The following is a 54,904-nucleotide window of genomic DNA, read 5'->3' on the forward strand; positions in this document are numbered from 1 at the left end:
GCGCTGGTCGTGCCGTGGCGGAGCAGCTCGGTCAGGAAGGCATCGGCGACGCTCGCGGCATGGCCGGGATCGGCAAAGGCCATCTCGGCAGGAAAGATATGCCGCTCCAGCCAGTCGAGCAGCTGTTCGCCGTGCGACGCGATCCGGTCCATCTGCGGATAATGGACATGCGCATCGACGAAGCCGGGCACGACCAGGCCGGGGAGGTTTTCGACCGGCAGCCCGGCGAAGCGCGGGGCAAGCGTCGCATAATCGCCGCGCGCGACGACCAGCCCGTTCTCGACCGCGAGCAGCCCGTCGGGCTCATGGCCGATTGCATCGGGGTCCTTGATCGGGTCGGTAGCGACCGACAGCAGCTCGGCACGGAAGAGGCGTAGGGTCATGGCAACTCCGGTGTGGCGTCGCGGCCCAGCGCCAAAAGCTGGGCGAGGACCGACAGCGCGATCACATCGGGTTCCTTGCCCGCGATGGTCGGCAGGCCGATGGGGCAGGTCAGCCGGGCGATGCGCTCGTCCGGCACCCCCTCGCGGGTCAGCCGGGCGAGGAAGCGGGCGCGCTTGGTCGCCGATCCGATCAGCCCGACAAAGGCGAGCGGCGGCCGCGTCAGCGCGGCGCGGGTGAGCGCATAGTCGAGCCCATGGTCATGGGTCAGGATCAGGATCGCGGCCTCGTCCGGGGCTTCGGCGATGCAGTCGGGCAGGCGGTCCTCCGCGACGATGGTCACGCCCGGCAGATCGGCCATCGCCGCCCGGCTGTCGAACCAGGCGAGCCGCAGGGGAAGGCCGTCGATCCGGCGGGCGATGGCCTGTCCGACATGCCCGGCCCCGAACAGATAGAGCGGCCGCTGCCACTGGCCGGGTCGCTCCGCCCAGCAGGCGCCCGCGCCGGGTCGCTCGCCGCGCGCCGACAGGGGCTGGATCACCGCCATGGGGTCCGCGCGGCGGACGACATGCGTCGGGTGCAATTCGGTCGTGAGTGTCGCGCCGGTCTCCACTGCGTCGATCCAGTCGAGCGCGGTGGGGTCGACCCGCTCGATCAGCAGTCGCACCCGCCCGCCACAGCATTGGCCCAGCAGCGGCCCGAGCGGATAATCCTGCACCCGCCAGCTACCCGGCGGATGGGTCAGGATCGCGCGTGCCTGTTCGATGGCCCGATGCTCCAGCGCGCCGCCGCCGATGGTGTCGAAGGAGGCGGTGTCGCTCACCACCATCCGCGTGCCTGCCCCGCGTGGGGCGGAGCCTTCGGTGGCCAGCACCGTGACCAGCGCCAGCGGTGAGTCGCCCGCGCGTAGCCGCGCCGCCCAGGCCATGGTCATGCCCGGTGCGCGGCGATCGCGCGCAGGATCGCCTCGGGCGTGGCGGGGGCGTCGAGCGGCGGGAAGGCGCGGCGTTCGGGCGCGGTGGCGGCCACCGCCTCGCCCAGCGCCGACAGGACGCATTGGGCCAGCATGAAGGGCGGCTCGCCGACCGCCTTGGACCGGTGGATGGTCGGCTCGACATTCTCACCGTCCCACAGCGCGATGGACAGGCGGCCGGGGCGGTCGGCGGCGGTGGGGATCTTGTAGGTGGCGGGCGAATGGGTCAGCAACCGGCCATCGTCGGCGAAGACCAGCTCTTCGGTGGTCAGCCAGCCCTGGCCTTGCAGGAACCCGCCCTCGATCTGACCCAGGTCGATCGCTGGATTGAGCGACCGTCCGACATCGTGGAGGATATCGACCGCCAGGACGCGATGCTCGCCGGTCAGCGTGTCGATCACCACCTCGGCACAGGCCGCGCCGTACGCGAAATAGTAGAAGGGCCGCCCGCGATGCGCCGCGCGGTCATAGGCGATATCGGGCGTCGCATAGAAGCCGGTCGAGGACAGCGACACGCGCGCCAGATGCGCGTTGCGGCACAAGGTGGCGAAGGGGATCGTCTCCGCCCCCGCCACGATTCCTTCGGGCGTGAAGCGCACGTCCTCCGCCGTACAGCCGCCGATCGACGCCGCCACATCGGCCAGCCGGTCGCGGATGATGGAGGCGGCCCGGAACGCCGCCATGCCGTTCAGGTCCGCGCCCGAGGACGCGGCGGTGGCGGAGGTGTTGGGCACTTTGTCGGTGCGGGTCGCGGTGATCCGCACTTGGGTGGCGGGCACGGCGAAGACGTCCGCCACCACCTGCGCGACCTTGATATACAGGCCCTGGCCCATCTCGGTGCCGCCGTGATTCACCTGGATGCTGCCATCGGCATAGAGATGCACCAGCGCGCCCGCCTGGTTCAGATGGGTGGTGGTGAAGCTGATCCCGAACTTCACCGGCGCCAGCGCGATGCCCTTTTTCAACACGCTGTGGCGCGCGTTGAAGTCGCGCACGGCGGCGCGGCGCGCGCCATAGTCGCTGTCATGGCGCAGCCGCTCGATCAGCGCGGGCGCGATATTGTCGGCGACGGTCATGCCATAGGGCGTCACGTCGCGCCCCGGCCCATAAAGATTGACGGTCCGCACATCGAGCGGATCGCGCCCCAGCGCGGCGGCGACCACGTCCATCACCCGCTCGATCGCCAGCATCCCCTGCGGCCCGCCAAAGCCGCGAAAGGCGGTGGCGGAGACGGTGTGTGTCTTCAGCCGTTCGGACACGATCTCGATGGCGGGCAGCCAATAGCTGTTGTCCGCATGGAACATGGCGCGGTCGTTGATCGCGGGCGACAGGTCGACCGTCGCGCCGCACCGCGACGCCAGCGTCAGGGACAGGCCCAGCACATGGCCGTCATCGTCGAAGCCGACATCGTAACCGACCTCGAAGTCGTGGCGCTTGCCGGTCAGCATCATGTCGTCGTCACGGTCGCAGCGGAACTTGGCGGGCCGCCCGGTCTTGGCGGCGACCAGCGCGGCGGCGGCGGCGAAGGGGGCGGCCTGGGTCTCCTTGCCGCCGAATGCGCCGCCCATGCGGCGGACCTCGACCGTGACATCGGCGGAGGTCACGCCCAGCAGGTCGGCGACCAGATGCTGCACTTCGCTGGGATGCTGGGTGGAACTGGCGATATGGACCTGCCCGTCCTCGCCCGGTCGCGCGAGCGCGACCTGTCCTTCGAGGTAGAAATGATCCTGCCCGCCCATGGCAAAGCCGCCCGATCGGCGGTGCGGCGCGGCGGCCAGCGCGGCGGCGGCGTCGCCGCGCGCCATGCGCTGCGTCGGTTCGATCCGCGATTCGGCGGCGCGCGCCTCCGTGATCGAGAGTAGCGCGGGGCGGGGGGCATAGGTGATCCGGCCCAGCCGTGCCGCCCGCCGCGCCGCGTCCCGGCTGGTCGCCGCCACCAGAAAGACCGGCTGGCCGCGATACAGCACTTCGCCATCGGCCAGCAGCCGGTCGTCATGCGCGACCGGGCTGACATCGTTATGTCCCGGAATATCCTGTGCCGTAAAGACCGCCACGACCCCGGGCGCGGCGCGCACTGCGTCCAGGTCGATGGCGACGATGGCGGCATGGGTCTCGGTCGCCTGTCCGAAGGCGAGGTGGAGCAGGTTGGGTGCCTCGACCTCATCATCGATATAGCGCGCCGCGCCGGTGACATGCAGCAGCGCGCTGTCATGCGGCAGCGAGGGCTTGGCGGCGGTCATCCGCAGAGCGCCTGCACGGACACGGGCTCGCCTCGTTCGCGGTGCCACAGCCGCCAGAGCAGGTTGCCCGCCGCTTCGCGCCGATAGGCCGCGCTGCCCCGCACATCGGTCAGCGGGTCGAAATCCTCGTTCAGCGCGGCGACGGCGCGGGCGATGGTGTCTTCGGACAGGGGCGCGCCGGTCAGCGCCGCCTCGCAACCGCCCGCGCGGCGCGGGGTCGCCGCCATGCCGCCGAACGCGACCCGTGCCTTTGCGATGATGCCGTCCTGCATCGTCAGGTGGAAGGCACCGCACACCGCGGAGATGTCGCTGTCGAACCGGCGCGACAGTTTCGAGATGTGGATGACGGCGTCGGGGGCGGGGCGGGGGATGTGGATCCGCTCGACGAACTCGCCCGGTGCGCGGTCCTGTTTGCCATAGGCGAGGAAATAATCCTCCAGCGCCAGCGTCCGGCGCTGCTCTCCCCTGCGGAGGACCAGCGAGGCACCCAGCGCGATCAGCGCCGGGGGGCCGTCACCGATGGGCGAGCCATTGGCGATGTTCCCGCCGATGGTCCCGGCGTTGCGGACCTGCAAGCCGCCGATCCGCCGCACCAGCTCGCCCAGATCGGGGTGCAGCCGCGCCAGCGCCTGATGCGCCTCGGCATAACGGACCGCCGCGCCCAGCGTGACCCCGGCGGTATCCTCCAGGATCGTGCGCAGTTCGGGGATGTCGCCGATGAAGACCGGCGTGCCGATGTCGCGCAGCCCCTTGGTCACCCACAGCCCGACATCGGTGGCTCCTGCGATCAACCGCGCATCGGGGCGTTCGAGCAGCAGCGCGGCGAGATCGTCCACCGAGCGCGGCGCGAACCAGGCCGTCGCCTCGTCGGTGCGAAGGTCGCGCAACGCGGCGGCCAGCGCCCGGTCGTCGCGTGGGGCAGGCGGGGTTTCCTCGGCGGCAGCCAGGATCGGGCCATAGCCGGTGCACCGGCACAGATTGCCCGCGATCACATCGGCGACCGGCAGGTCATGCCCCACCGCTCCGATCGCCCGGCCGTGCAGTGACATGACGAAGCCCGGCGTACAGAAACCGCATTGCGAGCTGCCGTTGCGCGCCATGCAGGACTGGAGCGGGGTCGGCGCGCCGCCCCGCGACAGGCTCTCGACGGTCATCACCGCCTTGCCATGGACCATCGGCAGGAACAGGATACAGGCATTGACCGCCCGCCAGGCGACGGTCTCGCCCTCCGCCTCGCCGAGCAGCACGGTGCAGGCGCCGCAATCCCCCTCGGCGCAACCCTCCTTGGTGCCGGTGCGGCGCAGCCGATAGCGCAGATGGTCGAGCAGGGTCGCGGTCGGATCGGCATCCGCGATCGTCACGACCTCGTCGTCGAGGAGGAAGCGGATGGTCATCGCCTCACGCACCCCCCATCCATACGAAGCGCGCGACGAACAGCGCGGCGAGCAGGAAGAGGAACCAGTCGCCCCGCGTCGCCTGTCCGCGCATCGCCTTCAGCAGCGCATGGGCGGTGATGCCGAAGGCCAGCCCGTTGGCGATGGAGAAGGTCAGCGGGATCATCGCGACCGTCAGGAACGCCGGGATAGCCGCCTGCGGATCGTCCCAGTGAATCTCGACCAGCGGCAACAGCATGAGCCCGCCGACCACGATCAGCGCGGGCGCGGTGGCGGCCAGCGGCACCAGTTGCGCATAGGGGGCGACGAACATGGTGAGCAGGAACAGCCCACCCGTCACCACGGCGGTCAGCCCGGTGCGCCCGCCCGCCTGTACGCCCGCCGCGCTCTCGACATAGCTGGTGACGGTGCTGGTCCCCACCACCGCGCCGACCATCGTCGCCACCGCATCGGTCAACAGGATGCGGTTCAGCTTGGGGATGCGTCCGCTTGCGTCGATCAGCCCGGCGCGCTTGGTGACGGCGACCAGCGTGCCGATATTGTCGAACAGGTCCACGAACAGGAACACGAACAATATCTCGAACAGCCCAAGGCCATGCCGCCCGCCGACCCCGAACACGCCCGCCAGGTCGACCCGGAACGCGGTCTGGGTCAACATGGTCAGGCTATAGGGTTCGGGCTTCACCGTGACCTGCCCGGCGATCCAGGCGATCAGGGTGGTGACGACGATCCCGATCAGCATCGCACCGCGCACGTTCCAGATACTCAAGACCCCGATCAGCACGAGGCCCAGCAGCGCCAGCGCCGCCCCCGGCTGGGTCAGCGGGCCCAGTGCCACCAGGGTCGCCGGGCTGGCGACGACGATGCCCGCATTCTTCAACCCGATGAAACCGATGAACAGACCGATGCCGCCCGCCACCGCCGCGAACAGATGCGGTGGGATGACCGACACGATCAACTGCCGCACACCCGTCAGCGTCAGGATCAGGAAACAGAAGCCCGAGATCAGCACGCATCCCAGCGCGATCGGCCAGGGGATGCCCATCTGCTGCACCACGGTGAAGCTGAAATAGGCGTTCAGCCCCATACCCGGCGCCAGCGCGAGCGGCACATTGGCGACGAGCCCCATCAGGATCGAGGCGAAGGCGGCGGCGAAGCAGGTGGCGGCGGCGACCGCCGCGACCGGCATCCCGGCCTGTCCCAGGATTACCGGGTTGACCAGCACGATATAGGCCATGGTCAGGAAGGTGGTGACGCCCGCCAATATCTCGGTCCGGGCGGAAGTGCCGCGCGCGGTCAGCTGGAAACGGCGTTCCAGCATATTGGACCCCGCCCGTTCGTCGCTCGCCCTGTCCGTCATGCCATCCCCCGGAAAACCCCGTCCCTCCTGTCATGCCAGCCTGGGGCCGAGCGATCTACATCAATCAATTCCATCCGGCGTTGCAAAAATGTGTGCACCCCTCGTCGTTCCTCACACCTATTCTTCCCTCGCCCTTCGTAGAGGGTTACGCAGACTAAGCCTCTCCCCTGTCCAGGATACCTCTTCGAAACTCTCCCGGAGCGACCCCGGCGAAGGCCGGGGTGGTACATAGTCTTGGGCGATGCCCCGACTTTCGCAGAGGCATCCTGTCCACGGGAGAGGGAGAATTAAGCGATTATGAGCCGGCCCCCGCGCGTTTTCCGGCAACGCGACGTGCCGGATATTGCGATGGGCGCGGCGGAACGCCGCCCCTAGACAGGCGGGCATCATCAAGGGGGAATAGCGGATGAACGCCGGTGGGAATGGCGGCTGGAGGCGTATGCGCTCCGCTGCGGCAAGCGTGATGACCCTGGCCATGGCGCTTTCGGGCGGAGCGGCGGTATCGCGTACCCCGGAGACGGCCGAGGCCCGAACGGCGGCCTATCTCGACCGGATCGCGGACAGCCCGCCGCGCCTGCGCCTGTTCCTGCAAGCGATGCCCAAGGGCGGCGACCTGCACAATCATGCGGGCGGCGCGATCTATGCCGAGGACATGCTGCGCTGGGCGGCGGCGGACGGGCTGTGCCTGTCGACCGATCCGGTGGGCGTCGCGCCGCCCCCCTGCGATGCGTCGGGCCGGGTCGCGGCGGCGGGGCTGGAGCGGGATTATCCGCGCTATGCGGCGCTCATCGACGGCTTCTCCACGCGCGGGCAGGAGGCGGGGACCGGCGATCCGCGCGTGGCGGGCTATGATCGCTTCTTTTCGACCTTCGCCGCCTTCTGGCCCATCGCCGCGCGGCACGGTGGCCAAGTGATCGCGCTCGCCCGGCAACAGGCGGCGGCCGATGGCGTGTCCTATGCCGAACTCAGCACCGGCTCGGTGGCGACGCAGCCGTTGCTGGCCAAGGTCGGCGAGGGCGATGTGCAGGACCTCGCCGCATTGTACACGCGGATCGCCCCCGAACTGCCGGGTGCGGTGCAGGCGACACGGGCGGAATATGACCAATATGATGCGGAAATGGCCGCGATCGATGATTGCGCCACCGCCAGCCCGAAGCCGTCTTGCGCGACCGAAATCCGCTATCAATATGCCGCCATCCGCACCCGGTCGCCGGTGCAGGTGTTCGCCGAACTCGCGCTCGGCTTCGCGCTGGTGCAGGCCGATCCGCGCTTCGTCGCGGTCAACATCGTCGCGCCCGAACATGATCCGGTCGCGATCCGCGACTATGCCCTGCACATGCGGATGCTGCGTTTCCTGAAGCAGCGTTATCCGGCGGTGCCGCTGTCGCTCCATGCGGGCGAGCTGACGCTGGGGCTGGTGCCGCCGCGCGACCTGGCGTTCCACATCCGCGACGCCGTGGAGGTCGCGGGCGCCAAGCGGATCGGGCACGGCGTCGACATCGCCTATGAAACCGATGCCCGCGCGCTGCTGGCGCGCATGGCGCGCGACCGGGTGGCGGTGGAGATCAACCTGACCAGCAATGCGGTGATCCTGGGCGTGAAGGGCCGCGACCATCCGCTGTCGCTCTATCGTCAGGCGGGGGTGCCGGTCGTGCTGTCGACCGATGACGAAGGCGTCTCGCGCAGCGACATGACGAACGAATATCTGCGCGGCGTGACCGAACAGCGGCTGCGCTACAGCGACCTGAAGCAGATGGTGCGCGATTCGCTCCATTATGCGTTCCTGCCGGGCGCGAGCCTGTGGCAGGACCGGGCGGGGGGCCTGCGCGTCGCCGCCTGCCGGAGCCTTGCCTCGGAAACCTGCCGCGCCTTCACCGCCACCCATGCCAAGGCGCGCCTGGAGGCCCGGCTGGAACGCGACTTCGACCGGTTCGAGCGCCAGTCCTTCGACTGATGCGGTGCGGCGAGTGCGCGAAAAATGCGTACGCTCGGGGCGGAATATTGCGCTTCTGGAGACCGGTTCGGCGACGCTAACACCGTGAGGCATCATTCACGGAGACGACCGCATGACCCAGGCGACCGAGGAGGAACGGCGGCTCGCCATGCTGTTGGCCGAGCGTCTCGGGCTGGTCCTGCCGGCGGCGGCGGTGGAAGGGGTGGTCGCCAATCAGCGGCTGCTGGCGCGTCATCATGCGGTCGTCAGAGAAGCGGCCCAGGGGGAGGCGCGATGATGGACACGGCTCTCGCCATCGCCGCCGATGTCCGCGCGGGGCGGCGTTCCGCGCAGAGAATTGCGGTAGAGACGCTCGACCGCATCGCCGCGCAAGGAGTGCTGAACGCCGCCACCCGGCTGTTGCGCGACCATGCGCTGGCCGATGCCGAGCGGGTCGATGCGGTGGTCGCCGCCCGGGGTGATCCGGGGCCGCTGGCGGGGGTGCCCTTTGCGGTCAAGGATCTGTTCGACATCGCCGGAGAGACGACCACCGCCGGGGCGCGGCAACGCGCCGATGCCCCGGCGGCGACAGGCGATGCCGAGGTCGTCGCGCGGCTGCGCGCGGCCGGAGCGGTGCTGGTCGCGACGACCAATATGGACGAGTTCGCCTATGGCTTCTCGACCGAGAACGCGCATTACGGCACCACCCGCAACCCGCACGATCCCGAGCGGCTGGCGGGCGGATCGTCGGGCGGATCGGCGGCGCTGGTGGGGGCGGGGCTGGTGCCGCTGGCGCTGGGATCGGACACCAACGGGTCGATCCGCGTACCCGCCAGCCTGTGCGGCATCTATGGCCTGCGCCCGACCTTCGGGGCCTTGTCGGTCGAGGGCGTCTATCCCTTTGTCGAGCGGCTGGACACGGTGGGCTGCTTTGCCCGCTCGCCCGAGGATCTCGCGGTCGCGCATCAGGTGATGGGCGGGGTGTTGTCGCCTGTGGCGGGGCCGCTGCGCGTCGCCGCGCTCGGCGGATGGTTTGCGGGGCTGGCCGATCCGGTGGTGCTCGCCGGGATCGCGCGGATCGCCGAGCATCTGGAGGCTGCGCCGCCGGTCGTGCTGCCCTCCGCCGCCGCCGCGCGCTCGGCGGGGTTCGTGCTGACCGGCGCGGAGGGCGGGCATCGCCATCTGGCGGCGCTGCGCCGTGACGCGATGGCGTTCGATCCGGCGACACGCGACCGGCTGATCGCGGGCGCGCTTCAGCCGGTGGCGGCGGTGCGTGAGGCGGAGGCGGTGGCCGAACGCTTTACGGCCGAACTGAACGCGGCGCTGGCGACGCACGACCTGTTGCTGGCCCCCGCGACGCCGATGTCAGCCCCCCGGATCGACGCGACGACCATCGTGATCGAGGGCCAGACCCTGTCGGCGCGCGCCGATCTGGGGCTGCATACCCAGCCGCTCAGCCTGGCCGGTGTGCCGATCCTGTCGGTGCCGCTGTGCCAGCCCGAGGGCGCGATGCCGATCGGGGTGCAGTTGATCGCCGCTCCGGGGCGCGAGGCATTGCTGTTTCGAACGGCCTCCGCGCTGGTCGCGGCGGGGCTTGTCGCCTGTACCCCCGTCCGGAGGGCGGCGGCGTGATGCGCGCAACCCCCCGTTCACTGCGCGGTATGGTCAGCGCGCCGCATCATCTGGCGGCGCAGGCCGGACGCGACGTGCTGGCCGAGGGCGGCTCGGCCGTGGAGGCGGCGGTGGCGACGGCGGCCTGCCTGGCGGTCGTCTATCCGCATATGACCGGGATCGGCGGCGACGGCTTCTGGCTGGTCGTCGAGCCGGACGGAGGGACCTGGGCCATGGACGGCTGCGGCGCGGCGGCGCTGGCGGCGGATCGCGAACTATATCGCGACCATCAGACGATCCCGTGGCGCGGCCCCCTGGCGGCGAACACGGTCGCGGGCACCGTCGCGGGATGGCAGGCGGCCTTGACGCAGAGCGGCGCGACCCTCTCGCTCGACCGACTGTTGCGTGACGCGATCCACCATGCGCGGACCGGGGTGGCCGTCACCGCCGGAGGGGCACAGGTCGCCGCCGCCGCCTCTGCGGCGCTGCGCGATCTGCCCGGCGACTATGCGCGGGTGTTCGAGCCCGAGGGACGCCCGCTGGCCGAGGGTGACATACTCCGCCAGCCCGCTCTCGCGACGACGCTGGAGCGGCTGGCGGGCGAAGGGCTGGACGGCTTTTATCGCGGCGCGCTGGCGGGGGACATCGCCGCCGACCTGATGATGCTGGGCAGTCCGCTTGCGGCGGCCGACCTGGCCGCCTTCGCCGCGCGGCCGGTCGCGCCGCTCGCCCTGGACATTGCGGGCGCACGGCTGTTCAACCTGCCGCCGCCGACGCAAGGGGTGGCCGCGTTGCTGATCCTGGCGCTGTTCGACCGGCTGGGCGCGGGCGAAGCCGATGGGTTCGACCATGTCCACCGGCTGGTCGAGGCGACGAAGCAGGCATTTCGCTGGCGAGACGCGCATGTCGGCGATCCGGCGACGATGACCGGCGATGCGCAGGCCTTGCTGAACGACCGGACCGCGCTCGACCGGATGGCGGGCGCGATCAGCCCGGACCGCGCCGCGCCCTGGCCGCATCCCCCGGCGCTGGGCGACACCACCTGGTTCGGCGCGGCCGATGCCCGCGGACAGGTCGTCAGCTGTATCCAGAGCACCTATTTCGAGTTCGGATCCGGTATCGTCCTGCCGCGCACCGGCATCACCTGGCAGAATCGGGGATGCTCCTTCGCGCTGGATGGTGACGGCCCCAACCGGCTGCGCCCCGGCGCGCGGCCCTTCCACACGCTGAACCCGGCGCTGGCCCGGTTCGAGGACGGCCGGGTCATGGCCTATGGCACGATGGGGGGCGAGGGGCAGCCCCAGACCCAGGCGGCGATCTTCACCCGCCATGCTGTCTTCGGCCAGCCCTTGCAGGCGGCGGTGGATGCCCCGCGCTGGCTGTTGGGGCGGACTTGGGGCGAACAGAGCACGACGCTGAAGATCGAAGAGGGGTTCGACCCGGCCCTGTACGAGCAATTGCGGGCGGCGGGTCATGCGGTCGAGACCGTGCCCGGCTGGTCGTCGATGATGGGCCATGCGGGGGCGATCCTGCGCCATCCGGGCGGCCTGATCGAAGGGGCGACCGATCCGCGTAGCGACGGGATGGTGGCGACATGGTGATCGCCTCCGGGGCCCGCGCGGCGGCGCGCTGTCTGGAACTGTCGCGCGCGCCCTATAGCGATGCGCCCGACCGGCTGTTTCGCGGCTGGCTGACGCCTGCCTATCGCGCGACCATCGAGCGGGTCGGCGGCTGGATGGAAGAGGCGGGCATGACGGTGCGCCGCGACGCCGCGATCAACCTGATCGGCCGCTATGAGGGGCAGCGCCCCGACGCCCCCGCGCTGGTGATCGGCAGCCATCTGGACAGCGTCCGCGACGGCGGGGCCTATGACGGGCCACTGGGCGTGATGCTGGGCATCGAATGCGTCGCCGCGCTTCACGCCGAGGGCCGCCGCCTGCCCTTCGCCATCGAGGTGATCGGCTTTGGCGACGAGGAGGGATCGCGCTTCCCCGCCGCGATGCTGGGCAGCCGTGCGGTCGCGGGGACGCTGCCGCCCGGTGCGGTCGATATGGCCGATGCGCAAGGGATCGGCGTGGATGCCGCGCTGCGCGAGTTCGGCAGCCGGGCGGAGGCGCTCGCCACGGCGGCGCGCGCGCCGGGCATGATGCTCGCCTATCTGGAAGCGCATATCGAACAGGGCCCGGTGCTGGAGGCCGAGGGGCTGGCGCTGGGCAATGTCACCGGCATCGCGGCGCAACTCCGTCTGGAAGTGACGGTGACGGGCGTGGCGGGCCATGCCGGGACGGTGACGATGTCGCTACGTCGCGATGCGCTCGCCGCCGCCGCGCGCATGGTCGCGGCGATCGAGGACATCGCGCTCGCCGACCATTCCGAACTGGTGGCGACGGTCGGGCGGATGGCGGTCGCGCCGGGCGCTGCGAATGTGATCGCGGGTGAGGTGCGCTTCACCATCGACATCCGCGCCGGCACCACCGAACGACGCGATCGGGCCGCCGCCGCCATCGGCGAGGCGATGCAGGCCATCACCCGCGAACGCGACGTCGCGCTGGCCGTCGCGACGATTCACGACCTGGCCCCGACGCCCTGCGATCCCCGGCTGATGGACCTGCTCGACACCGCGATCCTGGCGACCGGCCAGCCCGCCCGGCGGCTGATGTCGGGGGCGGGGCATGACGCGATGGCGATGGCGACGCTCGGCCCCGTCGCGATGCTGTTCCTGCGCTGTGCCGGAGGGGTCAGCCATCATCCGGCCGAGCATGTCGACCCGGCCGACGCCGATGCCGCCCTCGCCGCGATGCGCGGCTTTATCGAGCTTTTGGGAGAAGACCATCGTGACGCCTGACCTTTTCGGCGAGATCGACCCGCCGCAGCGCCTGTTGATGGGGCCGGGCCCGGTCAATGCCCATCCGCGCGTGCTGCGCGCGATGAGCGCCGATCTGCTCGGCCAGTTCGACCCGGAAATGACCGGGTACATGAACCAGGTGATGGCGCTGTATCGCCCGGTGTTCGGCACCGACAATCACTGGACCTTCCTGATCGACGGCACCGCGCGTGCCGCCATCGAGGCGTCCTTGGTGTCGCTGCTCGCGCCCGGCGACCGGCTGCTGGTCGTCGATTTCGGCCGCTTCGGGTTGCTGTTGCAGGAAATCGGCGAGCGGATCGGCGCGCGGGTCGAGCGATTGTCGGTGCCTTGGGGCGAGACGGTGCCGCTCGACGCCATCGCCGAGGCCATTGCGCGTACCGAGCCGATGGTCGTCGCCTGCGTCCATGGCGATACCTCGACCACCATGGCGCAGCCGCTGGACGGGGTGGGGGCGCTGGTCCGGGCGGCGGGGGCGTATCTCTATGTCGATGCGACCGCGACCATCGGGGGCATGGCAATCGCCACCGACCGCTGGGGCGCGGACATCGTGACCGGCGGCCTGCAGAAATGCCTGGGCGGTCCGTCGGGATCGGCGCCGATCACCGTCTCGCCCCGCGCCGCCGAACATATCCTCAGCCGTCGCCATGTCGAAAAGGGCATTCGCCGTGACGACCTGGCCGATGCGGGGGGCGTACGGATCGGCTCCAACTATTTCGATCTCGCCATGGTCATGGACTATTGGTCGGAGAAGCGGCTGAACCACCATACCGAGGCGACGACCATGCTCTACGGCGCGCGCGAATGCGCCCGGATCGCGCTGGGCGAGGGGCTGGAGGCGCGGTTCGCGCGCCATGCGGCGGCGGGTCGGGCGGTGGTGGCGGGCGCGCGGGCGCTGGGGCTGGAGGTGTTCGGCGACGACCGTTTCCGCATGACCAACGTTACTGGCATCCTGATCCCGCAAGGCGTGGACGGCGAACGGGTGCGCGCCCGGATGCGTCAGGATTTCGAGATCGAGATCGGCACCGCCTTCGGCCCGCTCCAGGGCCGGATGTGGCGCATCGGCGCGATGGGATATAACGCCATGAAGCATAAGGTGCTGCTGACCCTCGCCGCGCTGGAGGCGGTGCTCCGGGCCGAGGGGCTGGCGCTGCCCGCCGGGGCCGGGGTCGATGCCGCGCTGGAAAGCTATGCCGCATGAGCGCCGCGCGTGACCTGGTGGGCTATGGCCCGACGCCGCCCGATCCCCGCTGGCCGGGCGGGGCGCGCGTCGCGGTCCAGTTCGTCGTCAATGTCGAGGAGGGCGCGGAGAATTGCGTCCTGAACGGCGATGCCGGGTCGGAGGCGTTCCTGTCGGAGATGGTCGGCGCGGCCAGCCATCCGGCGCGCGCCATGGCGATGGAAAGCCTGTACGAATATGGCGCGCGCGCCGGTTTCTGGCGGCTGCATCGCCTGTTCGCCGAGAGGCAGGTGCCGGTCACGGCCTTTGCGGTCGCCACCGCCATGGCCGCCAATCCGGCGACGGTCGATGCGATGCTGTCCGCCGATTGGGAGATTGCCAGCCACGGCCTGCGCTGGATCGACTATCAATATGTCCCGCCCGAGGTGGAGCGCGCGCATATCGCCGAGGCGATCGCGCTGCACACCCGGCTGACCGGCACGCGGCCGCTCGGCTGGTATCAGGGGCGGACCTCGCCCGCGACCGCCGCGCTGGTCGCCGCCGAAGGTGGGTTCGTCTATGATGCGGACAGCTATGCCGACGACCTGCCCTATTGGGATCGTCGCCATGCCGGGGCCAATGGCGGGCGGGCGCAGTTGATCGTGCCCTATACGCTCGACGCCAATGACATGAAGTTCGTCGCCTATAACGGCTTTGCCGATGGCGAGCCCTTTTTCCGCTATCTACGCGATACCTTCGAGCAGTTGCGCGCCGAGGGCGGGCGGATGATGTCGGTGGGCCTGCACGGACGCATCGCGGGTCGTCCCGGCCGCGCGGCGGCGCTCGCCCGCTTCGTCGACCATGTGGTCACCAGCGGCGACGCCTGGATCGCGCGCCGCATCGACATCGCCCGACACTGGCAACAGGTACACCCCGCATGACGATCGACGACCCGCAAGTCGTGGCCGAGGTGACGGCCGCCTTCCTGGCCTATGAAGCCGCGCTGATGGCCGATGACGTGCCCGCCATGGACCGGCTGTTCCACGATCACCCCAGCACCATCCGCTATGGCGTGGGCGAGGTGCTGTACGGCGCGGAGGCCATTCGCGCCTTTCGCAGGGGGCGCGGCGGATCGCCGCAGCGTCGGCTGGGCCAGGTCGCGATCCATAGTTTCGGCCACGATCATGCCACCGCCCATGCCGAGTTCTTCCGCGAAGGCGACACAAGGCGCGGGCGACAGAGCCAGACATGGGTCCGCTTCGCCGATGGGTGGAAGGTGGTGGCCGCGCATGTCTCCATCGAGGGGAGCGGATCATGAGCGATTTCAACAGCCTGTCGGACGCGGCCTTCGTCGCCCGCTATGGCAGCGTGGTCGAGCATTCGCCCTGGGTGGTGGAACGCGCGGCCGTACGGCGACCCTTCGCCGATGTGGGGGAAGCCATCATGGCGGTGCTGGACGCGGCCACGCCTGAAGAACGCCTGTCGGTGATCCGCGCCCATCCCGAACTCGCCGGACGTGCCGCCATCGCGGGCACGCTGACCGCCGAATCGCAGAGCGAACAGGCGTCCGCCGGACTGGACCGCATGACCCCCGAGGAATTCGAACACTTCCATGCGCTCAACGCCGCCTATCGCGAGCGGTTCGGCTTTCCCTTCGTCATCTGCGTCCGGCGGACCGACCGGGCGGGCATCCTCCGCGCCATGGCCGAGCGGCTGGAGCATGATCGAGAGACGGAGATCGCCACCGCCCTGACCGAGATCGGCCATATCGTCCGCCTGCGACTGGAGACCCTGTCATGACCCATCCCATCGGCCTGGCCGCTTTGGCGCAGCAGGTCGCGACCGATCTCGAACGCCTGGCGCATGGCGGCCCGACCTGGACCCGGCCGCAAAGCGATGCGGAGGGCCATGTCCATGACGTCATCATCGTCGGCGGTGGGCAGAGCGGGCTGGGCGCGGCCTTCGGCCTGATGCGCGAGCGGGTGTCCGACATCCTGGTGCTGGACGAGAATCCGGCGGGCTATGAGGGGCCGTGGGACACCTATGCGCGGATGATGACGCTGCGCACACCCAAGCATCTGACCGCCATCGACTTAGGCATCCCCTCGCTGACCTTCCGCGCCTTTTGGGAGGCGCAGCATGGGGCGCAAGGGTGGGAGGCGCTGGACAAGATCCCCCGGCGCGACTGGATGGCCTATCTGCGCTGGTATCGCGCGGTGCTGAACCTGCCGGTGCGCAACGAGGCGCGGGTGACGCTGATCGAGCCGCTCGGGGGGCGGTTCCGGGTCCATCTGGCGGACGATGCGCCGCTGCTCGCGCGCAAGGTGGTGCTGGCGACCGGCATCCAGGGCGGGGGCCATTGGCATGTCCCCCCGATGGTGCGCGACCGCCTGGCCCCGACGCTTTATGCCCATACCTCCGCCGCGATCGACTATGCCGCACTGGCGGGGAAGCGGATCGCGCTGCTGGGGGCGGGCGCCTCGGCGTTCGACAATGCCCATGCCGCGCTGTCCGCCGGGGTGGCGGAGGCGCATGTCTTTGTCCGCCGCCCCGCCTTGCCGCGCGTCAACCCGATCCGGCATATGGAGCGCAGCGGCATCGTAGGCCGCTTCGCCGCGTTGGACGATGACGCCAAATATCGGATGATGGTCTCCTTTTTCGACCGCAGCCAGCCGCCGACCAACGACACCTTCGACCGTGCCTCGGCGCTGCCTGGCTTCCATCTGCATCTCGGCACACCCTGGCTCGACGTAGCCGACGCCGGCGAGGGGGTGGCGGTGACGACCCCGCGCGGGACCGAGACGTTCGACTTCCTCGTCCTGTCGACCGGCCTGGTCACCGACCCGGCCCTGCGGCCCGAACTGGCGCTGGTCGCGGACGGCATTGCGCGCTGGTCCGACCGCTATCGACCGGCGGATCCGGCGAGCGCCCATCCGCTGATCGACGCGCACCCCTATCTGGGCCCGAATTTCCAGTTCCTGCCGCGCGAGCCTACCCATGCGGCGGCGCTGCATGGGCTGTTCGCGTTCAACTATTCGGGGCTTGTCAGCCTGGGCCTGTCCGCCTCGGCACTGTCGGGGCTTCGTCACGCGCTGCCCCGGCTGGTGGCGGGGGTCGCCGACCAGTTGTTCGTCGATGATCGCGACGCGATGATGGTGGCCTATCTGGACTATGACGAGCCCGAATTCCTCGGCTCCTGGCCGCGCATGGCGGCGTCGGCATGAGCGCGACCCTGTCCACCCATGTCCTCGACACGGTGCGCGGCGGCCCGGCGGCGGGGATCGTGGTCACCCTGCTCGACGGGGAGGGCGCGCGACTGTTCGAGGGGTGGACCAATGCGGATGGGCGCTGCCCGGAACTGGCGACGCTGCGTCTGTCGCCGGGGCGTTATGTGTTGCGCTTCGCGGTGGCGGATTATTTCCGTGGCATCGGAGTCGCGCTGGCCGATCCGCCCTTTCTGGACCGGGTGACGATCGACTTCGGGATCGCCGGGGCGGGGGGGCATTATCATGTGCCGCTGCTCGTCTCGCCCTATAGCTATTCCACCTATCGGGGCAGTTGACCCGCATGTTTCGCACCGGAGTGACGCGATGATCCGCCGACTGCTCGCGACCATCGAACCCTATGTGCTGATGCTGCTGGCGACAGTGCTGATCGCGACGCTGCTGCCGCCGCGCGGGGCCGGAGTCCCGTTCTTCGACATCCTCGCCGATACCGCCATCGTCGCTTTGTTCTTCGTCCATGGCGCGAAACTGTCGCGCAGCGCGCTGCTGGCGGGGGCGCGGCACTGGCGGTTGCACGGCGCGATCCTGGCGACCAGCTTCGTGCTGTTCCCGCTGCTCGGCCTCATCATCGGCGGGCTGGCCGCGCCGAACCTGGCCACCGGCTTGCTGTTCCTCACCCTGCTGCCTTCGACGGTGCAATCCTCGATCGCCTTCACCGCCATCGCGCGCGGCAATGTCGCGGCGGCGGTGTGCAGCGCGTCGCTGTCCAACCTGCTGGGTATCGCGGTCACGCCCGCGCTCGCCGCTTTGCTGCTGCCCGGCACGGGCGGGGTCGCGCTGTCGTTCGAGTCGGTGCGCACCATCGTGCTGCAATTGCTGGTGCCGTTCGCGGCGGGGCATATGCTGCGCCCGTGGATCGGCGAGTGGATCGCGGCGCGCAAGCGGCTGGTCACCACGCTGGATCGCGGGTCGATCCTGCTGGTCGTCTATACCGCGTTCGGCGCGGCGGTGAGCGAGGGACTGTGGTCGCGGGTCGGGGCGGCGGAGCTGGCCGCGCTGGTCGGGTGGTGCGCGCTGCTGCTGGCGCTGGTACTGGTGCTGACCGGGGTGATGGCGCGCGCGATGAAGCTGGCCCCGGCGGACGCGGTCGTGATGCGCTTCTGCGGATCGAAGAAGAGCCTGGCGACCGGTGTGCCGATGGCGGGGGTGTTGTTCCCGCCCGCGCAGGTCGGCATCGTCCTGCTGCCGGTCATGGTCTTCCACCAGTTGCAGCTGATCGCCTGCGCCTTCCTGGCGCGGCGGCTGGCCGACGCGGCGGAGGCGGAGCCCGTCATTCGTCCAGCCGCGCAAACTCCTCCTTCAGAATGTCGACAAAGCTGCTGAGATAGATGGGCAGCACCCGCCCGCGTTGCAGCAGCATCGAGACGCTGGCCGGACGGACGATCCCCTCGGCCAGCGGCACCCAGCACAGCTCGCCCGCCGTCAGCTCGCGCTCCAGCCCGATGCGCGACAGGAAGGCGATGCCGACACGCGCGCGGACCAGATTCTTCAGCGTGTCGATCCGCTCAACCGTGGCGACGCGCTTCAGCGGCACGTCGCTGGCGTCGAACAGATCGTGGAGGACGCTCTGCTTCAGCCAGTCGTCGTTCGGCGTCACCACCGGATGCGGGATACAGTCGGCCAGCGTCACCCGGTCCAGCGCGGCCAGGGGATGGCCCGGCGGCACGATGACGCCGATCGGCGTGTGGACATGCGCCACCGTCGCGGTGCGCGGGGTTCCGGTCAGGTCGAAGGCGCAGATGACGTCCGCCTCCTTGGCCAGCAATTCCGCCTTCACCCGGTGATTGTCCCCGGCCAGCAGCGAAAATTCGATCAGGGGAAAGCGTTCCTGGTGGCGGGCGATGGCGCGGGGAACGAGCTGGTCCGCCAGGCTTTCGGCGGCGGCGATGCGGATCACGCCGCGCTCCCCACCGCGCAACCGCAGCATTTCGTGGTGCAGCGCGACGCTTTCGCGCTTCCAGCGCCGGATATAGCCGAGCAGCGCCTCGCCCGCCGCCGTCGGGCGTATGCCGCGCGGCATACGGACGAACAACTGCACCTGAAGCTCGTCCTCCAGCTGCAACAACTGGCGATTGACCGCCGAGGAGGCGATGTTGAGCGATTCCGCCGCCTTGCGGATCGACCCTTGGCGGATCGCCTGATCGAAATAGATCAATCCCGTCTTGATCAGGACCATCGTCGCTTTCGCCCCGTCACCGAACTTGTCTTGCGGCTGTCGGGTCGGTCATCCGCAAAGGGGGGAATATTGGCAAGCATATTGTTGCCCCGATCGTCGCCCGGTCCGGGGGACCAGAAACATCGGTACCGAATTCGGCCCGTCCGCCGAAAGCAACGCGACAAGCACGTGTCGGCGGCCGTCTTTCGACAGCCGCCTCACATTTTCCACCAATGTTGGAAAGTGGTGCCCAGAAGAGGACTCGAACCTCCACGACCTTGCGATCGCCAGCACCTGAAGCTGGTGCGTCTACCAATTCCGCCATCTGGGCACGGGGTAGGTCCGCGCCTTTAGGGGAGGGTTCGAATCCTTGTCAACGGCTTTTTTGCGGGGCAAAGGGGCGGTGCACGAAAAATCTGGCGAATAAGGACGGGCATGACGAACAAGCTGGTGACGCTGATCGGCGGCGGGGGCTTTCTGGGCCGCTATGTCGCACGCGAGTTGATGCGCGACGGAACGCGGGTGCGGATCGCACAGCGCGACCCGCGTCAGGCCTATTTCCTTCGCACCCAGGGCGGCTTGGGCCAGACCCAGTTCGTCGCGGTCGATATCGCCCGCCCGGACACGGTGGCGCGCGCGGTCGAGGGGGCGGATGCGGTCGTCAATCTGGTCGGCGTGATGGGCGGCAATATGCAGCGTATCCACGTCGATGGCGCGCGCGCGGTCGCCGAGGCCGTACGCCATGCCGGTGTCGGCGCGCTGGTCCATGTCTCGGCGATCGGCGCGGACGAGAATGGCGCGGCGGCCTATGCCCGCTCCAAGGGGCAGGGCGAGGCGGCGGTGCGTCAGGCTTTCCCGGACGCGACCATCCTTCGCCCCTCGATCGTGTTCGGGCGCGAGGATCAGTTCGTGAACCGGTTCGCGGGCATGGTGTCGGCCCCGATCGTGCCGATCCTGCGCGCGGGCGTGAAGTTCCAGCCGGTCTTCGCCGGGGACGTGGGCGAGGCGGTGGCCACCGCGCTGCGCGATCCCGAAGCGCATGGCGGCCATATCTATGAGCTGGGCGGGCCGGACGTGATTGCGATGGGCGAGCTGATCCGCTGGATCGCCAAGACGCTGGGCCGCAAGCCGAATTTCGTCGAACTGCCGGACTTTGCCGGGGCGCTGCTGGCGCGCCTGCCGGGCTCGCCGATCAGCCGGGACCAGTGGCTGATGCTGCAACAGGACAATGTCGTCGCCGCCGGTGCGCCGGGTCTGGCCGAACTGGGCGTCACGCCCGCGCCGCTGGCGGCGGTCGCACCCGACTATCTGGTGCGATTCCGCAAGGCGGGGCGTTTCGGACGACGGACGGAGACCCTGGCGGCCTGAACCGTCCCGGTCTCGCCGTCTTTGCCGTTTCGCTCATCGCCCCGTCGCCCTATGGCGGCGGGGCTTATTTTTTGGGGACTTGCGTGAACGATCTGATAGCCGCCATCATCCTCGGCATTGTCGAGGGGGTCACCGAATTCCTGCCGGTATCGTCCACCGGCCATCTGATTCTGGCGGGCGCGCTGCTCGGCTATGACGATGATCGGTGGCAGATGTTCAATATCGTCATCCAGCTGGGCGCGATCCTGGCGGTCGTTGTCCTCTACTGGCGGACCTTCTGGACGGTGCTGGTCGGGCTGGCCAGGCGCGATCCCGGCTCGATCCGCTTCGTGCGCAACCTGCTGATCGCCTTCATCCCCGCCGCCGTCATCGGGGTACTGGCAAAGAAGCATATCGAGGCGCTGCTGCTCCAGCCCAAGGTCGTGGCGATCGCGCTGATCGTCGGCGGCGTCGCGATCCTGGTGATCGAGCGGCTGGTGAAGCCCGGCAATACGCGCGGCATCGCGGCGGTGCCTGCCAAGACGGCGCTGGGCGTCGGCTTCCTCCAATGTCTGGCGATGATTCCGGGGGTCAGCCGTTCGGGCGCGACGATTCTGGGCGCGCTGACCCTGGGCGTCGAGCGGCGCACGGCGGCGGAGTTCAGCTTCTTCCTCGCTATCCCCACCATGCTGGGGGCCAGCGTCGTGGAGACGGCGGGGCATATGGATGCGATGCGCGCCGGGAACAGCGTCGGACCGCTGGAAATCGCGATCGGCTTTATCGTGGCGTTCGTCGTCGCGTTGCTGGTGGTGCGCTGGTTCGTTGGAATCGTGGGAAAACATGGTTTCGGCCCCTTTGCCTGGTACCGAATCGTCGCGGGCGGCATCGCCTTGGCCCTGCTGACCATGCATTGATACCGGAATGGACCTTATTTATTGCGGGTTGGTCGCAATAAGCGGCGTTTGCCCGGTTTGAAGTGTATAAATAGGGCATCAATTATGTCCTATATGTCGATTTTAAGGTGACATAAGGTCGTTCGCGCAATATCCGGCTCTTCGGAGGCGCATATGGCGAACGATTCTATGCTGAAGTTTGTAGGCCGCGAGCAGGCTTATCCGGCCAAGCGGGCTGCCGAGGCGCGCGCGGAGGATTTCCGCGAGATCGCCGAACGTTATGCGCCCCCGGCGGCGGAGGATCAGGCGGGGCGCTGCTCGCAATGCGGCGTGCCCTATTGCTCGGTCCATTGCCCGCTGCACAACCATATCCCCGACTGGCTGCGCCTGACCGCCGAGGGGCGGCTGCGCGAGGCCTATGAACTGTCCAACAGCACCTCGACCATGCCGGAAATCTGCGGCCGCATCTGCCCGCAGGACCGGCTGTGCGAGGGCAATTGCGTCATCGAATTTTCGGGTCACGGCGCGGTCACGATTGGCTCTGTCGAAAAGTTCATCACCGACACCGCCTGGGAAGAGGGTTGGGTCGAGCCGCTGGTGCCGGGGCCCGAGCGGGGCCAGTCGGTCGCGGTGATCGGCGCGGGCCCTGCGGGCCTGACGGCGGCGGAATATCTGCGCGTCTCGGGTTACGATGTCCATGTCTATGACCGGCACGACCGTGCGGGCGGGCTGCTGACCTATGGCATTCCCGGTTTCAAGCTGGAAAAGCCCGTCGTCATGCGCCGGGTCGAGCGGCTGAAGGCGGGCGGCATCGTCTTCCACGAGGGCTTCTCGGTCGGCGAGGATGCGACGCTGGAGGACCTGCGCCGTCGCCATGACGCGGTGCTGATCGCGACCGGCGTATACAAGGCGCGCAATGTCGATGTGGACGGTTCGGGCGCGAACGGCGTGATCGCCGCGCTCGACTATCTGACCGCGTCCAACCGCAAGAGCTTCGGCGACACGGTCGAGGCGTTCGAGAATGGCTCGCTGAACGCCGAGGGCAAGAATGTCGTCGTGATCGGCGGCGGCGACACCGCGATGGACTGCGTCCGCACCGCGATCCGCCAGGGGGCCAAGTCGGTGAAGTGCCTCTATCGCCGCGACCGCGCCAATATGCCTGGCTCGCAGCGCGAAGTCGCCAATGCGGAGGAAGAGGGGGCCGAATTCGTCTGGCTGTCCGCGCCGCTCGGCTTCGAGGGGGGCGAGACGGTGACGGGCGTGCGCGCCGCCAAGATGCGGCTGGGCGCACCCGACGCCAGCGGACGGCGCGCGCCGGAAGTCGAGCCGGGTGCCGACCATCTGCTGGAGGCGGACATGGTCATCAAGGCACTGGGCTTCGATGCCGAGGACCTGCCCAGCCTGTTCGGTACGGCGGAACTGGGCGTCAGCCGCTGGGGCACGGTGCTGGTCGATGGTCGTACGCTGATGACCAGCCTGGACGGCGTGTTCGCGGCCGGAGACATCGTGCGCGGGGCGAGCCTAGTGGTGTGGGCGATCCGTGACGGTCGCGATGTAGCGCAGGCGATGCACAAATGGCTGAAGGCACGCGCGAAGATCGGCGCGCGCGAAAAGGTGGCCGCATGATGCGCGACGCCATCTCGATGCAGGACGTTCCAGCAGGACAAGACATGATGACCGACCAGCGCCAATATCTCGCCGAGCACGGCATGTACCGCCCCGAATTCGAGGGCGATGCGTGCGGCGTCGGCATGGTCGCGGCCACCGATGGCCAGCCCTCGCGTCGGGTCGTCCAGTCGGCGATCGACGCGCTGAAGGCGGTGTGGCACCGGGGCGCGGTGGATGCGGACGGCAAGACCGGCGACGGGGCCGGGCTGCATGTCGACCTGCCACATCGGTTCTTCGACGACGCCATTGCCGCGTCGGGGCACAAGGTGCTGCCCAACCGGCTGGCGGTCGGCATGATCTTCATGCCGCGCACCGATCTGGGCGCGCAGGAAACCTGCCGCACCATCGTCGAGAGCGTCATCATCGAGGCGGGCTACACCATCTATGGCTGGCGCCAGGTGCCGGTCGACGTGTCGGTCATCGGGTTGAAGGCGCAGGCGACCCGGCCGGAGATCGAGCAGATCATGATCGCCGGGCCGATGCCCGACGAGGTCGATGCCGCCGAGTTCGAGAAGAACCTGTATCTGGTCCGCCGTCGCATCGAAAAGCGGGTGATCGCGGCGCAGATCAGCGGCTTCTATATCTGTTCGCTGTCCTGCCGCTCGATCATCTACAAGGGGCTGTTCCTCGCCGAGAGCCTGTCGGTCTTTTACCCGGATTTGCAGGACCATCGGTTCGAAAGCCGCGTGGCGATCTTCCACCAGCGTTATTCGACCAACACCTTCCCGCAATGGTGGCTGGCGCAGCCCTTCCGCTGCCTGGCGCATAATGGCGAGATCAACACGATCCGCGGCAACAAGAACTGGATGCTCAGCCACGAGATCCGCATGGCCTCGATCGCGTTCGGCGACAATTCGGAGGACATCAAGCCGGTGATCCCGGCGGGGGCGTCCGATACCGCCGCGCTGGATGCGGTGTTCGAGGCGATCTGCCGCTCCGGCCGCGACGCGCCGACCGCCAAGCTGATGCTGGTGCCCGAGGCGTGGCAGAAGGATCTCGACGCGCCCAAGGCCCATGCCGAGATGTACCAGTATCTCGCCTCCGTCATGGAGCCATGGGACGGTCCCGCCGCCCTCGCCATGACCGATGGCCGCTGGGCGGTGGCGGGCATGGACCGCAACGCGTTGCGTCCGCTGCGCTATACGCTGACCGCCGACGGCCTGCTGATCGTGGGGTCGGAAAGCGGCATGGTCGTGGTGCCGGAAGCCACCATCACCGCCAAGGGCCGGTTGGGGCCGGGGCAGATGATCGCGGTCGATCTGGCCGAGGGCAAGCTGTACGACGACCGCGCGATCAAGGACCAGATCGCAGGCGAGCAGGACTATGCCGCGATGATCGGCGAGTTCCTGACCATGGACCAGTTGCCCGCGCCGTCCGAGGACGAAGCGCTGGTGCGGATGCCGCGCGCGGAGATGCTGCGCCGTCAGGTCGCAGCAGGCCAGACCATGGAGGATATGGAGTTGATCCTGTCCCCCATGGCCGAAGGGGGCAAGGAAGCGATCGGCTCGATGGGCGACGACACGCCGCTGGCGGTCATCTCCGACAAGCCGCGCCTCATCAGCCAGTTCTTCCGCCAGAATTTCAGCCAAGTGACGAACCCGCCGATCGACTCGCTTCGCGAGCGCTATGTGATGTCGCTCAAGACCCGGTTCGGCAATCTCGCCAACATCCTCGACACCGAGGATCGGCGTGAGCGTGTGCTGGTCCTGCCGTCGCCGGTCCTGACCGGTGCGGACTGGCACCGTCTGAAGGCGCATTTCGGGCGTTCGGCGGCGGAGATCGACTGCACCTTCGAGGCGGAGGGCGGTCCCGATCGCTTACGCGCCGCGATCCAGCGCATCCGCAACCAGGCCGAGCAGGCGGTGCGCGAAGGGCGCTCCGAACTGTTCCTGACCGACGAGCATGTCTCCGAAGGCCGGGTCGCGATTGCGGGCGTGCTGGCGGCGGCGGCGGTGCACACGCATCTCGTCCGCCGGGGCCTGCGCTCCTATGCGTCGATCAACATCCGCTCGGCCGAATGCCTCGACACCCATTATTATGCGGTGCTCATCGGCGTCGGCGCGACCACGGTGAACGCCTATCTGGCCGAAGCGGCGATCGTCGACCGTCATGGCCGTGGCCTGTTCGGCGACCTCACCATCGACCAATGCCTGACCAACCATCGCACCGCGATCGAGGACGGGCTGCTCAAAATCATGGCCAAGATGGGGATCGCGGTGATCTCCAGCTATCGCGGCGGCTATAATTTCGAGGCGGTCGGCCTGTCCCGTGCGCTGGTCAACGACCTGTTCCCCGGCATGCCCGCCAAGATTTCGGGCGAGGGTTACAACTCGCTCCATTACTCGGCGATGGTCCGCCACGAGGCGGCCTGGGACCAGCATGTCGCGACGCTGCCGATCGGCGGCTTCTATCGCCAGCGCGATGGCGGCGAGACCCATGCCTATTCGGCGCAGTTGATGCACCTGTTGCAGACGGCGGTCGCGACCGACAGCTATTCGACCTATCTGCAATTCTCGCGCGGGGTCGGCGACCTGCCGCCGGTCTATTTGCGCGACCTGCTCCAGTTCAACTTCCCGAACGAAGGCGTGCCGGTCGATCAGGTCGAGGCGATCACCGAGATCCGCAAGCGCTTCGTCACGCCGGGCATGTCGCTGGGCGCGCTGTCGCCCGAAGCGCATGAGACGCTGGCGATCGCGATGAACCGGATCGGCGCCAAGGCCGTGTCGGGCGAGGGCGGCGAGGACAAGCTGCGCTACCAGCCCTATGATAATGGCGACAACGCCAACTCGACGATCAAGCAGATCGCGAGCGGTCGCTTCGGCGTGACGGCGGAATATCTGAACGCCTGCGATGAGATCGAGATCAAGGTCGCGCAAGGCGCCAAGCCCGGCGAGGGCGGGCAGTTGCCCGGCTTCAAGGTGACCGAGTTCATCGCCAAGCTTCGCCATGCGACGCCGGGCGTGACGCTGATCTCGCCGCCGCCGCACCACGATATCTACTCGATCGAGGATCTCGCGCAGCTCATCTATGACTGCAAGCAGATCAACCCGCGCGCGCGCGTCTGCGTGAAGCTCGTCTCCTCGGCGGGCATCGGCACCGTCGCGGCGGGCGTGGCCAAGGCGCATGCCGACGTCATCCTGGTGTCGGGCCATGTCGGCGGCACGGGCGCTTCGCCCCAGACCTCGATCAAATACGCCGGGACGCCCTGGGAAATGGGCCTGTCGGAGGTCAACCAGACGCTGACCCTCAACGGTCTGCGCGGGCGTATCCGTCTGCGGGCGGACGGCGGCCTGAAGACCGGGCGTGACATCGTGATCGCGGCGATCCTGGGCGCGGAAGAGTTCGGCATCGGCACGCTGAGCCTCGTCGCGATGGGCTGCATCATGGTGCGCCAGTGCCATTCGAACACCTGCCCGGTCGGCGTCTGCGTGCAGGACGAACGGCTTCGCGCCAAGTTCACCGGCACGCCGGAAAAGGTCATCAACCTGATGACCTTCATCGCCGAGGAAGTCCGCGACATTCTCGCCCGCCTCGGCGTGCGGTCGCTGAACGAGGTGATCGGGCGGACCGAGCTGCTCCGCCAGGTCAGCCGCGGGGCCGAGCATCTCGACGATCTCGACCTCAACCCGGTGCTGGCCAAGGTCGATGCGACCGATGCCGAGCGGCGGTTCAGCCTGTCGACCTTCCGCAACGAAGTGCCCGACAGCCTGGACGCGCAGATCATCAAGGACGCATCGGCGGTCTTCTCGCGCGGCGAGAAGATGCAGCTGACCTATTCGGTGCGCAACACCCACCGCGCGGTCGGCACGCGGCTATCGTCGGAGATCACCCGCAAGTTCGGAATGAGCAAGCTGGCCGATGGCCACGTCACCGTGCGGTTGCGCGGGAGCGCGGGCCAGTCGGCGGGCGCGTTCCTGTGCAAGGGCGTGACGCTGGAGGTGTTCGGCGACGCCAATGACTATGTCGGCAAGGGCCTGTCGGGTGGCACGATCATCGTCCGCCCGGCGGTCAGCTCGCCGCTGGCCAGCCAGAACAACACGATCATCGGCAACACCGTCCTCTATGGCGCGACCTCGGGCAAGCTGTTCGCGGCGGGCCAGGCGGGCGAGCGTTTCGCGGTCCGCAATTCGGGCGCGACCGTGGTGGTCGAGGGCTGCGGCGCGAACGGGTGCGAGTACATGACCGGCGGCACCGCCGTCGTGCTTGGGGAGGTCGGCGCGAACTTCGGCGCAGGCATGACCGGCGGCATGGCCTTTCTCTACGACCCCGAGGATCGCTTCCCCCGCCGCGCCAACCCCGAGAATATCGTGTGGCAGCGGCTCGCCTCGGCGCATTGGGAAGGTGTGTTGCGCGGTCTGGTCGCCGAACATGCCGAGCGTACCGATAGCAAGTGGTCGAAGGGCCTGCTGGAGGACTGGAACCGGGTCGCCGGGCATTTCTGGCAGGTCTGCCCGAAGGAAATGCTGACCCGCCTGGCGCATCCGCTCGACGACAGCGTCGAGGCGGTCGCGGCGGAGTAATGGACGATCCTCCCCGGCACGGGGAGGTGGCAGCGCGCAAGCGCTGACGGAGGGGGCTTGCCCGGCGGCGATCCCCCTCCACCATGCTCCGCATGGTCCCCCTCCCCGTGTCGGGGAGGATCGGACTTCCCCAACTCCGTTCAGCCTGAGCGAAGTCGAAGGTCGCGCCTGAACCTTTGCCGCGATCCCGGGGAAAGGGATTCCCTTGGCCTTCGACTTCGCTCAGGCCGAACGGAGGGAGGCGGCTTCCCAAAGTGTAACATCCCCGTCATCCGATTAACCCAAATCACGGAACCGTTGCGGCGACGTGACGGTTAGGCCGCGATGCGAATGGGGGAGGACCATATGATCATCGACCGGCAGAAGATCGAACGGGGGGGATTCATCCTCTTCCTCGCGCTCATCACCATCGGCCTGATCGCGGTCATTTCCGGCTTTCTGATCGCCTTGCTGTGGGCGGGGCTGGCGGCGATCCTGTTCCGGTCGCTGTTCCACTGGCTGCTGGAGAAGACCGGGGGGCGGCGCAACACCGCCGCCGGGCTCACCATGCTCATCATCACCTTCGCGGTGGTCGTGCCGACCCTGCTGATCGGCAGCATGGTCGTGGATCAGGCGTCAGGCGTCTATCTGAAGATGCGCAGCGGCCAGATCGATTTCGCGCAATATTTCCAGCAGGTGCGCGACGCGCTGCCCAGCCGTCTTCGCCAGATGATGGACAGTTCGGGCATCGGCAGTTTCGAGGGGCTGCAACAGCGCGTCTCGCGCACCTTGAGCAGCAGCGTCAGCCAGATCGCGACCCAGGCGCTGTCGATCGGGCGCAACGCCTTCGCCTTCGCGCTGGCCTTCGGCGTCGGCCTCTATGTCGCCTTCTTCCTGATCCGCGACGGCGACCGGCTGGGCCCGAATTTCGTCCGTGCCTTGCCGCTGGAGCAGGGCGTGGCCGCCCGGCTGGCCGACAGCTTCGTCGCGGTGGTGCGCGCGACGATCAAGGGGTCGGTCATCGTCGGGCTGGTCCAGGGCGCGCTGGGGGCGATCACCTTCTGGATCGTCGGGGTGCCCGCCGCTTTGCTCTGGGGCGTGCTGATGGCGATCGCGGCGCTGCTGCCCGCGATCGGCCCGGCGATCATCTGGGTGCCGGTCGCCATTTACCTGCTGGCGACGGGCGCGATCTGGCAGGGGGCGGTGGTCGTCGCCTCGGGCGTGCTGGTCATCGGCCTGGCCGACAATATCCTGCGGCCCATCCTGGTCGGGCGCGACACCGGGCTGCCCGACTGGATCGTGCTCCTGACCACGCTCGGCGGGATCGAACTGCTGGGACTGAGCGGCATCGTCGTCGGCCCGGTGGTTGCGGCGTTGTTCCTGGCGGGGTGGCGTATCCTGAGCGAGGAACGCGGCGTCATCCTGCCCCCCAGCGGGGAATAGGCGCGCACACCTGTCTCGATCTGGTCCGTTCCCGCACGCATCGTGTCGCGCTTCTCCCGTTTGCGCCGCAGCAATCGCCCCCTTATGGTTCACGTCCGAGCGGATCGGTCGGGGCCGTACCGGGCAAGGGGGATGCGAATGCGGATGCGATCGGGGGGGCTGGCGGCCATGACCGGGCTCGCCTTGGCTTTGGCCGGATGCGACACCGGCGATACGGCGGTCGCCCGCGCGGCGGGGGCCAAGGGCGTGTCGATCGAACTGCCCGTCCCCGACCCGTCACCCTCCGCCGATACGAGGGGGGCCATGCCTCCCAGGTCCGACGCCTTGCCCGGTGCGGTCGCCGCCAACCCCGGGGCCAGCCTGTCGACCATCGGCTTTGTTGAGGGAGGCGCGGCACTCGACCAGAATGCACGCGCGGCGCTCGACCGGCTCGCCGCCGATCCCAGGGTGAAGAGCGGCCGCATCGTGCTCAGCGGCCATTCCGACAGCGAGGGGGATGACGAGGCCAACCGCATCATGTCGCGCAAGCGGGCCGAGGCGGTGCGCGACTATCTGGCGGGTAAGGGGATCGCCCGCGCCGACATGAAGCTCATCGCGTTGGGCGAGACGCGCCCCATCGCCCCCAATGCCAAGCCCGATGGCAGCGACGACAGCGCCGGTCGCGCGCGCAACCGCCGGGTGGAGATCGACCTGGCGCCCGCCGACCGCTGATCGCCTCACCCTTCCGCCAACGCAACATGGCCGGGGCGGGAGCGTCCGTCAGTTGGGCCGGTTGCGTTCGTTGGTGCTGGTCATGTTGAGCGCGCGGCGGAATTCGCCCACGCCCTGCTGATTGACGCCATCGAACTCGCGCCATTGCGCCTCGGTATTGCACACGCGCGTGGGAAGGAAAGAGCCGGTCGGCATCAGCCGGCGACAGGTCTTCTTCTCCTGCGGCTTGGGACGGGGTTCGGACGACTGTGCACCCGCCGGTGCGGCGGACAGGATGACGGCGGCCATGGCGACCGCTGCCCAATGACGCTTCATTTCGATGTTCCTCCCTCGATGATGCGGAGGATGAGGCAGTATTTCCGACTTATCAAGTGCTTGGCCGGACGGAGCGCGCCGCCCGGCCAAATCCCCGTCACGCCGCCTGCAACGCCTCGACCGCCACCGCCGCGATGTCGTCGGCCAGCTGGTCCACCCGCGCCGGGTCGGCGTCCCAGGCGAACATGAAGCGCGCGCCGCCGCCGATGAAGGTGTAGAAGCGCCAGCCCCGCGCCCGCAGGCCATCCAGCACGGCGGGCGGTGCGCTGAGGAACACCGCATTCGCCTCGACCGGGAACATCGGCGCGATGCCGGGAAGGCCCGCCACCCGGTCGGCCAGCCGCCGGGCACAGGCATTGGCATGCGCGGCGTTGGACAGCCACGCGCCGCTGTCGAGCATCCCGATCCAGGGCGCGGCCAGATAGCGCATCTTCGACGCCAACTGCCCCGCCTGTTTGCAGCGATAGTCGAAATCCTCCGCCAGCACGCGGTCGAAGAACAGGATCGCCTCTCCCACCGCCATGCCGTTCTTGGTGCCGCCGAAGCAGAGCACATCGACCCCGGCGCGCCAGGTCATGTCGGCGGGCGAGCAGCCCAGCGCGGCACAGGCATTGGCGAAGCGCGCCCCATCCATATGCAGCCTGAGGCCCAGTTGGCGGCAGGTCGCCGACAGCGCATGGATCTCGGCCAGCGTGTAGACTTGGCCTGTCTCGGTCGGCTGGGTGATCGTCACCGCGCGCGGCTTGGGGAAGTGGATGTCCGAGCGGCCGGTCGCCAGCGCGCGGACCGCCTCGGGCGTCAGCTTGCCGTCCTCGGTCTGCGCGACGAGCAGCTTGGAACCGTTGGAGAAGAATTCGGGCGCACCGCACTCATCGGTCTCCACATGCGCGGAGGCCGAGCAGATCACGCTGTGATAGCTCTGGCAGAGCGCGGCCAGCGCCAGCGAATTGGCCGCCGTGCCGTTGAAGGCGAAGAACACCTCGCACTTGGTCTGGAACAGCGTGCGAAAGGCGTCGGCCGCGCGGTCGGTATAGGGGTCCTCGCCATAAGCGGGGACATAGCCGCGATTGGCCTGGTCCATCGCGGCCCAGGCTTCGGGGCAGATGCCCGCGTAATTGTCGCTCGCAAATTGCTGGGGGGCCACGTCCATCACAAATCCTTCGTCCAATCGGGCGAGTCGGATGGAGGAGAAAGTGGCTGATCGTCCCGTTGTTGCCGGTCTGGCCACATCCCCCTCCTTGTCGGAGAGGCACCACCTTGCCGGGAGGCAGGTTGGTGCCGGGCGACGGCCCGACTCTTGATGCTGATGCGGCCCCTAGACGCCGGCCCGTCGGGAATCAAGCGCTACCATGGTCGTCCCGGATGGAAACGAGCGCAAAGCATTGCGTCCGGCGTCCGAAAGGTGGAAGCGTAGCGCCATGAATATCAGGACTTCGCGCCGCGGCAGCAGCGCTCCCACGATCAGCGACGTCGCCCGCGCCGCCGGTGTTTCGTTGATGACCGTCTCGCGCGTGATCAACAACGAGGCCAATGTCCGCCCCGCCACCCGCGAAAAGGTGGAAGCGGCGATCGCCCAGCTCAACTATGCCCCCAACCCCGCCGCGCGCAGCCTGGCGGGGGCGGCGCAGATTCGTGTCGGCATGCTCTACAGCAATCCCAGCCAGGGGTATCTGAGCGAATTCCTGCTCGGTACGCTCGACCAGGCCTCGCGCCTCGACGTGCAGATGGTGGTCGAGAAGTGCGAGATCGGCGATCATGAGATGGAAGTGGCGCGGCACCTGATCAAGGGCGGCATCGATGGCGTGATCCTGCCCCCGCCCCTGTGCGAGGCGGACGCGGTGCTGGCGCTGCTGCGCGAGGCGGGGGTGCCCTCGGTGGTGGTCGCGACCGGTCGCGCGCCCGAGGAGATGCCCGAGAAGACCATGGCGGTGCAGATCGACGACCGCGCGGCGGCGGCGGAGATGACCCGGCATGCGATGACGCTGGGCCATCGCCGGATCGGCTTCATCTGCGGCAACCCCAATCTGACCGCCAGCGCGCGGCGTTACGAGGGGTTCCGCGCCGCGCTGGCGGCGATGGGCGTGCCGTTCGACGAGGATCTGGTCGCGCCCGGCCTCTATACCTATCGCTCGGGGCTGGACGCCGCCGAGCGGTTGCTCGATCTGCCCGAGCCGCCGACCGCGATCATCGCCTCCAACGACGACATGGCGGCGGCCAGCGTCGCGGTGGCGCACCGGCGCGGGCTGGATGTGCCGAGCGACCTGACCGTTTGCGGCTTCGACGACACCACCCTGTCGACGACGATCTGGCCCGAGCTGACCACCATTCACCAGCCGATCGCCGACATGGCGCGCGCGGCGGTGGAGATGATGGCGACCGTCATCCGGCAGAAGAATGGCGACGCCGCCCCGCACCGCCTGCTCGACTACAGCCTGATCCGCCGCCAGTCGGACGCCGCCCCACGCCGCCGCCCGCGCGAAATCTGATGCGCGGGCGCATTCCGTCGCAATGGGGGAATGGCGGTGGATGCGCATGCTTGACGGCGCGGTGTTTTAAGATAGCGTTACCATCGATGACCGGCCGCATATCGCGCCGGTGACAGGACATTGCCGTGTCGATAGGCGAAGACGCCATGCACGGATCAGGAGAGGGCCCGAGGTGACCGACAAGACAAGGGGATTGGGCGCTGGCAGCGTCAATCATGGTTTCATCACCGCGATCGTCGCCGTCGCGACCATCGGCGGTTTCATGTTCGGCTATGATTCGGGGGTCATCAACGGCACCCAGAAGGGGCTGGAGGCGGCCTTCGATCTCGGTCGCCTGGGTATCGGCGTCAATGTCGGCGCGATCCTGGTCGGCTCGGCGATCGGCGCGTTCGGGGCGGGTCGCCTGGCCGATGCGATCGGCCGTCGCAACGTCATGATGCTGGCCGCGGGCCTGTTCCTGGTCAGCGCGCTGCTGGCGGGGGCGGCGAGCAATTCGATCATCTTCATCTTCGCGCGCATCATCGGCGGCCTGGGCGTCGGCGCGGCGAGCGTCATCTCGCCCGTCTATATCTCCGAAGTGACGCCTGCGGCGATTCGTGGACGCCTGTCGAGCCTGCAACAGGTGATGATCATCACCGGACTGACCGGCGCCTTCGTCGCGAACTTCGCGCTGGCCCGCTATGCCGGTGGCTCGACCGCCGAATTCTGGCTGGGCTATCCTGCCTGGCGCTGGATGTTCTGGCTTCAGGCGATCCCGGCGGCGATCTATTTCGCGGCGCTGTCGATCATCCCGGAAAGCCCGCGCTTCCTGGTCGCCAAGGGCCGCGATGCCGAGGCGCACACCGTCCTGACCAGGCTGTTCGGCCAGGCCGAGGCGACCCGCAAGGTGGCCGAGATTCGCGCCAGCCTGGCCGCCGATCATCACAAGCCGAAGCTGTCCGATCTGGTCGACAAGACCACCGGCAAGATCCGCCCGATCCTGTGGGCCGGTATCGGCCTAGCGATCTTCCAGCAGTTGGTCGGCATCAACGTCGTCTTCTATTATGGTGCGACCCTGTGGGAAGCGGTCGGCTTCTCCGAGGATTATGCGCTTCAGACCAACATCCTGTCGGGCGTGCTGTCGATCGCGGCCTGCCTGTTCACCATCGCGACCGTCGACAAGATCGGGCGCAAGCCGCTGTTGCTGATCGGATCGGCGGGCATGGCGGTGACGCTGGCGATCGTCGCCTATGCCTTTTCGACCGCCGTCACCGGCGCGAATGGCGGCGTGACCCTGCCCGGCAACAATGGCGTGATCGCGCTGGTCGCGGCGAACCTGTACGTCATCTTCTTCAACGCGAGCTGGGGCCCGGTGATGTGGGTCATGCTGGGCGAGATGTTCCCGAACCAGATCCGCGGTTCGGGCCTGGCGGTGTCGGGCTTCGCGCAGTGGATCGCCAATGCCGCCATCTCGGTCAGCTTCCCGGCGCTGGCCGTATCGCCGGGCCTGAGCGTGACCTATTTCGGTTATGCCTTCTTCGCGGCGGTCTCGTTCTTCTTCGTTCGCGCGATGGTCAACGAAACGCGCGGTCGCGAGTTGGAGGACATGGCGGGCTGATAGCCCACCGGACATGGTAAGATGCCTGAAGGGCCCGCTTCCAAAGGGGAGGCGGGCCCTTTTGTCCTTTCCCCACCCTCCGTTCAGCCTGAGCGAAGTCGAAGGCCACGCCGGACCGTTTCCGGTGTCCCGGAGGCAAAGGGATTCCCTTGGCCTTCGACTTCGCTCAGGCCGAACGGGGTACGGGTACGGGTACGGGTACGGGTACGGGTACGGGTACGGGTACGGGTACGGGTACGGGATTGGGTAGGGGAGGGACTAACCCCGCCCGGCCTGGATCAGGATCGAGTCGGACGGCAGCAGCCGGTCCATGAAGGGCAGCATCGCCGCGCCGATCGCGGGGGCGTCCTGTGCCGTGCGGGCGGGACGGATGACCGGGCGGGCGGGCAGTTCGATCCCCGCCAGCGCCTGGCGCAACCCCTCCGCCAGCCGGTTGAGCAGCCAGGCGGGCAGGCGTCCGCCGATCAGGATCGCATGCGGATCGAACAGGGTCGTCACCGCGACGAAGGGCTGGATCAGCGAGGCGATCGAATCGACGATCCACTGGTTGAGCACGGCGGACAGCTTCGGGTCGTCATGCTCGCTGAGCGTTTCGGGCGACTCCAGCCCAAGGCCTGCCGCCGCCAGCCGGACCTGAAGCCCCGCCAGCGACACGGTGTCCTGCACCACCGCGCCCGGCCGGTCGGCGGTGGGATCGGGCATCAGGCCGATCTCGCCCGATCGGCGATGCGCGCCGCGATGATAGCTGCGGTCGATGATCAACCCGCCCCCCAGGCCCGCCGTGATCAGCAGGTAGAAGAAGCTGGGGCACTCGAAATCCTGGTCATACTGCGCCTCGCCCAGCGCGGCGGCGGCGGCGTCGTTGTCGCGGTGGATCGGCCAGGGCAGCAGGGGGGTGAGCAGCGTCTCCAGATCGACCCCGACCCAGGCGTCATAGCCCCGCGTCTGATTGGGCAGCGAGCGATCGACCCCGTCCGGCATCGCCACCCCGACCCCCAGCACGCGCGAACGGTCGACGCTGCCCTCCACCAGCGCGGGACCCAGCGTGTCGCGGATGAAGGCCAGCACGTCGTCGGGGCTGGCGAAACCGATCTCTCGCGTGGCGCGGGCGCGAACCCTACCGCTCAGGTCGAGGATCGCGATGGCCAGATGGTCGCGATCGATGGTCAGGCCGATGCCGAACGCGCCGTCGGGGCACAGCTCGATCTTCAGCGCGGGCTGGCCGCGCCCGCGATGAAGCCGCCCGGCGGTGCGGATCAGCCCCATCTCGATCAGCCGCCCGGTGATGTTGGCGATGGTCGGCGGGGTCAGGCCGGTCTGGTTGGCGATGGCGATCCGGGTCGTTTCGCCGTGGATGCGGATCACCTGGAGCACGGTGCGCAGATTATAGTCGCCCGCCCGCTCCAAATTGGTGCCGGACAGGCCGCGCGACAGCCGGGCGTCGCGCGAATGCACCTCGACCGTGCGCGCGCGGCCGGGCGGCATGCGGTGCGGCGATGGCATCTGGTTCGTCTCCCCGTGGTGGTGGAGCGAAGCGTCTTCGTCCATCTTCTCCCGGCGGCAGGATCGACCCACCGCCAGCGCCGGTCAAGTGAATTGTCCGACCATTCCGACCGCCCCGGCCTATCGACCGAGGCGACGCGGGGTTCAGGATGCGCCCGCCGGGGTCAGTTTGATGAGGCGTCCTTGCGACTCGCCGCCATCCTCCAGCAGATAGATGGCGCCGTCCGGCCCCTGTTCGACCTCGCGGATGCGCGCGCCCATGTCCCATTGGTCGCCCTTGGTGGCGTTGGTGCCGTTCAGGTCGACGCGGACCAGCGACTTGCTCGACAGCCCACCGATAAAGGCGTCGCCGCGCCACTGCGGGAACATCGATCCCGAATAGATCATCAGCCCGCCCGGCGAGATGACCGGGTTCCACCAGACCTTGGGCGCTTCGTATCCGTCGCCCGCGCGGTGATCGGGAATGTCGCGCCCATCATAATGCGATCCGTTGGAGGCGTTGGGCCAGCCATAGTTGCGGCCCGGCAGGATCAGATTGACCTCGTCGCCGCCCTTGGGGCCCATCTCCTGCTCCCACAAATTGCCCGATGCGTCGAAGGCGAGGCCGAGCAGGTTGCGATGGCCATAGGACCAGATGGCGGGATCGAACCCTTGCGCGGCCAGCGGATTGCCGGGGGCGGGCTGGCCGTCCGGGGTCAGGCGCAGCACCTTGCCCAGCGTCGCCTTGGGGTCCTGGGCGGGCGTGAATTTCTGCCGGTCGCCCGCCGTGACGAACAGATATTGGCCATCCGGCGAGAAGGCGATCCGGCCCGAATAATGGCCATCGCCGGTCACCGCAGGACTGGCGCGCCACAGCGCCTCGATCTCGGCAAGGCGGGCCGCGCCACCTGCCTCCTGCAACCGGCCGCGCGCCAGCACGACTCGCTTGCCGCCCTCGGCGGCGGCGGAATAGCTGAAATAGATGCGCCCCGACTGCACGAAATCGGGGGCGAGGACCACGTCCATCAATCCGCCCTGGCCCGCCGAATCGACCGGGATGGTCGCGATCGTCTGACGCTGTTGCCCGTCCGCGCTGACCAGCAGCATCCGCCCGTCCTTCTCGGTCACCAGCATCCGCCGGTCGGGCAGGAAGGTCATCGCCCAAGGCGCGTCGAAATCGGCGATGACGGTCCGGCCGAAGGGCTGGCCGTCCACCACCGTCGCGGGCGGCGTGGCGGAGGCGGAGGGCGAGGGGCTGGGCGTGCCGCCGGGGGCGACCGTCACCGGCGGCGTCGCGCCCGTCTCATCGGGCCCCGGTCCATTGCCCGAACAGGCGATCAGGGCCACCGGCAAGGCGGCGAGCAGCGGCATCTTCATCTCAGTCTCTCCCGGAAGGCCGTCCAGGCCCTTGGCCAGCGTAACGCTTCGATATGCGTGCTTGTTTCGCAAGCGCGTTGCAGGTATAGACTGCGGCATTCTCTTACATCGTCGGGTGAAAGAGGCTGCGGGACGGGTTCCGCGGCACCGATCCGGCACATCTGGAGCTTTCATGGCGGACATCGCCCTTCTGACGCAACTCATCGAACCCGAGGCCAAGGCGCTCGGCTTCGAGCTCGTGCGCGTGAAGATGTATGGCGGCACGTCGGACCCCACGCTCCAGGTGATGGCCGAGCGCCCCGACACGCGCCAGCTCAACATCGACGACTGCGCCGACCTGTCGCGCCGCATCTCCGATGTGATGGACGCGCTGGAGGAGCAGGGCCGCGACCCGATCGACCATGCGTATCGGCTGGAGGTGTCCTCGCCCGGTATCGACCGTCCGCTGACCCGGCTGAAGGACTTTGCCGACTGGGCGGGTCATGAGGCGCGGATCACGCTCGCCGAGAAGCGGAACGGTCGCAAGCAGTTCAAGGGCGATCTGGCCGGGGTCGAGGGTGAGAATGTCATCATCGTTGATGGGGAAGAGGTTCGCCACGAACTGCCCTTTACGGCGATCGAGGACGCCAAGCTCGTCATGACCGACCGGCTGATCGCCGCGACGGTGCCGCTGTCCGTCGAGGGCGCGGAAGAGGTTTATTATCAGGACGCGCCCGAACAGGACGGCGCCACCACGGAAGGACGGCACTGATGGCTACCGCCATTTCCGCCAACAAGGCGGAACTGATCGCGATCGCGAATGCGGTCGCCTCGGAAAAGATGATCGACAAGGGCATCGTCATCGAGGCGATGGAGGACGCGATCCAGCGCGCCGCCCGTGCCCGCTACGGCGCCGAGAACGACATCCGCGCGAAGCTCGATCCCAACTCGGGCGACCTGCGCCTGTGGCGCGTCGTCGAGGTGGTCGAGCAGGTCGACGATTATTACAAGCAGATCGACCTGAAGGGTGCCGAGAAGCTGCAAAAGGGTGCCGCGATCGGCGACTTCATTGTCGATCCGCTGCCCCCGATCGAATTCGGTCGCATCGCGGCGCAGGCGGCCAAGCAGGTCATCTTCCAGAAGGTCCGCGACGCCGAGCGCGACCGTCAGTATGACGAGTTCAAGGACCGCCAGGGCGAGATCATCACCGGCGTCGTCAAGCGTGTCGAGTTCGGCCACATCGTCGTCGACCTGGGCCGCGCCGAGGGCGTGATCCGTCGCGACCAGCAGATTCCGCGCGAAGTCGTCCGCGTGAACGACCGCATCCGTTCGCTGATCCTGAACGTGCGTCGCGAAAATCGCGGGCCCCAGATCTTCCTGTCCCGCGCGCACCCGGACTTCATGAAGAAACTGTTCGCGCAGGAAGTGCCCGAAATCTATGACGGCATCATCGAGATCAAGGCCGCCGCGCGCGATCCGGGCAGCCGCGCCAAGATCGGCGTGATTTCGCACGATTCGAGCATCGACCCGGTCGGCGCCTGCGTCGGCATGAAGGGCAGCCGCGTCCAGGCCGTCGTGCAGGAAATGCAGGGCGAGAAGATCGACATCATCCCCTGGTCGCCCGACACCGCGACCTTCGTGGTGAACGCGCTCCAGCCCGCGAACGTCAGCCGCGTCGTGATCGACGAGGAAGAGGACCGGATCGAGGTCGTCGTTCCCGACGATCAGTTGTCGCTCGCCATCGGTCGTCGCGGCCAGAATGTCCGCCTGGCCAGCCAGTTGACGGCCAAGGCGATCGACATCCTGACCGAGGCCGACGCGTCGGAGAAGCGCCAGAAGGAATTCGTGGCGAACTCCGAACTGTTCCAGAACGAACTGGACGTGGACGAGACGCTGGCGCAGCTTCTGGTTGCCGAGGGCTTCGGCGCGCTGGAAGAGGTCGCCTATGTCGAACTCGACGAACTGGCCGCGATCGAGGGCTTCGACGAGGATCTCGCGCAGGAACTGCAAAGCCGCGCGCAGGAAGCGCTGGACCGCCGCGAACAGGCCGCCCGTGACGAGCGTCGTGGCCTGGGCGTCGAGGACGCGCTGGCCGAAATGCCGTACCTGACCGAGGCGATGCTGGTCACGCTGGGCAAGGCGGGCATCAAGACGCTCGACGATCTGGCCGACCTCGCGACCGACGAACTGGTCGAGAAGAAGCGTGCCGAGCCGCGTCGTCGTGGCGACGATGCCCCGCGTCCCGCCCCGAAGGGCGGCATCCTGGCCGAATATGGCCTGAGCGACGAGCAGGGCAACGAGATCATCATGGCCGCCCGTGCGCACTGGTTCACCGATGAGGACGAACCCGCTGTGGAAGCCGGGGAAGAGCAGGCGGAGGGCGACGAAGCCTGATGCCGTTCGTCTCGATCCGTCTGGCGGGCACCGCCTCCAAGCAGCAAAAGGCCGAGATCGTCGCCGACGTGACTCGTTCGCTGGTGGAGCGGCTGGGCAAGAACCCGGCCGCCGTCCAGATCGTGATCGAGGAAGTCTCGACGGAGAATTACGGCGCGGGCGGTCAGCTGATCGCCGACCGTGACGCCCCCGCCTCGAACCAATCCTCTGGCACCCGGGGAGACGCGCATGCGGAACCGGGACAATGAGCGTGCTGGCGTAAACACCGCTCCGGCCGGAAAGGGCCGGAGTCCCCGGAATGCGGCCAAGGCCGCCCGCGACTCGATCGACGGGCCGGTCCGCCGCTGCATCCTGTCGGGCGAGCATGACGCGCGCCCGCACCTGATCCGTCTGGCACTCGCGCCCGACGGGCGGGTGCTGCCCGATGTCCGCGCGAAAGCGCCGGGGCGGGGCGGCTGGATCGGCGTGACCCGCGCCGAACTGGAAATCGCTATCCAGAAGGGGCGGTTGAAGGGGGCCTTGGCCCGTGCGTTCAAGACGGGCGAGTTCTCGATCCCGGATGACCTGCCCGCGCTCATCACCGCCGCGCTGGAGCGCAATGCGCTCGACCGGCTGGGACTCGAGTCGCGCTCGGGGCTATTGCTGACGGGATCGGACAAGATCGCGACGGCGGCGCGCTCGGGACAGTTGCACGCGCTCTATCATGCGTCCGATGCGGGCGAGGATGGGTGCCGCAAGCTGGCGCAGGCGTGGCGCGTGGGATCGGATCGTGAAGGGTCCGATCTCAAGGGGTTGGCACTGCCCGCCACACGCCCCATATTGTCAATGGCGTTGGGCCGCGAAAATGTGGTACACATCGGCCTGACAGATCGTAACGCGGCAAAGCGGGTGAGCGAAGCGCTCGACCGCTGGCTGCATTTTATCGGACCCGACCCTGTGGCAACGCCTTGCGAAACGGCCTCGCAAGGCGCATCGGCGTCCGACATTACCGGTGACCGAACGGCCGTGACCGTACACGAGGATTTTGAGTGAGCGAGACCGACAACGACAAGCCGAAACTCGGAATGCGCCAGCCTTTGGGGCTGAAGCGCACGGTCGAGACCGGCAAGGTGAAGCAGAGCTTCAGCCACGGCCGCTCGAACACCGTGATCGTCGAGACGAAGCGCCGTCGCGTCCTGGGCCCGCAGGGTGGCGCCCCCGAGGCGGCCGCGCCTGCACCGACTCCGGCCCCGGCAGCCCCCGTGGCCGCCGCGCCGGTCGCCCCGCCGCGCCCGGTTCCGTCGAACGAGACGGCGCAGGAGCGTCAGGCCCGCCTGCTGCGTGAGGCCGAGGAACAGCGCCTTGCCATGCAGGAAGAGATGCGCCGCCGCGAGGATGCCGAGCGTCAGCAGCGCGCCGAGGAAGAGCGCCAGCGCGCCGAAGAGCGTGCGCGTGCCGCCGCCGAGGCCGCCGCTGCTCCGGCGCCCGAGCCGACGCCCGCCCCGACTCCGGCACCGGCTCCCGAGCCTGTCGCCGAAGCGCCTGCCCAGGTGAACGCCCAGCCGGAAGCCCCGGCCGCGCCGACCATCTCGGTCCAGCCGCGTCCCTTCCGTCCGGTCGAGCGCCCGGTGATCCCGGCCCCCGAGCCCAAGGCCGAAGAGCCCAAGGTCGAGGCTGCGGCTCCGACTCCGGCCCCCGCGCCGACGCCTGCGCCCGCTCCGGTCGCGGCGAAGCCCGCGCCTGCGCCCGCCCCCGCTCCGGCGGTGCCGACGCCGCCGATCCTGGGTCGCGATCCGTCGATGCCTGCGCCGCGCCGTTTCTCGCCGGTGCAGCGCCCCGAAATCCCGAAGCCCGCCCCCAAGCCCGCGCCTGCGCCCGCCGCGGCGGCGGCTCCGGCGGCGGCCAGCGCGCCGAGCGGCAACGCCTCGGCTCCGTCGGGCGGCGCACCGCGCTCCCTGCCCTCGGGCCAGCCGACGCCGCGCAACGCGCCTCCGGGCCGTCCGCAGCAGCGCGACCGCAAGGGTGACGAGCGTCGTGGCGGCAAGCTGACCGTCAACCGTGCGCTCAACGAGGACGGTGCCCGCGCCCGCTCGCTCGCCGCGCTCAAGCGTGCCCGCGAAAAGGAAAAGCGTGGCTTTGGCGGCCCGCGCGAGCCGCAGGTCAAGCAGGTCCGCGACGTGCAGGTGCCGGAAGCGATCACCGTTCAGGAACTCGCCAACCGCATGGCCGAAAAGGGCGCGGATCTGGTCAAGGCGCTGTTCAAGATGGGCATGCCCGTCACGATGACGCAGACCATCGACCAGGATACGGCCGAGTTGCTGGTGACCGAATTCGGCCACAACATCGTCCGCGTCTCGGACAGCGATATCGATCTGGCGCTCGACACCACCGAGGATGCGGTCGAGAGCCTGCGTCCGCGGCCGCCGGTCGTGACGATCATGGGCCATGTCGACCATGGCAAGACCTCGCTGCTCGACGCGCTGCGCGGGACGGACGTGGTGCGCGGCGAAGCGGGTGGCATCACCCAGCATATCGGCGCCTATCAGGTCACGCTGAAGGACAAGTCGAAGATCACCTTCCTCGACACGCCGGGCCACGAAGCCTTTACCCAAATGCGCGCACGCGGTGCCGACATCACGGATATCGTGGTGCTGGTGGTCGCGGCCGATGACGGGCTGATGCCGCAGACGATCGAGGCGATCAATCACACCAAGGCGGCGGGCGTGCCGATGATCGTCGCGATCAACAAGATCGACAAGCACGACGCCAATGCCCAGCGCGTCCGCGAGCGTCTGCTCGAACACGACGTGCAGGTCGAGGAAATGGGTGGCGAAACCCAGGACGTCGAAGTGTCGGCGCTCAAGAAGATCGGTCTGGATACGCTGATCGAGAAGATCCAGCTTCAGGCCGAACTGCTCGAACTGGCCGCCAACCCCGACCGCGCCGCCGAGGGCAGCGTGATCGAGGCCAAGCTGGACAAGGGCCGTGGTCCGGTCGCGACCGTGCTGGTCACGCGCGGCACGCTGAAGGTCGGCGACGTGTTCGTCGTCGGCGCGGAAAGCGGCAAGGTCCGGGCGCTGGTCGACGACAAGGGCCGTCAGGTGAAGCAGGCCGGTCCGGCGATGCCGGTCGAGGTTCTCGGCCTGTCGGGCGTGCCTCAGGCGGGCGATCTGTTGCAGGTCGTCGAGAATGAGGCGCGTGCCCGTGAGGTCGCCGAATATCGACAGAGCGTGGTGCTCCAGAAGCGCACCACCTCGGCCCCGGCCAGCCTGGAGTCGATGTTCTCGGCGCTGAAGGCGAACCAGGCGAAGGAATATCCGCTGGTCGTGAAGGCGGATACGCAGGGCACCGTCGAGGCGATCGTGGCGTCGATCACCAAGATCCAGTCGGATCTGATCAAGGCGCGTATCCTGCACTCGGGCGTCGGTGGCATCACCGAGTCGGACGTGACGCTGGCAGCCGCGAGCGGAGCCCCGATCATCGGCTTCAACGTCCGTGCCAACGCCAAGGCGCGCGAGATCGCCGAGCGGAACAAGGTGGCGTTGAAGTACTACGACGTCATCTATGACCTGATCGACGAGATTCGTGCGGGCATGGCGGGCGAGCTGGGTCCCGAGGCGTTCGAAACGGTCGTCGGCCGCGCCGAAATCCGCGAGGTCTTCTCGGCGGGCAAGATCGGCAAGGCCGCCGGTCTGCTGGTCACCGAGGGTGTCATCCGCAAGGCGCTCAAGGCGCGCATCACGCGCAACGACGTCATCATCTACCAGGGCGAGATCAACTCGCTCCGCCGGTTCAAGGACGATGTCGCCGAGGTTCGCGCCGGTCTGGAATGCGGTGTGACGTTCACGCAGAACTTCACCGACATCAAGGCGGGCGACTATCTCGAAACCTTCGAGGTCGAACTGCGCGAGCGTTCGCTCTGATGACGGCGGGGCGGTGGGAGTGATCCTGCCGCCCGCCTCTGCCGGACTTGATCGCGGTCGCCTGCCCGGCGGCCGCGATTTCCGTTTGAAGAAGAAGCACATGGTCCAGTCCAAAAACCCCGCCGAACCCTCGGTCCGCCTGCTGCGCGTCGGCGAGCAGGTCCGCCATATCCTGTCCGAAATCCTCGCGCGCGGCGACGTGCATGACGAGACGCTCGCCAAGCATATGGTCAGCGTGACCGAAGTGCGCATGTCGCCCGACCTGCGCCACGCGACCGTCTTCGTGAAGCCGCTGCTCGGCAAGGACGAGGAGGTCGTCATCAAGGCGCTGCGCACCAACACCGCCTATCTCCAGCGCGAGGTCGCGCACCGGGTGAAGATGAAATACGCCGCCAAGCTGAAATTCCTGGCGGACGAGAGCTTCGACGAGGGAAGCCATATCGACTCGCTGCTCCGCTCGCCCAAGGTGTCGCAGGATCTGGAGGAGGGGGAGCCCTCCGGCGACTGACTCCCGCCCCCCCATTCAGCCTGAGCGAAGTCAAAGGCCACCTTTTGACCGCTGGAAAATAGGGTTCACGCGAAGCTGCGAAGGTTTTTGGTTCGCGCAGAGGCGCGGAGGGCGCAGAGAAGAAGAGCCCTCACCGAATAGGGAGCACCACCCCGGCGAAGGCCGGGGTCCAGTAGCAAAGTGTTGATGGCGCGGCGCGCCAAGGCGGGTGGGGCAAATGCCTCGCGCCCTCGTGTATCCATCGCAACTGGACCCCGGCCTTCGCCGGGGTACGAAGACTTGCAAAATTCCTCTGCGTCCTCCGCGCCTCTGCGCGAATCACGATCAAGCCTTTTCCCTCGGCCTTCGACTTCGCTCAGGCTGAACGGAACGAAGGTCACGGGATGAGGTTCGCGCCGAGGCGCGGAGGACTGTTCGTTATCGCAGCGACGGTCGGGATTATCGATGGAGGCCCCAGCCTTGGCTGGGGCGACGGAGGAGGGCGGATGAGCCCGGCACTCCGCACAGGCTATTTCGATTCCCGACGCGCCAACCCCGATGCTCGATCAGGCGGCGTCCTTTGGCTAAGGACAGCGGATGGCCAAGCTCTATTTCTACTATGCCAGCATGAATGCGGGGAAATCGACCATGCTGTTGCAGGCCGATTTCAACTATCGCGAACGGGGGATGAACACGATGCTGTTCACCGCCGCGATCGACGACCGCTTCGCCTATGGCACCATCGCCTCGCGCATCGGCCTGTCGCAGCCGGCGACGCCCTTCCACGCGACGACCGATCTGGAGGCCTGTGCGCTGGATCGGCATGGCGAGACGCCGCTGGCGTGCATCCTGGTCGACGAGGCCCAGTTCCTGACGCCCGAACAGGTCGACCAACTGGCACGGCTGGCGGACCGGCACCGCATTCCGGTGCTGTGCTACGGCCTGCGCACCGACTTCAAGGGACAGCTTTTCCCCGGATCGGCGCGGTTGCTGGCGCTGGCCGATGCGCTCGGCGAGATCAAATCGGTGTGCGTCTGCGGGGCCAAGGCGACGATGAACCTGCGTGTCGATGGGCAGGGCCATGCCATCGCCGAGGGCGCGCAGACCGAGATCGGCGGCAATGACCGCTATGTCGCGCTGTGCCGCCGCCATTTCGGTGAGGCCTTGGCGGGCGGCACGGTGCTTGAGGCCGGAGCCCAGCCCGACTAACGCCTTGCCGATGCATGGATGGATCATTCTCGACAAGCCGCTGGGGCTCGGCTCGACGCAAGGGGTGAGCGCGGTCAAGCGCGTGTTGCGTCAGGGCGGCTATGGCAAGGGGATCAAGGTCGGCCATGGCGGCACGCTCGATCCGCTGGCGACCGGCGTGCTCCCGATCGCGGTGGGGGAGGCGACCAAGCTGGCCGGGCGGATGCTCGACAGCGACAAGGTGTATGACTTCACCATCCGCTTCGGCATGCAGACCGCGACGCTGGATGCGGAAGGGGAGTCGGTCGCGGAGAGCGATGTCCGGCCGACTCGCGAGGCACTGGAGGCCGTGCTGCCGCGCTTCACCGGGCCGATCGAGCAGGTTCCGCCCGCCTATTCGGCGCTGAAGGTCGATGGCGAGCGCGCCTATGACCTCGCGCGCGCCGGGGAAGAGGTGGTGCTGGCGAGTCGCGCGGTGACGATCCACAGCCTCAAATCCTCCCCAAGCAAGCTTGGGGAGGGGGACCATCGCGTCAGCGATGGTGGAGGGGCGGGACGGACCGGCGATGCCCCTCCACCACGCCCTGCGGGCGCGGTCCCCCTCCCCATCGGAGATGGGGAGGAATTGTTGCAGGAAATCACCCTCACCGCGCATGTCTCCAAGGGTACGTATATCCGCAGCCTCGCCCGCGACATCGCGCTGGCACTCGGCACGGTCGGCCATGTCACCATGCTTCGCCGGATCAAGGCGGGGCCGTTCACGCTGGGGGCCGCGATATCGCTGGACAAGTTGAATGAAATGGGGCAGGCGCGCACCCTTGAACAGATACTCCTGCCGCTGAGGGCGGGGCTGGACGACATCCCGGCTCTTGCTCTCGACCCCGACCAGGCAGGGGCGCTCCGTCAGGGGCGTGTGCTGGTTGGGATCGCCGTGGACGATGGCCAATATTTCGCGATGCTGGGTGAGAATCCGGTGGCGCTGGTAGAGGCGCTGGACGGAAATGTCCGGGTCGTGCGCGGCTTCAACCTCGATTGAAGAAAGGATCACGATGTCGATCACCGCTGAACGCCGTCAGGAAATCATCAAGGACCATGCCCGCGCCGAGGGTGACACGGGTTCGCCCGAAGTCCAGGTCGCGATCCTGACCGAGCGGATCCAGAACCTGACCGGCCACTTCAAGACCCATGCGAAGGACAATCATTCGCGTCGCGGTCTGCTGATGCTGGTCAACAAGCGCCGCTCGCTGCTCGACTATCTGCGTCACAAGGATGGCGACCGCTATCTGGCGCTGATCGCCAAGCTCGGCCTCCGCAAGTAACAGCGGGGCGCGCAAGCGACCAAAAAGGGCACTCCCATCGGGGGGTGCCCTTTTTTTATCGGCTGGTGTATGTAGCACCGGGCCGACCGGATGCCGCAAAGGCGCATCCCCAAAGCCTCTATGTCATCAAACCCGGCGAAAGGGCCGGGTAGAGCAATCGGAAGGGCGGCAATTCGGCCGACCTCCAGAGCCAATTTTGGCTCAACCCATAGGCCCCGGCGGGATAGGCCCGTCGGAGTGAAGGATATTCCATGTTCAATACCAAGAAAGTGGCCATCGAGTGGGGCGGCAAGACGCTGACCCTCGAAACCGGCAAGGTGGCCCGTCAGGCCGACGGCGCGGTGATCGCGACGCTGGGCGAGACGGTGGTGCTGTGCGCCGTGACGGCCGCGAAGACTGTGAAGGAAGGGCAGGATTTCTTCCCGCTGACCGTTCACTATCAGGAGAAGTTCTCGTCGGCGGGCCGCATCCCCGGCGGTTTCTTCAAGCGCGAGCGTGGCGCGACCGAGCGTGAGACGCTGATCAGCCGCCTGATCGACCGTCCGATCCGCCCGCTCTTTCCCGAGGGTTTCTACAACGAGATCAACTGCATCTGCCAGGTGCTCTCGTACGATGGCGAGAATGAGCCCGACATCCTGGCGCTGGTCGCCGCGTCGGCCGCGCTCACCATCTCGGGCGTGCCCTTCATGGGCCCGATCGGCGCGGCGCGCGTCGGTTACAAGGACGGCGAATATGTCCTGAACCCGACCGACGCCGAAGCGCTGGAAGGCGATCTCGACCTGGTCGTCGCCGCCACCCACAATGCGGTGATGATGGTCGAATCGGAAGCCAAGGAGCTGTCCGAAGAGGTGATGCTGGGCGCGGTCATGTACGCGCACAAGGCGTCGCAGCAGATCATCAACGCGATCATCGACCTGGCCGAGCAGGCCGCCAAGGATCCGTGGGAACTGAAGGTCGGCGACGACCAGAAGGCGGTCAAGGCCGAACTGAAGAAGCTGATCGGCAAGGACATCACCGCGGCCTACAAGCTGACCGACAAGCAGCAGCGCCAGACCGCGCTCGGCGAGGCCCGCGCCAAGGCGAAGGCCGCCATGGCCGAGCGGAGCCCGCAGGAGCAGCTTGTCGCCGCCAAGCTCGTCAAGAAGCTGGAAGCCGAGATCGTCCGCACCGCGATCCTGAAGGACGGTCGCCGCATCGACGGTCGCTCGACCACCCAGATTCGTCCGATCGAGGCCGAGGTTCACTTCCTGCCGCGTTCGCACGGCTCGGCGCTGTTCACGCGCGGCGAGACCCAGACGATCGCCACCACGACGCTGGGCACCCGCGATGCGGAGCAGATGATCGACGGCCTGAACGGCCTGTCGTACCAGCACTTCATGCTGCACTATAACTTCCCGCCCTATTCGGTCGGCGAAGTGGGCCGCTTCGGCGCGCCGGGCCGTCGCGAGATCGGCCATGGCAAGCTGGCATGGCGCGCGCTGCACCCGGTGCTGCCGTCGAAGGAGGAATTCCCCTACACCATCCGCGTGACCAGCGACATCACCGAGTCGAACGGCTCGTCGTCGATGGCCACCGTCTGCGGCGGCTCGCTGTCGCTGATGGATGCGGGCGTTCCGCTGAAGCGCCCCGTCTCGGGCATCGCCATGGGCCTGATCCTGGAAGGCAAGGACTTCGCCGTCCTGTCCGACATCCTGGGTGACGAGGATCATCTGGGCGACATGGACTTCAAGGTCGCTGGCACCTCCGAGGGCATCACCTCGCTCCAGATGGACATCAAGATCGCCGGTATCACCGAGGAGATCATGAAGGTCGCGCTGGCGCAGGCCAAGGAAGGCCGCGCGCACATCCTGAACGAGATGAACAAGGCGCTGTCCTCGACCCGGACCGAACTGTCGGCGCACGCCCCGCGCATCGAGACGATGACGATCGACAAGTCGAAGATCCGCGACGTGATCGGCACCGGCGGCAAGGTGATCCGCGAGATCGTCGCCACCACCGGCGCCAAGGTCGATATCGACGACGAGGGCGTGATCAAGATCAGCTCGTCGGACGGTTCGCAGATCGAAGCCGCGATGAACTGGATCAAGGGCATCGTCGAAGAGGCCGAGGTCGGCAAGATCTACAACGGCAAGGTCGTCAACCTGGTCGATTTCGGCGCGTTCGTGAACTTCATGGGCGGCAAGGACGGTCTGGTCCACGTCTCGGAGATCAAGAACGAGCGCGTCGAGAAGGTCTCGGACGTCCTGAGCGAAGGCCAGGAAGTCAAGGTCAAGGTGCTCGAGATCGATCCGCGCGGCAAGGTCCGCCTGTCGATGCGCGTCGTCGATCAGGAAACCGGTGCGGAACTGGAGGACAATCGTCCGGCCCGCGAACCGCGCGAACCGCGTGGTGATCGTGGCCCGCGCGAGGGTGGCCGTGGCCCGCGTCGTGACGGCGGTGATCGTGGCGGCGAGCGCGGCGGTGATCGCGGGGGCGAAGGCCGCAGCGGCCCCCGTCGCGACCGTGGCGACCGTCCCCGTCGTGAAGGTGGCGAGCAGGGTGGTTCGTCCGAATTCGCCGCTCCGGCCTTCCTGACCGGCGATCGCGACTGATCTTTCGCCCTTGGGTGAAAGGAAAAGGGCTCGGGGGAAACCCCGGGCCCTTTTTCGTTGGGGCCTGCCCCTCCACCGCCCGGCTGCGCCGGGCGGTCCCCCTCCCCATCGGAGATGGGGAGGATTCAAGCACCCATTCCTCCCCAAGCTCGCTTGGGGAGGGGGACCGCCGCAAAGCGGTGGTGGAGGGGCGGGGACGCTTCGTGGGAAGGTGCTGGCGTGGCCTTCGACTTCGCTCAGGCTGAACGGATTTGAGGGATAAGGTCTTTACCGACCTCCGCTCGGCCGGAGCGAAGTCGAAGGCGATGGGAATCCCTCACCGCGAACGCCCCTCCATCCACCGGACGATCCCGTCCACCACCTTATCCTCGATCCCATAATGTCGCAGTCATTGTCCGATCGCGTCTCTCCGCCGGAAACGGTCAGCACGCGAACCTGTGGGCTATCCGTCATCGCCGCCGCGATGCGTGGAGCGTTGTCGGGCGGGGCAGGAAGACGGGCTCCGGCCCTTGACGATGCGCCAGCGCGAACAGCCGCGCGACCCGTCGGGCATAGGCGGCGGAACGGCGCATGCCGCGCAAATTCTCCCGCTCGATCGTATCGGGGATCAGGACGGCATAGCTGCGCGCGTTCCCGCAAAGGTCCGAATGATCGCTCCGCAACGGTCATCGGACATTCGGGCCGAACGGCGGAAGAATAGGCCCTCAGCCCGGCTCCTTCGCCCCCTCATGCGCGCTATAGCCCAGCCGGGCATGGCCCTGGACGGGCCCCGCCACATCGGCGACGAGGTAGAGCGGCCGCCGCTTCGACTCGATATAGAGCCGCCCCAGATATTCGCCGATCATGCCCAGCACGAACATCTGCACCGCGCCCAGGATGACGGTGACCAGCATGGTCGAGGTCCAGCCCTGCACCGCCGAACCGGTCAGCCAGCCGATCGCGATATAGACCAGCAGCAGCAGCGAGGCGGCGGTCAGTGCGAGGCCGATATGGCTGGCCCAGCGCAGGGGCGCGGTGGAGAAACCCGTCACCGCGTCGAAGGCGAGCGCGATCATCTTGCCCAGCGGATAGTGCGTCTCGCCCGCATGGCGCTCGGCGCGATCATAGGGGAAGGGGACTTGGCGGAAACCGACCCAGGCGACCATGCCGCGAATGAACCGCGCCTGTTCGGGCAGCGATTGCAGCGCGTCGAGCGCACGGCGGCTCATCAGGCGGAAATCGCCGGTGTCGAGCGGGATCGGCGTATCGGTCAGCCGGTCGAGCATCCGGTAGAAGATCGCCGCCGTCGCCTTTTTGAACAGTGTTTCCCCGGCGCGCTTGCGACGGACGGCATAGACCACGTCCGCGCTCTGCGCCGCCATGGTCGCGCGCATGTCGGTGAGGAGTTCGGGTGGGTCCTGAAGATCGGCGTCGATGATCAGGATCTGCTCGCCCGCGCACAGGTCCAGCCCTGCGGTCAGCGCAAGCTGGTGCCCATGATTGCGCGACAGGTTGATCGCCACCAGATGCGGGTCGGCGGCGGCGAGGCGCTGCATCACCGGCCAGCTATCGTCCTTCGAGCCGTCGTTGATCAGGACGATCTCATAATCCTCGCCCACCGCCGCGCGCGCCGCGCCGGAGATGCGCGCGTGCAGCACGTCCAGACAGGCGGCTTCGTTATAGCAGGGGACGACGACAGACAGGGCGGGGCGCTTCATGACGCCGCCGGTGTAGCGGCGTCGAAGCCGTCCGTCACCCGTTCACGACCAACTTGACCAAACGGCCCGGCACCAGCGGCTGGTCGGGATCGAGGCCGTTGAGCGTCACGAACCGCTCGCGCTTGTAATCGGGATAGGCCATGCGCGCCGACAGGCTGTCGATCGTGTCCCCCGCCTTGACGGTGACGATGCTGATCTTCTTGCCGCGAATGCTATTCGCCTCGGCGGTGGACAGCGGCGCGACCGAGGCGAGCAGCGGCTGGAACGGCCCGATGCCGCTACCGGCGGGCGTAACCAGCGTGAAGGTATAGGTCGCCGAGGGGAAGCGATAGGCGACCACCGTCGCATCCACCGCGCGGTTGTTGGCGGCGGCGCGCGTCGTGACCCAGGCATAGGGGATGCCGTTCGCCGTCCCGTTCTGCAACTGGCCGGTCGGCGTGCCGGTGCCGAGCTGGCCGAAACGCTGGGTGATCGCCTGGCCCAGATCGCTGCCCTGGGCGAGCCGCATCTGTGCCTGTCCGCCCTGACCGACGATGCTCACCGCGTCGCTGCCATTGGCGATCGCATAGCCGTTGGGGGCGGTGAATTTCAGCTTGAGGCCGGGATGGCGGAAACTCTGGCCATCGACGATCCCCTCCTTGGGATCGTCGTCATAGGGCATGCCGTCGAGCATCCGCAGATAGGTGGTATCCTGTGGCGGCGTGGTTTCGGGGCGGCCGGTCTGCTTGGCGAGCGCGGCGGCGCGGCGGACGCGGTCGGCGCTGTTGGGATGGGTCGAGGCCCAGGTGGGGATGGCGTTCGCGTCCTTCCCCGCCGTGCGCGCGGCGAGGTCGCTCGACGCGGCCAGCGAGGCGAGCATGTCGGCGGAGGCGTAAGGATCGTAACCGGCGGCGGTCATGTAGCGGATGCCGAGGCCGTCGGCCTGATATTCCTGATCGCGGCCATATTTGAGCGTGTAAAGCTGTGCGCCCGTGCCGACCAGCTGGGTCGCGATATTGCTGCCGGTCAGCAGGCCCGCCCCCGCCGCCAGGATCGATCCGATGGTCGAGCGGGTGTTGCGGCTCTGCGAGTGACGCGCGGCGACATGGCCGACCTCATGCCCCAGTACCGAGGCGAGTTCGGCCTCCGAATTCATCAGCGCGAGCAACTGGCGCGTGACATAGATATAGCCGCCGGGGATGGCGAAGGCGTTCTCCACCGGCGAGTTGAGCGTGGTGACGGTGAAGTCGCCCTGCGCGTTGGACAGGCCGGACTGGACCGCGACCCGCTTGCCCACCCGCTCGACGAATGCCGCCTGCGGGCCGGTGTAGCGGCCGCCATATTGTTTCACCAGTTCGGGATTGGCCTGCGCCCCTTGCGCCTTGTCGGAGGCGGAGATCGACCGCGCCTGCTGCGCGGAGGCGGGTGCGGCGACAAGCGCGAGCATGGCGGCGGCGGTGATGAAACGCATGTTAAGGCTCCCCTGTTCGGGGGTTCCAAAGCGCAGGCGCGGCGCGGGTTCCAGCTTTTTGTTACGGAGGCGTCATCCGGGCGTCAGGAAAATCCAATGCTGTATTGTTCCCCGGCGAAGGCCGGGGTCCAGTTTCTTGGCGGCTTCGAAGGCGCGAAACGATGCGGGGGGAGGCATCCGCCCAGCAATTCGGTCATGCACCGCAACTGGGCCCCGGCCTTCGCCGGGGAACGGAGAAGATTGGGTTCGCGCGGAGGCGCGGAGACGCGGAGGTGCTTGGCCCGGCCCAGGCGGCATCCATTCCCAACCAGGCGACTTCGTCTTCCGGACGAGAGTGCGCATGCCGGATCGGCGGAGCCGGACATCTCCGCGCCTCCGCGTCTCCGCGCGAACCTCAGACCCGCTCGACCGAACTCACCACATCCGCAGCGCGCAACGCCGCGATCAGGCGCATCAGGTGCTGGAGGTCGTGCACCTCGACATCGATCAGATTGGTGTGGAAGCGCGTGTCGCGCGTATCCAGACGGACGTTGATGATGTTCGCCTTATGCTGGCCGATGATCGTCGCGAGGATACCGAGCGCACCGGGCTCGTTCTTGACCATGACCGAGATACGCGCGGTCGCGCCCTCGCTGTCGTCGCCCCAGGAGACGTCGACCCAGTCGGTTTCCTCGTCGGTCCGGTCGGCGAGTTCGGCCAGCACCGGGCACTGGATCGCATGAACCTCGATCCCCGCGTCCGGACGACGCAGGCCGACGATGCGGTCGCCGGGCACCGGGTGACAGCATTGCGCCAGGTCATAGGCGACGCCGGGGGTCAGCCCCTTGATGGAGATCGCGCTCGACTGCGGCGGCAGGGCGGCCACATCCGCGCCCGCCGATCCAGGCATCAGCGCCTCCATCACGGCGGCATCGGACACCGTACGCCGGGCGATGGCGATCATCAGATGCGCTTCGTCGGGCATCTTCAGCCGTTGCAGCGCATGGGTCAGCGCGTCGGGCCCGATCTGCGCGGGCAGGCGACGGACGATATCCTCGTACAGCTTGGTGCCGAGCGTCACCTGTTCGGCCCGCTCGGCCTGGCGCAGATGGCGGCGGATCGCGGCCAGCGCCTTGCCGGTGATCGCCAGGTTCAGCCAGTTGGCCTGCGGCGTCTGTCCCGCCGAGCGCAGGATCTGCACCTGGTCGCCATTGGAGATGACGGTGGACAGCGGCACCACCCGCCCGTTCAGCTTGGCCCCCACCGCCTGGTCGCCCAGATCGGTGTGTACGGCATAGGCGAAGTCGATCGGCGTCGCGCCCTTGGGCAACTGGATCAGTTCGCCCTTGGGGGTGAAGGCGAAGATGCGATCCTGGTACATCGCCATCTTCGTATGTTCGATCAGTTCTTCCGGGCTGCCCGCCGTGTCGAGGATTTCAACCAGATCGCGAATCCAGCTTACCTGGGCATCGTGGCGGGTCGCCTGTTTGTAGGTCCAGTGCGCCGCGAGACCGAAATCCGCCTCGGCATGCATTTCGGCGGTGCGGATCTGGATCTCGATCCGCGCATTGTCGGCATGGATGACGGATGTGTGGAGCGAGCGGTATCCGTTGCGCTTGGGGGTCGAGATATAATCCTTGAACCGCCCCGGCACCATCGGCCAGCGGCGATGGATCAGCCCCAGCGCGCGGTAGCAATCCTCCTCGGTCGGGACGATCGCGCGGAAGGCCATGACGTCGGATAGCTGCTCGAAGCTGATATGCCGCTCGTTCATCTTGCGGAAGATCGAGAAGGCGGATTTCTCCCGCCCCGTCACCTCCGCCTCGACGCCGCCCCGCGACATCAGCAGTTTCAGGCCCGACGCGATCCTGGCGATCCGGTCGCCGCCGCCCTCCTTCATCTGGGCGAGGCGAAGCGTGATCGACTCATAGGCTTCGGGTTCGAGTTGCTGGAAGGCGAGCATCTGCATCTCCTTCATGAACTCGTACATGCCGATCCGCTCGGCGAGCGGGGCATAGATGTCCATCGTCTCCTTCGCGATGCGGCGGCGCTTCTCCGGCTTCGCGATGTGATGGAGCGTGCGCATATTGTGCAGCCGGTCGGCCAGCTTGACCAGCAGGACGCGGATATCGTCCGACATGGCGAGCAGGAATTTGCGCAGATTCTCGGCGGCGCGCTCGCTCTCGGTCTGTGCCTCGATCTTGGACAGCTTGGTCACGCCGTCGACCAGCCGGGCGACATTGGGACCGAACAGCCGTTCGATCTCGTCATAGGTGGCGACGGTATCCTCGATCGTGTCGTGCAGGATGGCGGTGGCGATCGTCTCGTCATCCAGATGGATGTCGGTCAGGATGCCCGCGACCTCGATCGGATGGCTGAAATAGGGATCGCCCGAGGCACGCTTCTGGCTGCCATGCGCCTTCATCGAGAAGACATAGGCACGGTTCAGCAGCGCCTCATCGGCCTGGGGGTCGTAGTCGAGCACGCGGTCGACGAGTTCATACTGGCGGAGCACGATATCAGATTTGCGTGGTAGGGATGGGCATTGCAACATTTTTGATGCGATCAGGGTGATCGGGTGTGCTTCTCAAGCCCCTCTCCCGGCAGGGGGAGGGGTTGGGGAGGGGCAAGAGCGCAAGGGGTGGCCTCGGGAGTGTCAGGAATTTCGTGTGCGGGCGGGCATAAAGGGGAAGAAGGAGACCCGATATGTCCCGACGCAAAGAGCCTGCGATACCGAACGAGTTACT

General features: G+C 67.9%; 44 protein-coding genes, 1 tRNA gene and 1 riboswitch (1 of these 46 running past the window's edge). Of the genes, 30 read left to right on the plus strand and 15 right to left on the minus strand.

The features are described 5' to 3' along the window. The 5 genes in view from guaD to SM191_RS07465 are tightly spaced (at most 4 nt apart) and all read right to left on the minus strand, a layout consistent with a single transcriptional unit that may run on beyond the window. On the minus strand, positions 1-383 hold the 5' portion of the coding sequence (gene guaD / locus SM191_RS07445) for a guanine deaminase (protein ID WP_341505624.1). It extends 907 nt beyond the left edge of the window; 383 of the gene's 1,290 nt are visible here — the first part of the coding sequence; its start codon is at positions 381-383; the stop codon falls past the left edge of the window. Further along, on the minus strand, positions 380-1,315 hold the full coding sequence (xdhC, locus tag SM191_RS07450) for a xanthine dehydrogenase accessory protein XdhC (protein ID WP_341505625.1): 936 nt from the start codon (positions 1,313-1,315) through the stop codon (positions 380-382). Before xdhC ends, guaD begins: the two co-directional genes overlap by 4 nt. Continuing rightward, positions 1,312-3,594 carry a xanthine dehydrogenase molybdopterin binding subunit gene (gene xdhB / locus SM191_RS07455; RefSeq protein ID WP_341505626.1) on the minus strand — a complete coding sequence of 761 codons (2,283 nt, stop codon included), beginning with the start codon at positions 3,592-3,594 and terminating at the stop codon, positions 1,312-1,314. The genes xdhC and xdhB overlap by 4 nt, the downstream gene beginning before the upstream one ends. After that, complete coding sequence (gene xdhA, locus SM191_RS07460; RefSeq protein ID WP_341505627.1) at positions 3,591-4,988, minus strand: xanthine dehydrogenase small subunit; 1,398 nt, start codon at positions 4,986-4,988, stop codon at positions 3,591-3,593. Before xdhA ends, xdhB begins: the two co-directional genes overlap by 4 nt. Before the next feature lie 4 nt (positions 4,989-4,992). Beyond that, the gene (locus SM191_RS07465; RefSeq protein WP_341505628.1) at positions 4,993-6,348 is read right to left on the minus strand and encodes an NCS2 family permease; all 1,356 of its coding nucleotides are present in this window, start codon (positions 6,346-6,348) and stop codon (positions 4,993-4,995) included. A 463-nt stretch (positions 6,349-6,811) separates the two neighbouring features. Between SM191_RS07465 and SM191_RS07470 the strand changes: the two genes are divergently transcribed. The 12 genes from SM191_RS07470 (at position 6,812) to SM191_RS07525 (ending at position 18,521) form a co-directional block, all read left to right on the plus strand. Continuing rightward, positions 6,812-8,302 (plus strand): adenosine deaminase family protein, encoded by a 1,491-nt coding sequence (locus SM191_RS07470; RefSeq protein ID WP_341505629.1) that lies wholly within the window; start codon positions 6,812-6,814, stop codon positions 8,300-8,302. A gap of 112 nt (positions 8,303-8,414) precedes the next feature. Next, positions 8,415-8,579 (plus strand): hypothetical protein, encoded by a 165-nt coding sequence (locus tag SM191_RS07475; RefSeq protein ID WP_341505630.1) that lies wholly within the window; start codon positions 8,415-8,417, stop codon positions 8,577-8,579. Continuing rightward, positions 8,576-9,913 (plus strand): AtzE family amidohydrolase, encoded by a 1,338-nt coding sequence (locus tag SM191_RS07480; RefSeq protein WP_341505631.1) that lies wholly within the window; start codon positions 8,576-8,578, stop codon positions 9,911-9,913. The genes SM191_RS07475 and SM191_RS07480 overlap by 4 nt, the downstream gene beginning before the upstream one ends. Further along, positions 9,913-11,493, plus strand: a complete 1,581-nt coding sequence (locus tag SM191_RS07485) for a gamma-glutamyltransferase family protein (RefSeq protein WP_341505632.1) — start codon at positions 9,913-9,915, stop codon at positions 11,491-11,493. Before SM191_RS07480 ends, SM191_RS07485 begins: the two co-directional genes overlap by 1 nt. Next, positions 11,487-12,737, plus strand: coding sequence for an allantoate amidohydrolase (locus SM191_RS07490; protein WP_341505633.1), 1,251 nt, complete (start codon positions 11,487-11,489; stop codon positions 12,735-12,737). The genes SM191_RS07485 and SM191_RS07490 overlap by 7 nt, the downstream gene beginning before the upstream one ends. A gap of 37 nt (positions 12,738-12,774) precedes the next feature. Then, a complete protein-coding gene (locus SM191_RS07495; RefSeq protein ID WP_341505666.1) occupies positions 12,775-13,956 on the plus strand; it encodes a pyridoxal-phosphate-dependent aminotransferase family protein in 1,182 nt (393 codons plus the stop codon). After that, positions 13,953-14,855, plus strand: coding sequence for an allantoinase PuuE (puuE, locus tag SM191_RS07500; RefSeq protein ID WP_341505634.1), 903 nt, complete (start codon positions 13,953-13,955; stop codon positions 14,853-14,855). Before SM191_RS07495 ends, puuE begins: the two co-directional genes overlap by 4 nt. After that, complete coding sequence (gene hpxZ, locus SM191_RS07505; RefSeq protein WP_341505635.1) at positions 14,852-15,232, plus strand: oxalurate catabolism protein HpxZ; 381 nt, start codon at positions 14,852-14,854, stop codon at positions 15,230-15,232. The genes puuE and hpxZ overlap by 4 nt, the downstream gene beginning before the upstream one ends. Then, a complete protein-coding gene (uraD, locus tag SM191_RS07510; protein ID WP_341505636.1) occupies positions 15,229-15,714 on the plus strand; it encodes a 2-oxo-4-hydroxy-4-carboxy-5-ureidoimidazoline decarboxylase in 486 nt (161 codons plus the stop codon). The genes hpxZ and uraD overlap by 4 nt, the downstream gene beginning before the upstream one ends. Further along, a complete protein-coding gene (locus tag SM191_RS07515; protein WP_341505637.1) occupies positions 15,711-17,138 on the plus strand; it encodes an NAD(P)/FAD-dependent oxidoreductase in 1,428 nt (475 codons plus the stop codon). Before uraD ends, SM191_RS07515 begins: the two co-directional genes overlap by 4 nt. After that, a complete protein-coding gene (gene uraH, locus SM191_RS07520) occupies positions 17,135-17,476 on the plus strand; it encodes a hydroxyisourate hydrolase (RefSeq protein ID WP_341505638.1) in 342 nt (113 codons plus the stop codon). Before SM191_RS07515 ends, uraH begins: the two co-directional genes overlap by 4 nt. A 28-nt stretch (positions 17,477-17,504) precedes the next feature. Next, positions 17,505-18,521: a bile acid:sodium symporter family protein gene (locus SM191_RS07525; protein WP_341505639.1), complete on the plus strand. Its 1,017-nt coding sequence runs from the start codon at positions 17,505-17,507 to the stop codon at positions 18,519-18,521. Here SM191_RS07525 and SM191_RS07530 read toward each other — a convergent pair. Beyond that, the gene (locus tag SM191_RS07530; protein WP_341505640.1) at positions 18,469-19,374 is read right to left on the minus strand and encodes a LysR family transcriptional regulator; all 906 of its coding nucleotides are present in this window, start codon (positions 19,372-19,374) and stop codon (positions 18,469-18,471) included. The genes SM191_RS07525 and SM191_RS07530 overlap by 53 nt on opposite strands. A 223-nt stretch (positions 19,375-19,597) precedes the next feature. After that, positions 19,598-19,684, minus strand: a tRNA-Leu gene (locus SM191_RS07535). A 104-nt stretch (positions 19,685-19,788) separates the two neighbouring features. Between SM191_RS07535 and SM191_RS07540 the strand changes: the two genes are divergently transcribed. The 6 genes from SM191_RS07540 to SM191_RS07565 all read left to right on the plus strand — a co-directional run bounded on the left by SM191_RS07540 (position 19,789) and on the right by SM191_RS07565 (position 29,914). Beyond that, a complete protein-coding gene (locus SM191_RS07540) occupies positions 19,789-20,721 on the plus strand; it encodes a complex I NDUFA9 subunit family protein (RefSeq protein ID WP_341505641.1) in 933 nt (310 codons plus the stop codon). Positions 20,722-20,804: 83 nt separating this feature from the next. Beyond that, a complete protein-coding gene (locus SM191_RS07545; RefSeq protein WP_306997399.1) occupies positions 20,805-21,614 on the plus strand; it encodes an undecaprenyl-diphosphate phosphatase in 810 nt (269 codons plus the stop codon). A 153-nt stretch (positions 21,615-21,767) separates the two neighbouring features. Continuing rightward, on the plus strand, positions 21,768-23,219 hold the full coding sequence (locus tag SM191_RS07550) for an NAD(P)-dependent oxidoreductase (RefSeq protein ID WP_341505642.1): 1,452 nt from the start codon (positions 21,768-21,770) through the stop codon (positions 23,217-23,219). 47 nt (positions 23,220-23,266) lie between these two features. After that, positions 23,267-27,781: a glutamate synthase large subunit gene (gene gltB / locus SM191_RS07555; protein WP_445949828.1), complete on the plus strand. Its 4,515-nt coding sequence runs from the start codon at positions 23,267-23,269 to the stop codon at positions 27,779-27,781. 345 nt (positions 27,782-28,126) lie between these two features. After that, positions 28,127-29,203 carry an AI-2E family transporter gene (locus SM191_RS07560; protein ID WP_341505643.1) on the plus strand — a complete coding sequence of 359 codons (1,077 nt, stop codon included), beginning with the start codon at positions 28,127-28,129 and terminating at the stop codon, positions 29,201-29,203. Between the two features lie 138 nt (positions 29,204-29,341). Next, complete coding sequence (locus SM191_RS07565) at positions 29,342-29,914, plus strand: OmpA family protein (RefSeq protein ID WP_341505644.1); 573 nt, start codon at positions 29,342-29,344, stop codon at positions 29,912-29,914. A 48-nt stretch (positions 29,915-29,962) separates the two neighbouring features. On the opposite strand, the gene SM191_RS07570 is transcribed toward SM191_RS07565, so the two are convergent. Continuing rightward, a complete protein-coding gene (locus tag SM191_RS07570; protein ID WP_341505645.1) occupies positions 29,963-30,229 on the minus strand; it encodes a hypothetical protein in 267 nt (88 codons plus the stop codon). A gap of 97 nt (positions 30,230-30,326) precedes the next feature. Further along, positions 30,327-31,379, minus strand: coding sequence for a threonine aldolase family protein (locus tag SM191_RS07575; RefSeq protein WP_341505646.1), 1,053 nt, complete (start codon positions 31,377-31,379; stop codon positions 30,327-30,329). 48 nt (positions 31,380-31,427) lie between these two features. Then, positions 31,428-31,538: riboswitch (SAM-I-IV-variant riboswitch) on the minus strand. A 109-nt stretch (positions 31,539-31,647) separates the two neighbouring features. Here SM191_RS07575 and SM191_RS07580 point away from each other — a divergent pair. Next, on the plus strand, positions 31,648-32,715 hold the full coding sequence (locus SM191_RS07580; protein ID WP_341505647.1) for a LacI family DNA-binding transcriptional regulator: 1,068 nt from the start codon (positions 31,648-31,650) through the stop codon (positions 32,713-32,715). Between the two features lie 172 nt (positions 32,716-32,887). Continuing rightward, positions 32,888-34,312 (plus strand): sugar porter family MFS transporter, encoded by a 1,425-nt coding sequence (locus SM191_RS07585; protein ID WP_341505648.1) that lies wholly within the window; start codon positions 32,888-32,890, stop codon positions 34,310-34,312. Between the two features lie 258 nt (positions 34,313-34,570). Here the strand turns inward: SM191_RS07585 and SM191_RS07590 are convergent, their stop codons facing one another. Together SM191_RS07590 and SM191_RS07595 are read right to left on the minus strand one after the other, a co-directional pair. Further along, positions 34,571-35,815, minus strand: coding sequence for an ROK family transcriptional regulator (locus tag SM191_RS07590; protein ID WP_341505649.1), 1,245 nt, complete (start codon positions 35,813-35,815; stop codon positions 34,571-34,573). A 144-nt stretch (positions 35,816-35,959) separates the two neighbouring features. Beyond that, positions 35,960-37,171, minus strand: coding sequence for a PQQ-dependent sugar dehydrogenase (locus SM191_RS07595; RefSeq protein WP_341505650.1), 1,212 nt, complete (start codon positions 37,169-37,171; stop codon positions 35,960-35,962). 172 nt (positions 37,172-37,343) lie between these two features. Here SM191_RS07595 and rimP point away from each other — a divergent pair, with 172 nt between their 5' ends. From rimP to pnp, 10 genes are all read left to right on the plus strand, one after another. After that, positions 37,344-37,922 carry a ribosome maturation protein RimP gene (rimP, locus tag SM191_RS07600; protein WP_341505651.1) on the plus strand — a complete coding sequence of 193 codons (579 nt, stop codon included), beginning with the start codon at positions 37,344-37,346 and terminating at the stop codon, positions 37,920-37,922. Further along, positions 37,922-39,544 carry a transcription termination factor NusA gene (gene nusA, locus SM191_RS07605; protein WP_341505652.1) on the plus strand — a complete coding sequence of 541 codons (1,623 nt, stop codon included), beginning with the start codon at positions 37,922-37,924 and terminating at the stop codon, positions 39,542-39,544. Before rimP ends, nusA begins: the two co-directional genes overlap by 1 nt. Next, positions 39,544-39,792, plus strand: a complete 249-nt coding sequence (locus SM191_RS07610) for a tautomerase family protein (protein WP_341505653.1) — start codon at positions 39,544-39,546, stop codon at positions 39,790-39,792. Before nusA ends, SM191_RS07610 begins: the two co-directional genes overlap by 1 nt. Further along, complete coding sequence (locus tag SM191_RS07615) at positions 39,773-40,576, plus strand: DUF448 domain-containing protein (protein ID WP_445949827.1); 804 nt, start codon at positions 39,773-39,775, stop codon at positions 40,574-40,576. Before SM191_RS07610 ends, SM191_RS07615 begins: the two co-directional genes overlap by 20 nt. Further along, the gene (gene infB / locus SM191_RS07620; RefSeq protein ID WP_341505654.1) at positions 40,573-43,446 is read left to right on the plus strand and encodes a translation initiation factor IF-2; all 2,874 of its coding nucleotides are present in this window, start codon (positions 40,573-40,575) and stop codon (positions 43,444-43,446) included. The genes SM191_RS07615 and infB overlap by 4 nt, the downstream gene beginning before the upstream one ends. Positions 43,447-43,546: 100 nt before the next feature. Further along, positions 43,547-43,954, plus strand: a complete 408-nt coding sequence (rbfA, locus tag SM191_RS07625) for a 30S ribosome-binding factor RbfA (protein WP_306997427.1) — start codon at positions 43,547-43,549, stop codon at positions 43,952-43,954. Between the two features lie 576 nt (positions 43,955-44,530). Then, positions 44,531-45,142, plus strand: a complete 612-nt coding sequence (locus tag SM191_RS07630; RefSeq protein WP_341505655.1) for a thymidine kinase — start codon at positions 44,531-44,533, stop codon at positions 45,140-45,142. Positions 45,143-45,152: 10 nt separating this feature from the next. Next, positions 45,153-46,157: a tRNA pseudouridine(55) synthase TruB gene (gene truB, locus SM191_RS07635; protein WP_341505656.1), complete on the plus strand. Its 1,005-nt coding sequence runs from the start codon at positions 45,153-45,155 to the stop codon at positions 46,155-46,157. A 13-nt stretch (positions 46,158-46,170) separates the two neighbouring features. Next, positions 46,171-46,440 carry a 30S ribosomal protein S15 gene (gene rpsO, locus SM191_RS07640; protein ID WP_261268525.1) on the plus strand — a complete coding sequence of 90 codons (270 nt, stop codon included), beginning with the start codon at positions 46,171-46,173 and terminating at the stop codon, positions 46,438-46,440. Positions 46,441-46,691: 251 nt separating this feature from the next. Then, positions 46,692-49,031, plus strand: coding sequence for a polyribonucleotide nucleotidyltransferase (pnp, locus tag SM191_RS07645; protein WP_341505657.1), 2,340 nt, complete (start codon positions 46,692-46,694; stop codon positions 49,029-49,031). Positions 49,032-49,480: 449 nt separating this feature from the next. Here the strand turns inward: pnp and SM191_RS07650 are convergent, their stop codons facing one another. The 4 genes from SM191_RS07650 to SM191_RS07665 form a co-directional block, all read right to left on the minus strand. After that, the gene (locus SM191_RS07650) at positions 49,481-49,693 is read right to left on the minus strand and encodes a hypothetical protein (RefSeq protein ID WP_341505658.1); all 213 of its coding nucleotides are present in this window, start codon (positions 49,691-49,693) and stop codon (positions 49,481-49,483) included. 42 nt (positions 49,694-49,735) lie between these two features. Beyond that, positions 49,736-50,728 carry a glycosyltransferase family 2 protein gene (locus SM191_RS07655; RefSeq protein WP_341505659.1) on the minus strand — a complete coding sequence of 331 codons (993 nt, stop codon included), beginning with the start codon at positions 50,726-50,728 and terminating at the stop codon, positions 49,736-49,738. A gap of 34 nt (positions 50,729-50,762) precedes the next feature. After that, positions 50,763-52,178, minus strand: coding sequence for a M48 family metalloprotease (locus tag SM191_RS07660; protein ID WP_341505660.1), 1,416 nt, complete (start codon positions 52,176-52,178; stop codon positions 50,763-50,765). A 394-nt stretch (positions 52,179-52,572) separates the two neighbouring features. Then, positions 52,573-54,672, minus strand: coding sequence for a RelA/SpoT family protein (locus SM191_RS07665; protein ID WP_341505661.1), 2,100 nt, complete (start codon positions 54,670-54,672; stop codon positions 52,573-52,575). Positions 54,673-54,904 lie beyond the last annotated feature (232 nt).

Origin of the sequence: Sphingomonas sp. 2378 (assembly GCF_038084995.1) — a bacterium.
In the GTDB taxonomy this organism is placed as follows: Bacteria; Pseudomonadota; Alphaproteobacteria; order Sphingomonadales; family Sphingomonadaceae; genus Sphingomonas.

What these genes read in the sequence shown, in the direction of transcription:
- SM191_RS07590 (WP_341505649.1), bottom strand. Translation starts at nt 35,815, where the DNA reads ATGCCATCGCCGCACCGCATGCCGCCCGGCCGCGCGCGCACGGTCGAG.
- SM191_RS07660 (WP_341505660.1), bottom strand. Translation starts at nt 52,178, where the DNA reads ATGCGTTTCATCACCGCCGCCGCCATGCTCGCGCTTGTCGCCGCACCC.
- SM191_RS07575 (WP_341505646.1), bottom strand. Translation starts at nt 31,379, where the DNA reads ATGGACGTGGCCCCCCAGCAATTTGCGAGCGACAATTACGCGGGCATC.
- pnp (WP_341505657.1), top strand. Translation starts at nt 46,692, where the DNA reads ATGTTCAATACCAAGAAAGTGGCCATCGAGTGGGGCGGCAAGACGCTG.
- SM191_RS07630 (WP_341505655.1), top strand. Translation starts at nt 44,531, where the DNA reads ATGGCCAAGCTCTATTTCTACTATGCCAGCATGAATGCGGGGAAATCG.
- SM191_RS07515 (WP_341505637.1), top strand. Translation starts at nt 15,711, where the DNA reads ATGACCCATCCCATCGGCCTGGCCGCTTTGGCGCAGCAGGTCGCGACC.
- uraH (WP_341505638.1), top strand. Translation starts at nt 17,135, where the DNA reads ATGAGCGCGACCCTGTCCACCCATGTCCTCGACACGGTGCGCGGCGGC.
- SM191_RS07540 (WP_341505641.1), top strand. Translation starts at nt 19,789, where the DNA reads ATGACGAACAAGCTGGTGACGCTGATCGGCGGCGGGGGCTTTCTGGGC.
- SM191_RS07530 (WP_341505640.1), bottom strand. Translation starts at nt 19,374, where the DNA reads ATGGTCCTGATCAAGACGGGATTGATCTATTTCGATCAGGCGATCCGC.
- SM191_RS07565 (WP_341505644.1), top strand. Translation starts at nt 29,342, where the DNA reads ATGCGGATGCGATCGGGGGGGCTGGCGGCCATGACCGGGCTCGCCTTG.
- hpxZ (WP_341505635.1), top strand. Translation starts at nt 14,852, where the DNA reads ATGACGATCGACGACCCGCAAGTCGTGGCCGAGGTGACGGCCGCCTTC.
- SM191_RS07475 (WP_341505630.1), top strand. Translation starts at nt 8,415, where the DNA reads ATGACCCAGGCGACCGAGGAGGAACGGCGGCTCGCCATGCTGTTGGCC.
- truB (WP_341505656.1), top strand. Translation starts at nt 45,153, where the DNA reads ATGCATGGATGGATCATTCTCGACAAGCCGCTGGGGCTCGGCTCGACG.
- gltB (WP_445949828.1), top strand. Translation starts at nt 23,267, where the DNA reads ATGACCGACCAGCGCCAATATCTCGCCGAGCACGGCATGTACCGCCCC.
- SM191_RS07560 (WP_341505643.1), top strand. Translation starts at nt 28,127, where the DNA reads ATGATCATCGACCGGCAGAAGATCGAACGGGGGGGATTCATCCTCTTC.
- puuE (WP_341505634.1), top strand. Translation starts at nt 13,953, where the DNA reads ATGAGCGCCGCGCGTGACCTGGTGGGCTATGGCCCGACGCCGCCCGAT.
- SM191_RS07480 (WP_341505631.1), top strand. Translation starts at nt 8,576, where the DNA reads ATGATGGACACGGCTCTCGCCATCGCCGCCGATGTCCGCGCGGGGCGG.
- xdhB (WP_341505626.1), bottom strand. Translation starts at nt 3,594, where the DNA reads ATGACCGCCGCCAAGCCCTCGCTGCCGCATGACAGCGCGCTGCTGCAT.
- SM191_RS07570 (WP_341505645.1), bottom strand. Translation starts at nt 30,229, where the DNA reads ATGAAGCGTCATTGGGCAGCGGTCGCCATGGCCGCCGTCATCCTGTCC.
- nusA (WP_341505652.1), top strand. Translation starts at nt 37,922, where the DNA reads ATGGCTACCGCCATTTCCGCCAACAAGGCGGAACTGATCGCGATCGCG.
- rimP (WP_341505651.1), top strand. Translation starts at nt 37,344, where the DNA reads ATGGCGGACATCGCCCTTCTGACGCAACTCATCGAACCCGAGGCCAAG.
- SM191_RS07495 (WP_341505666.1), top strand. Translation starts at nt 12,775, where the DNA reads ATGGGGCCGGGCCCGGTCAATGCCCATCCGCGCGTGCTGCGCGCGATG.
- SM191_RS07550 (WP_341505642.1), top strand. Translation starts at nt 21,768, where the DNA reads ATGGCGAACGATTCTATGCTGAAGTTTGTAGGCCGCGAGCAGGCTTAT.
- xdhA (WP_341505627.1), bottom strand. Translation starts at nt 4,988, where the DNA reads ATGACCATCCGCTTCCTCCTCGACGACGAGGTCGTGACGATCGCGGAT.
- SM191_RS07470 (WP_341505629.1), top strand. Translation starts at nt 6,812, where the DNA reads ATGACCCTGGCCATGGCGCTTTCGGGCGGAGCGGCGGTATCGCGTACC.
- SM191_RS07655 (WP_341505659.1), bottom strand. Translation starts at nt 50,728, where the DNA reads ATGAAGCGCCCCGCCCTGTCTGTCGTCGTCCCCTGCTATAACGAAGCC.
- SM191_RS07485 (WP_341505632.1), top strand. Translation starts at nt 9,913, where the DNA reads ATGCGCGCAACCCCCCGTTCACTGCGCGGTATGGTCAGCGCGCCGCAT.
- SM191_RS07595 (WP_341505650.1), bottom strand. Translation starts at nt 37,171, where the DNA reads ATGAAGATGCCGCTGCTCGCCGCCTTGCCGGTGGCCCTGATCGCCTGT.
- SM191_RS07465 (WP_341505628.1), bottom strand. Translation starts at nt 6,348, where the DNA reads ATGACGGACAGGGCGAGCGACGAACGGGCGGGGTCCAATATGCTGGAA.
- SM191_RS07490 (WP_341505633.1), top strand. Translation starts at nt 11,487, where the DNA reads ATGGTGATCGCCTCCGGGGCCCGCGCGGCGGCGCGCTGTCTGGAACTG.
- SM191_RS07615 (WP_445949827.1), top strand. Translation starts at nt 39,773, where the DNA reads ATGCGGAACCGGGACAATGAGCGTGCTGGCGTAAACACCGCTCCGGCC.
- SM191_RS07580 (WP_341505647.1), top strand. Translation starts at nt 31,648, where the DNA reads ATGAATATCAGGACTTCGCGCCGCGGCAGCAGCGCTCCCACGATCAGC.
- rpsO (WP_261268525.1), top strand. Translation starts at nt 46,171, where the DNA reads ATGTCGATCACCGCTGAACGCCGTCAGGAAATCATCAAGGACCATGCC.
- SM191_RS07525 (WP_341505639.1), top strand. Translation starts at nt 17,505, where the DNA reads ATGATCCGCCGACTGCTCGCGACCATCGAACCCTATGTGCTGATGCTG.
- SM191_RS07610 (WP_341505653.1), top strand. Translation starts at nt 39,544, where the DNA reads ATGCCGTTCGTCTCGATCCGTCTGGCGGGCACCGCCTCCAAGCAGCAA.
- uraD (WP_341505636.1), top strand. Translation starts at nt 15,229, where the DNA reads ATGAGCGATTTCAACAGCCTGTCGGACGCGGCCTTCGTCGCCCGCTAT.
- xdhC (WP_341505625.1), bottom strand. Translation starts at nt 1,315, where the DNA reads ATGACCATGGCCTGGGCGGCGCGGCTACGCGCGGGCGACTCACCGCTG.
- rbfA (WP_306997427.1), top strand. Translation starts at nt 43,547, where the DNA reads ATGGTCCAGTCCAAAAACCCCGCCGAACCCTCGGTCCGCCTGCTGCGC.